Annotated in this window: 38 protein-coding genes and 1 rRNA gene (1 of these 39 running past the window's edge); 29 read left to right on the forward strand and 10 right to left on the reverse strand. The window is 63.9% G+C overall.

The window, feature by feature from the left end:
- The first annotated feature begins 2 nt into the window (after window positions 1-2).
- Window positions 3-119, forward strand: a 5S ribosomal RNA gene (rrf, locus tag JS541_RS08390).
- Window positions 120-219: 100 nt separating this feature from the next.
- Window positions 220-471, forward strand: coding sequence for a hypothetical protein (locus JS541_RS08395; protein WP_214374017.1), 252 nt, complete (start codon window positions 220-222; stop codon window positions 469-471).
- 115 nt (window positions 472-586) lie between these two features.
- Here JS541_RS08395 and JS541_RS08400 read toward each other — a convergent pair whose 3' ends face one another.
- Window positions 587-964, reverse strand: coding sequence for a DUF4235 domain-containing protein (locus JS541_RS08400; RefSeq protein WP_214374018.1), 378 nt, complete (start codon window positions 962-964; stop codon window positions 587-589).
- 158 nt (window positions 965-1,122) lie between these two features.
- On the opposite strand from JS541_RS08400, the gene JS541_RS08405 reads away from it, so the two are divergent.
- Both JS541_RS08405 and JS541_RS08410 read left to right on the forward strand, forming a co-directional pair.
- A complete protein-coding gene (locus tag JS541_RS08405; RefSeq protein ID WP_214374019.1) occupies window positions 1,123-1,812 on the forward strand; it encodes a histidine phosphatase family protein in 690 nt (229 codons plus the stop codon).
- Between the two features lie 397 nt (window positions 1,813-2,209).
- The gene (locus JS541_RS08410) at window positions 2,210-3,541 is read left to right on the forward strand and encodes an extracellular solute-binding protein (RefSeq protein WP_214374020.1); all 1,332 of its coding nucleotides are present in this window, start codon (window positions 2,210-2,212) and stop codon (window positions 3,539-3,541) included.
- Between the two features lie 273 nt (window positions 3,542-3,814).
- On the opposite strand, the gene JS541_RS08415 is transcribed toward JS541_RS08410, so the two are convergent.
- Entirely contained in the window at window positions 3,815-4,825 is a 1,011-nt protein-coding gene (locus tag JS541_RS08415) for a LacI family DNA-binding transcriptional regulator (RefSeq protein ID WP_214374021.1), read from the reverse strand.
- Between the two features lie 329 nt (window positions 4,826-5,154).
- Here JS541_RS08415 and JS541_RS08420 point away from each other — a divergent pair, with 329 nt between their 5' ends.
- The 4 genes from JS541_RS08420 (at window position 5,155) to JS541_RS08435 (ending at window position 10,333) form a co-directional block, all read left to right on the forward strand.
- Window positions 5,155-6,009 carry a sugar ABC transporter permease gene (locus JS541_RS08420; RefSeq protein WP_214374093.1) on the forward strand — a complete coding sequence of 285 codons (855 nt, stop codon included), beginning with the start codon at window positions 5,155-5,157 and terminating at the stop codon, window positions 6,007-6,009.
- Window positions 6,006-6,845, forward strand: a complete 840-nt coding sequence (locus JS541_RS08425) for a carbohydrate ABC transporter permease (RefSeq protein WP_214374022.1) — start codon at window positions 6,006-6,008, stop codon at window positions 6,843-6,845. Before JS541_RS08420 ends, JS541_RS08425 begins: the two co-directional genes overlap by 4 nt.
- A 492-nt stretch (window positions 6,846-7,337) precedes the next feature.
- Entirely contained in the window at window positions 7,338-8,549 is a 1,212-nt protein-coding gene (locus tag JS541_RS08430; RefSeq protein ID WP_214374023.1) for a GNAT family N-acetyltransferase, read from the forward strand.
- A 233-nt stretch (window positions 8,550-8,782) separates the two neighbouring features.
- A complete protein-coding gene (locus tag JS541_RS08435; RefSeq protein WP_214374024.1) occupies window positions 8,783-10,333 on the forward strand; it encodes a glycoside hydrolase family 30 beta sandwich domain-containing protein in 1,551 nt (516 codons plus the stop codon).
- A 103-nt stretch (window positions 10,334-10,436) separates the two neighbouring features.
- Here the strand turns inward: JS541_RS08435 and JS541_RS08440 are convergent, their stop codons facing one another.
- On the reverse strand, window positions 10,437-11,546 hold the full coding sequence (locus JS541_RS08440) for a LacI family DNA-binding transcriptional regulator (RefSeq protein WP_214374025.1): 1,110 nt from the start codon (window positions 11,544-11,546) through the stop codon (window positions 10,437-10,439).
- Between the two features lie 242 nt (window positions 11,547-11,788).
- On the opposite strand from JS541_RS08440, the gene uxaC reads away from it, so the two are divergent.
- The 5 genes from uxaC (at window position 11,789) to JS541_RS08465 (ending at window position 20,332) form a co-directional block, all read left to right on the forward strand.
- Window positions 11,789-13,207 carry a glucuronate isomerase gene (uxaC, locus tag JS541_RS08445; RefSeq protein ID WP_217625365.1) on the forward strand — a complete coding sequence of 473 codons (1,419 nt, stop codon included), beginning with the start codon at window positions 11,789-11,791 and terminating at the stop codon, window positions 13,205-13,207.
- Window positions 13,208-13,375: 168 nt separating this feature from the next.
- Window positions 13,376-14,788 carry a mannitol dehydrogenase family protein gene (locus tag JS541_RS08450; RefSeq protein WP_214374026.1) on the forward strand — a complete coding sequence of 471 codons (1,413 nt, stop codon included), beginning with the start codon at window positions 13,376-13,378 and terminating at the stop codon, window positions 14,786-14,788.
- A 166-nt stretch (window positions 14,789-14,954) separates the two neighbouring features.
- On the forward strand, window positions 14,955-16,202 hold the full coding sequence (manD, locus tag JS541_RS08455; protein ID WP_214374027.1) for a D-mannonate dehydratase ManD: 1,248 nt from the start codon (window positions 14,955-14,957) through the stop codon (window positions 16,200-16,202).
- Window positions 16,203-16,374: 172 nt separating this feature from the next.
- Window positions 16,375-19,353: a hypothetical protein gene (locus tag JS541_RS08460; protein WP_214374028.1), complete on the forward strand. Its 2,979-nt coding sequence runs from the start codon at window positions 16,375-16,377 to the stop codon at window positions 19,351-19,353.
- Between the two features lie 202 nt (window positions 19,354-19,555).
- On the forward strand, window positions 19,556-20,332 hold the full coding sequence (locus tag JS541_RS08465; protein ID WP_214374029.1) for a hypothetical protein: 777 nt from the start codon (window positions 19,556-19,558) through the stop codon (window positions 20,330-20,332).
- A gap of 210 nt (window positions 20,333-20,542) precedes the next feature.
- Here JS541_RS08465 and JS541_RS08470 read toward each other — a convergent pair whose 3' ends face one another.
- Entirely contained in the window at window positions 20,543-21,592 is a 1,050-nt protein-coding gene (locus JS541_RS08470; protein ID WP_214374030.1) for a LacI family DNA-binding transcriptional regulator, read from the reverse strand.
- Window positions 21,593-22,261: 669 nt separating this feature from the next.
- Here JS541_RS08470 and JS541_RS08475 point away from each other — a divergent pair.
- The 10 genes from JS541_RS08475 to JS541_RS08520 all read left to right on the forward strand — a co-directional run bounded on the left by JS541_RS08475 (window position 22,262) and on the right by JS541_RS08520 (window position 38,781).
- On the forward strand, window positions 22,262-23,629 hold the full coding sequence (locus JS541_RS08475; RefSeq protein WP_214374031.1) for an extracellular solute-binding protein: 1,368 nt from the start codon (window positions 22,262-22,264) through the stop codon (window positions 23,627-23,629).
- 140 nt (window positions 23,630-23,769) lie between these two features.
- Complete coding sequence (locus tag JS541_RS08480; RefSeq protein WP_214374032.1) at window positions 23,770-24,774, forward strand: ABC transporter permease subunit; 1,005 nt, start codon at window positions 23,770-23,772, stop codon at window positions 24,772-24,774.
- 16 nt (window positions 24,775-24,790) lie between these two features.
- Complete coding sequence (locus JS541_RS08485; RefSeq protein WP_214374033.1) at window positions 24,791-25,747, forward strand: carbohydrate ABC transporter permease; 957 nt, start codon at window positions 24,791-24,793, stop codon at window positions 25,745-25,747.
- A gap of 135 nt (window positions 25,748-25,882) precedes the next feature.
- Window positions 25,883-27,016 carry a glycoside hydrolase family 43 protein gene (locus JS541_RS08490; RefSeq protein WP_214374034.1) on the forward strand — a complete coding sequence of 378 codons (1,134 nt, stop codon included), beginning with the start codon at window positions 25,883-25,885 and terminating at the stop codon, window positions 27,014-27,016.
- 87 nt (window positions 27,017-27,103) lie between these two features.
- A complete protein-coding gene (locus tag JS541_RS08495; RefSeq protein ID WP_214374035.1) occupies window positions 27,104-27,799 on the forward strand; it encodes a DUF624 domain-containing protein in 696 nt (231 codons plus the stop codon).
- 184 nt (window positions 27,800-27,983) lie between these two features.
- Window positions 27,984-29,156, forward strand: coding sequence for a glycoside hydrolase family 43 protein (locus JS541_RS08500; protein WP_214374036.1), 1,173 nt, complete (start codon window positions 27,984-27,986; stop codon window positions 29,154-29,156).
- A gap of 181 nt (window positions 29,157-29,337) precedes the next feature.
- A complete protein-coding gene (locus JS541_RS08505; protein WP_214374037.1) occupies window positions 29,338-32,589 on the forward strand; it encodes an alpha-L-rhamnosidase C-terminal domain-containing protein in 3,252 nt (1,083 codons plus the stop codon).
- 325 nt (window positions 32,590-32,914) lie between these two features.
- The gene (locus JS541_RS08510) at window positions 32,915-35,125 is read left to right on the forward strand and encodes a glycoside hydrolase family 31 protein (RefSeq protein WP_214374038.1); all 2,211 of its coding nucleotides are present in this window, start codon (window positions 32,915-32,917) and stop codon (window positions 35,123-35,125) included.
- 247 nt (window positions 35,126-35,372) lie between these two features.
- A complete protein-coding gene (locus JS541_RS08515) occupies window positions 35,373-36,455 on the forward strand; it encodes a LacI family DNA-binding transcriptional regulator (RefSeq protein WP_214374039.1) in 1,083 nt (360 codons plus the stop codon).
- Between the two features lie 151 nt (window positions 36,456-36,606).
- Window positions 36,607-38,781 (forward strand): right-handed parallel beta-helix repeat-containing protein, encoded by a 2,175-nt coding sequence (locus JS541_RS08520; protein WP_214374040.1) that lies wholly within the window; start codon window positions 36,607-36,609, stop codon window positions 38,779-38,781.
- Window positions 38,782-38,892: 111 nt separating this feature from the next.
- On the opposite strand, the gene JS541_RS08525 is transcribed toward JS541_RS08520, so the two are convergent.
- Window positions 38,893-40,026: a LacI family DNA-binding transcriptional regulator gene (locus JS541_RS08525; protein ID WP_214374041.1), complete on the reverse strand. Its 1,134-nt coding sequence runs from the start codon at window positions 40,024-40,026 to the stop codon at window positions 38,893-38,895.
- A 113-nt stretch (window positions 40,027-40,139) separates the two neighbouring features.
- Here JS541_RS08525 and JS541_RS14815 point away from each other — a divergent pair, with 113 nt between their 5' ends.
- Window positions 40,140-42,806 (forward strand): glycoside hydrolase family 36 protein, encoded by a 2,667-nt coding sequence (locus tag JS541_RS14815; RefSeq protein WP_240539297.1) that lies wholly within the window; start codon window positions 40,140-40,142, stop codon window positions 42,804-42,806.
- A gap of 645 nt (window positions 42,807-43,451) precedes the next feature.
- On the opposite strand, the gene JS541_RS08535 is transcribed toward JS541_RS14815, so the two are convergent.
- The 3 genes from JS541_RS08535 to JS541_RS08545 form a co-directional block, all read right to left on the reverse strand.
- Window positions 43,452-45,041 carry an alpha-L-arabinofuranosidase C-terminal domain-containing protein gene (locus JS541_RS08535; protein ID WP_214374042.1) on the reverse strand — a complete coding sequence of 530 codons (1,590 nt, stop codon included), beginning with the start codon at window positions 45,039-45,041 and terminating at the stop codon, window positions 43,452-43,454.
- Window positions 45,042-45,386: 345 nt separating this feature from the next.
- Complete coding sequence (locus JS541_RS08540; RefSeq protein WP_214374043.1) at window positions 45,387-46,433, reverse strand: glycoside hydrolase family 43 protein; 1,047 nt, start codon at window positions 46,431-46,433, stop codon at window positions 45,387-45,389.
- A gap of 173 nt (window positions 46,434-46,606) precedes the next feature.
- A complete protein-coding gene (locus tag JS541_RS08545) occupies window positions 46,607-47,812 on the reverse strand; it encodes a LacI family DNA-binding transcriptional regulator (protein ID WP_214374044.1) in 1,206 nt (401 codons plus the stop codon).
- A gap of 254 nt (window positions 47,813-48,066) precedes the next feature.
- Here JS541_RS08545 and JS541_RS08550 point away from each other — a divergent pair, with 254 nt between their 5' ends.
- Complete coding sequence (locus JS541_RS08550) at window positions 48,067-49,437, forward strand: glycoside hydrolase family 27 protein (RefSeq protein WP_214374096.1); 1,371 nt, start codon at window positions 48,067-48,069, stop codon at window positions 49,435-49,437.
- A gap of 397 nt (window positions 49,438-49,834) precedes the next feature.
- Here the strand turns inward: JS541_RS08550 and JS541_RS08555 are convergent, their stop codons facing one another.
- Both JS541_RS08555 and JS541_RS08560 read right to left on the reverse strand, forming a co-directional pair.
- Window positions 49,835-50,875, reverse strand: a complete 1,041-nt coding sequence (locus JS541_RS08555; protein ID WP_214374045.1) for a LacI family DNA-binding transcriptional regulator — start codon at window positions 50,873-50,875, stop codon at window positions 49,835-49,837.
- A 241-nt stretch (window positions 50,876-51,116) separates the two neighbouring features.
- Window positions 51,117-52,205 (reverse strand): LacI family DNA-binding transcriptional regulator, encoded by a 1,089-nt coding sequence (locus tag JS541_RS08560; RefSeq protein WP_214374046.1) that lies wholly within the window; start codon window positions 52,203-52,205, stop codon window positions 51,117-51,119.
- Window positions 52,206-52,678: 473 nt separating this feature from the next.
- Between JS541_RS08560 and JS541_RS08565 the strand changes: the two genes are divergently transcribed.
- From JS541_RS08565 to JS541_RS08580, 4 genes are all read left to right on the forward strand, one after another.
- On the forward strand, window positions 52,679-54,274 hold the full coding sequence (locus tag JS541_RS08565; RefSeq protein WP_214374047.1) for an extracellular solute-binding protein: 1,596 nt from the start codon (window positions 52,679-52,681) through the stop codon (window positions 54,272-54,274).
- Window positions 54,275-54,524: 250 nt separating this feature from the next.
- Entirely contained in the window at window positions 54,525-55,517 is a 993-nt protein-coding gene (locus JS541_RS08570) for an ABC transporter permease subunit (RefSeq protein ID WP_214374048.1), read from the forward strand.
- Window positions 55,518-55,547: 30 nt separating this feature from the next.
- Window positions 55,548-56,510, forward strand: coding sequence for a carbohydrate ABC transporter permease (locus JS541_RS08575; protein ID WP_214374049.1), 963 nt, complete (start codon window positions 55,548-55,550; stop codon window positions 56,508-56,510).
- A 563-nt stretch (window positions 56,511-57,073) separates the two neighbouring features.
- Window positions 57,074-57,671, forward strand: partial view of a family 43 glycosylhydrolase gene (locus JS541_RS08580; protein ID WP_214374050.1) — the 5' portion only. It continues 329 nt past the right edge of the window; 598 of the gene's 927 nt are visible here — the first part of the coding sequence; its start codon is at window positions 57,074-57,076; its stop codon lies off the right edge, out of view.

Raw genomic sequence — 57,671 nt, forward strand, 5'->3', positions numbered from 1 at the left:
TTTGCGGCGGTCATGGCCCAGGTGAGACGCCCGGTCCCATTCCGAACCCGGAAGCTAAGGCCTGGCACGGCGATGGTACTGCACTCGACAGGGTGTGGGAGAGTAGCACGCCGCCGCATTTACACGTCACGAAGGACCCCGGTCGAGCAACACGCTCCCGGGGCCCTCCCATATTCACCCACCCGATTGACAAGGGAATCACCTACACTCGGGCTTATTATGCATTACTTCACACCCAAGCGTTGTACCGAGTCGAACAAGATCATGTATCACGACAAGGCACAGGCGCAGCGTGCCGCCGATCAAAGCCTGATCGAGCGAGGAGCGGAATTATGGGTGTATCGGTGCGAATTCTGCGGCACCTGGCATCTGACCCATCGGGATCCGAAAACCAGCTATCGTGCGGTGCCGCTCAACCAACAGCTCAAGCCGCACTCGCGTAAAAAAGGTTACAAACCTCGCCGTCGATAAACTGCTAGGGCTGGAATGTGAGTGGCGGGAAACACTCGCTGACGGCTCATCAGTGAGCGTTTCCCGCATTCGAGTAATGGGATTGCCACATGCGTATGAGGTGACGATGCTGCTGTCAGCGAGAGGAACGGCGACGGTGACGACGGTCGACGATCGCCTGCGATCCGCGGTCGGACAGTTGCGACACCACCGCACCGAGCGCGGCGGACAGTGCCGCGAACAGTAGACTCATCACGAAGCTTTCCTGCTCGTCGACCACGCCGTCGCCGAGCTTGCCGGCCGCACGCCGCGACTTGCCGCGGTTCCACAGCAGCGTGAACGCCTTGCCGGCCACGAATCCCGCCACGGACGGCAAGGCGGACTTGAGCAGCTTGTCGCCGAGGGAATCCGGATCGTTGAGTCGTTCGGCGCGCATGGCATCCACCTTTTCGTTGATCTTGTCGAACCCCGCGACGATACGGTCCGCGGTCGACTCGGTCTGGTATTCGGTCATGCCACCATTATTTTGCGAGGTAGCGACGCCGTGCAGGTCGGCGAGTGGCGTTGGAAGGGCTTCCAATGAGAGCAAACCGTCAGTGAGAAAACGGGTGCGATGGGTGCGTGATGGGTACTTGGTGTTGCACGGGCCATGCGTTGAGTAGAGTAGTCGCTATGAGCACAACAAACGATGGCAATGGAGCGATCAGAGGACGTCTGGTGCTGATGCGGCACGGCCAGACAGTGTGGAGCGAATCCGGCCAATACACGGGCCGTACCAACATCCCGCTGACCGACGTGGGCGAGCAGCAGGCGCGCGATGCGGGGGAGCGACTGCGCGAACGGTTCCCGCAGGGATTCGGCGAGGGGTGCGTGTTCGCCAGTCCGTTGCGTCGTGCCCAGCAGACCGTGCTGCTGGCGGGATTCGACCCGCAGCCGCTGGACGCGCTGATGGAGTGGGACTACGGCCGTGCGGAGGGCCGCACGCGCGTGACCGTGCAGCAGATGCACGGCGGCGAGTGGGATGTATGGCGTGACGGTCCGCAGGCGCTGGATCAGGCGATGGAGGGCGATTGGACGGAGACGCTGCCGTCCGGCGAACGCGTGCCGGTGCATAACGGTCCGGGGGAGACGGTCGAGGATGTATACGAGCGCGTGCAGCTTGCGATCGATGCGGCGCTGCCGAGACTGGCGGAAGGGCGCAACGTGCTGTTCGTGGCGCATGCGCATGTGCTGCGCATCCTGACGATGCGCTGGCTGGGATTGGATCCGCATCTGGGACGGCTGCTGCGGTTCGATACGGCGCATTATTCGGTGCTGTCAGTGTACAAGGGCGACCGCGTGATCGAACGCTGGAACTGCTGACTGCTTGTTGACTGATTGCTGACGCAGACGTTTGACGGAGCTGGGGAACCACCGGGCCGGCGTGTGATTCGACACGCCGGCCCGTGTTGTTTGCAGGGCGTGCGCGACCGATCGGACAGTCGTCGGACTGTGAGTGAGTACGTTTGCAGAATAACGGTACTGTGAGCGTAAACAACGTTGCAAATGTTTGCATTAAATATCGTAACAGCGTGGCAGAAAATCATAGAAAACACTGCAAAAAAACTTGCAAAGGTAATCCAAAATCAGCCAGTGGCCTCTTGCTATCGTTTGCAAAACGGTGGGATCTGATGCACAATAGGTTTCGTCAAGTGGTAACGGTGCCCACAGCAGGCATCGACTGGCCGCCAATTGCGGCAGGAAACAGAAGAAAGGTTCGATGATGAATCGTACGTTCAAGTCGGCGGTGGGCATGGTCGCGATCGCCGCGATGTCGGTCGGCGCGCTCGCCGCATGCGGCAACAGCTCCAACTCGTCCGACGATGCCAAAGGCAAGGTCTACTACCTGAACTTCAAGCCGGAAGCCGCCGACCAGTGGACCGCGCTGGCCAAGGAATACACCAAGGAAACTGGTACCGAGGTCAAGGTGCAGACCGCCGCGTCCGGCACCTACGAGCAGACCCTGAAGTCCGAGATCGCCAAGACCGACGCGCCCACGCTGTTCCAAGTCAACGGTCCGGTCGGCTACCAGAACTGGAAGTCGTACACGGCCGACCTGAAGGACACCGACATCTACAAGGAACTCAACAACCAGGACGTCGCGCTCAAGGATGGCGACAAGGTCGTCGGCGTGCCGTACGTGATGGAAACCTACGGCATCATCTACAACAAGGACATCCTCAACAAGTACTTCGCGCTTGACGGCGCGAAGGCGAAGTCCGTCGACGAGATCGACAACTTCGACACGCTCAAGGCCGTGGCCGACGACATGCAGGCCCGCAAGGACGAGCTCGGCATCAAGGGCGCGTTCACGTCCGCCGGCTTCGACTCCAGCTCCGACTGGCGCTTCAAGACGCACCTCGCCAACCTGCCGCTGTACTACGAGTTCAAGGACGACAACGTCACCGAACAGCCGGCGACCATCAAGGGCACCTACCTGCCGAACTACAAGAAGATCTTCGACCTGTACATCACCGATTCGACCACCGAGCCGACCCAGCTGAGCTCCAAGACCGGCGACGACGCGAACTCCGAGTTTGCGCTCGGCGAGGCCGCGTTCTACCAGAACGGCACGTGGGCGTGGACCGACCTGCAGAAGGCCGGCATGAGCGCCGACTCGCTCGGCATGATGCCGATCTACATCGGCGCCAAGGGCGAGGAGAAGCAGGGCCTCGCGACCGGTTCCGAGAACTACTGGTGCATCAACGAGAAGGCGTCAGACGCCGACAAGAAGGCCACCGAGGACTTCCTCAAGTGGGTCATCACCTCCGACACCGGCAAGAAGTCGCTGTCCACTGACATGGGCTTCACCACGCCGTTCAAGACCTTCGACGACGTCACCTCCGACAACCCGCTCACCCAGGCCGCCGTCGAGGACCAGAAGTCCGGCAAGACCGCCGTCTCGTGGAACTTCACCATGATGCCGTCCGAAGAGTGGAAGAACGGCGTCGGCCAGGCGCTGCTGCGGTACGCCCAGGGCACCGGCGACTGGAATGCGGTCAAGACCGCGTTCGTCGACGGCTGGGCCTCCGAATACGAGAACTCGCACTGAGTTCACCCGAATCCGAACCGATTGTACGGCTCGCGTCCCGAGTTTTTCCTCCTTCTCCTTTCCTCGGGGCGCGGGTCGGCTGACCGGTCGGAGTATACGCAAGGCCGGAACCCCGCGATCATGCGGGATTCCGGCCTTTTGCTTGCCGTTATATGCTTCATTCCTGTCATGTCGAGCGAGGCGGAGCCGAGTCGAGAAATCTTGCCGAGGTCGCTGCGGGAAGATTTCTCCGCTCGCTGCGCTCGGTCGAAATGACAGGTGGGGCGACTGCCGCTACTTGCGCGGGCGGGCGGTGGATGCGCGGATGATGAGCTGCGCCGGCACCACGCGGAACGGATCGTCGACCGGCTTCTCGTCGATCAGGTCGAGCGCCATCTGCGCGGCCGTCATCGCCATCTTGACCGGCTCCTGCCGGATCGTCGTCAATCCGAGATCCTTCGCGTAGAAACTGTCGTCGTATCCGATGATCGATACGTCGTTCGGCACGCTCACGCCGTTGCGTTCCAGCTGGAACAGCAGCGGGATCGCGATGCCGTCCTCCTGGCATGCGATCGCGGTCGGCAACTGCGGCAGGCTCAGCAGTTCCGTCGCCACGCGGCTGATGCGGTCCTTGCCCTCGCCGGCCGTGATGACGCGCGGCGTGACGCCTTCCGCCTCGCACGCGGCCATGAACGACTCGAAGCGGTCCTGCACGCTGAAATGCAGCGAGACCTCGCGGTTGGTGCGCACGTACACGATGTCGCGATGGCCGAGCGACATGAGATGGCGCGCGGCGAGGACGGATCCCTGATGATCGTCGATGTTGACCGCGGCGTTGAAGACGCGCGTGTTCGGGGAGGTCGAGTTGATGCCGATCGTGGGCACGTCGATGTTGGCGAGCTGGCCGACCTCCTCCTTGTAGATGTCGAACGAGGTGACGATGACCGCGTCCGCGTTGCGGCGCACGGGCAGCATGTCGAAGAACTCGTGGCGTTCCTCGGTGCTGGAGATTTGGAAGATCGAGATGTCGTAGCCTTCGGCGTGCAGCACTTGGTTGAGACCTTCGATCACGGACGCGGAGAACCACAGGTTGAGATGGTCGCTCACCAGCAGCGCGATGCGCAGCGACCTGCCGGACTTGAGCGCGGCGGCCGAACGAGAGAGTGAGAAGTTCAGCTCATCGGCGATGCGCAGCACCTTGTCGCGTGTCTTTTTGGACACGAGTTCGGGACGAGTGAACGAGCGGGACACAGTGGAAATGGACACGTTCGCGGCTTGCGCGACGTCTTGGATGGTTGCTGGCATGGGTTGTTCGTTTCTCCTTGTGGGCGATTCTTGAGTATTCTACAGCAAGCGTTTGCATCGGTAGCTGAGTGCAAACATTTGCATTATCAAAATGACGGCGTTTGCAGTCGGTAAATACTTGGAATTACTTGGATTTTTCAGTTCGATTACAGCGAATCCGCCGTCGTAAAACGCAGAAAATGACAACGTTTGACATATGGCTGTCGCCCTGTTATCCTGTGGTCAGCACTGCAAATCAGCAATCGTTGGCTGAATTTGCAATCATCCATCCCGAGCCGACCGCACGCAGCCGTACGCAGGCTCACCCAGCAGACAGGAAGAAGCACGGTATGATCAGCATGGCCGGCAAGGCGATACGTAAATGGTGGGCGCTGTTCGCGCTGCCAACGTTCGCCGCATTCATCATCGGGTTCGTGGTCCCGTTCATCATGGGCGTGTATCTGAGCTTCTGCAAGTTCACCACCGTCACCGACGCCGAGTTCGTCGGACTGAAGAACTACGCGCGCGCGTTCAAGGACAAGGAGTTCCTGCACGCGCTCGGCTTCTCGACCGCGCTCACCGTCGTCACGACCGTCATCATCAACGTGGCCGCGTTCGCGATCGCATACATGCTCACCAAGGCCATCAAGGGATCGAACATCTTCCGTTCCGTCTTCTTCATGCCGAACCTGATCGGCGGCATCATCCTCGGCTATATCTGGATGCTGCTGCTCAACGGCGTCCTCGCGCACTGGGCGCGCTCGCTCACCTACAAGGCGAGCTACGGCTTCTGGGGACTTGTGATCCTCGTCAGCTGGCAGCAGATCGGCTACATGATGATCATCTACATCGCCGGCATGCAGTCGCTGCCGACCGACGTGCTCGAGGCCGCCGCGGTCGACGGTGCGAGCGGATCGCAGACCATGTTCAAGATCATCATTCCGCTCATGATGCCGTCGATCACCGTGTGCTCGTTCCTGTGCGTCACCAATGGATTCAAGCTGTACGACCAGAACCTCGCGCTCACCAACGGCGCGCCGAGCAACATGTCGGAAGGCCTCGCGATGAACATCACCCGCACGTTCTACGGGCGCGTCGGCTGGGAAGGCGTCGGCCAGGCGAAGGCCGTGCTGTTCTTCGTGCTCGTGGCCGTTGTCGCGCTCATCCAGAACAAACTCACCACCAGCAAGGAGGTGGAGGCATGATCTCCGACAAGCCGAAGCACGCAGCCGCATGGACGGCGCTGTTCTCGCTCATCTCGATCGCGTGGGTGTTCCCGATCGTCCTCGTGTTCATCAACTCGTTCAAGCAGAAGGCGTACATCTCGCGCAACGCGTTCTCGCTGCCGGCCGGCAAGGCGTTCGTCGGGCTGGAGAACTACACGCGCGGCATCGAAACGACCGATTTCTTCGCCAGCTTCGGCTGGACGCTGCTCATCACGGTTGGATCGGTGGTGCTGATCCTGCTGTGCACCTCGATGTGTGCGTGGTGGATCGTGCGCGTGAACAACTGGGCGGCGAAACTGCTGTACACGCTGTTCCTGTTCAACATGATCGTGCCGTTCCAGATGGTGATGTTCACGTTGTCCAAGATCGCGGACACGCTGAAGCTCAACACCCCGTGGGGATTGTGCTTCGTGTACCTCGGCTTCGGCGCGGGCCTGGCCGTGTTCATTTTCACCGGCGTGGTCAAGGGCATTCCGGCCTCGCTGGAGGAATCCGCGATGATCGACGGCGCGTCGGTGCCGCGTATCTTCTTCCAGATCGTCGTGCCGATCATGAAGCCGTCGATCGTGTCCGTCGCGATCCTGCAGGCCATGTGGATCTGGAACGACTACCTGCTGCCGTACCTGACGCTCGACCTGGGCAAGTACAAGACGATCTCCGTGGCCGTGCAGTACTTGAAGGGCGGCTACGGCTCGGTGGACATGGGCGCGATGATGGCGTGCCTCGTGCTCGCGATCGTGCCGATCATCGTCTTCTACCTGATCTGCCAGAAGTACATCGTGAAGGGTGTAATGACGGGAGCGGTAAAGGGCTGACAAAGTCAGCCCTTTAGGGAAGCCCGGTGGGCTTCCCGGCCGCTCCTGTAGCGAGACGGCTTGCCCGTCGAGCGGCTTACGCTCGCCAACGGCGAGTCCGTTTCGTTCCGGCGGCACCTGTAGCGAGGCGGCTTTGCCGCCGAGCCAACACTGAGCCTCGGCGGTAGCCGAGTCCGTAATTGCAGTACCGGGAGCGGTGAAAGCGCTGAAAGATATGGCGCTTTCACCGCTCCCGTTCGTTGTTCTTGCCCCCTGTTTCATCTGTCCGCTGTGCCCTTCGCAGCCGAGCGGTCGGCGTCCGTCGAAGATGAGCTCATATCCCGTGTCGCACCGCGACGGGAGTGCTCAATTCCATGCCTTGCGCCGGGTAGCCGTGAGCTGGTGTCCCTCAAGCGCGTACCTTTCGCGTTGTCGCGAGAGGGTGGTGAACTCATACCCGGAAGGATGATTAAAACTGCTCAATAACGATCATTCATGATAGAAGGTGCGCAGATGACGGTATATCGTGATGCCAAACCTGAGGAAACCGACGAGATCGTGGATCTCATCAACTACGCGTTCGGCATGCAGGCCCAGAAGATCCTGGCCAAAGCCTATGCGGAAAGCGGCGAAACGCTCGCGTCCCGGCACAAGGTCGCCGTGGACGAGACGACCGGCCGCATCGTCGCCTCGGTGGGTGTCTATCCGCAGACCATGCACGTGGGCGGCAGGCAACTCAACGTCATGTTCCTCGGCTGCGTCTGCGTCCATCCCCGCAGCCGCGGCGAAGGCCATATGGGCAGGCTCATCGGAATGTGGCACGACGAACTGCGCGCCGAGGGCAACACTGATCTGATGGTGCTGTGGGGACTGCGCCACCGCTACGCGTACTTCGGCTACACGCCGTGCGGATACGACTACACCTACTCGGTCAACCAATCCTGCGCCAAGCACGCGCTTGCCGGCGTCGATACAGCCGGCATCACGTTCCGCACGTTGTTCTCTCGGGACGGCGACGCGCAGCTCGCCGACCGGCTCAACCGCGCACGTCTGGTGTATGCCGAACGCCCGCTGCCCGTGATTGATCGAATCTGCACCTATCTGAACAGCGAGGCGATCGCCATCGACCGCAACGGCGAGCCGATCGGCTATCTCATCCGTGCGCTCGCCGATCCGAGCGTCGTGCGCGAAATCGCGCTGGCCGATCCGGCCGACGCGCCGGCCGTCGCCAAGGCGTATCTCGCCTCGCTCGCAGTCTGCCGCAAGGAGGCGTTCACGGTGCGCGTCTCGCCCACCGACGCCGCGCTCAACGAGCAGTTTGCCGCGTTCGGCGAAGATACGAAGATCGGATGCCTGTGCCGGTGCACCATCTTCGATTACGCGACGGTGCTTGACGCCTATCTATCTGCCGCCGCGCGGCTGTGGCGGCTGGAGCCGGGGCGGTTCAGCGCCGTGCTCGACGGCCAGCCGGTCACCATCACCGTGAGCGAACGCGAGGCGGACGATGACGGTCATGCGGTGGTCGGAAGCGGTCTCGATCGCACGACCGGCCGCCAATCCGTCACGGTCGAACGCACTGCCGATCCGGATGCGCCGCGTCTGTCGCACATGGACGCGCAGGATCTGCTGCTCGGCCTCGGCGCGCGCTTCCGCCACGATCTGCCGGTCGCGCCGGCTGGCTGGTTCCCGCTGCCGATGTGCTGGTACTGGCCCGACCTCAACTAACCGATCGGCGCGCGTGCTGGTGACGGGTGCGATGTCGATAGGCAGGAGCGTAGCGATCGGCTGACCGCCACGCTCCCCATCGACGGCAGCAAGAGTGATCAAAAGTGATAAAAAGAGATTGTTTTGGACTGTCGTGTGATTAGTTGTGTATAATAGTGATCGTTTAGAGGTTGCGATGCGATCGCAGTGATCGAATCGTGGATATCGCACAACAACACGAGGGAGTGATCCTCATGACTGAGGCCCGTAATCCATTCGCATACGAATACTGGACGCGCACGACCGGCGATCTGACCGACCGCCGCAAGCCGATCGCAACGCCGGTGATCGAAAATGATCATAACGGTGCGCAAACCGTCGTCATCGACCCGACCCGCCGCTACCAGTACTGGGAAGGCTGCGGCGCGGCCATCACCGACTCGTCCGCATCGCTGTTCATGCAGTCGATGACCGCCGAACAGCGCCACGCGATCCTCACCGAAATGTTCGATCCCGAACAGGGCGGCTTCTCGTCCGTGCGCATCTCCATCGGCGCCTGCGACTTCTCCAGCCAGAAGTACTACTCCTACGACGATCTGCCGGAAGGCGTCGTCGCCGACGCCGGCCTCAACTACTTCTCCATCGGCGAAGGCGAGCCGGGCGCGCCCGACGCGACCAAGGACCTCAAGAACGTCATCCCCGTCCTGCAGGAGATCGTCGCGATCAACCCGGCCGTCAAGATCATGGCCTCTCCGTGGTCCGCACCGGCGTGGATGAAGACCTCCAACCGACTCGACGGCTCCGGCCGCCTGCGCCTCGGCGAATTCGTCGGCAACGGCTACCGCTACCAGGACACCATCGACTACGTGTACGCGCAGTACTTCGTCAAGTTCATCGCCGCGTACGCCAAGTACGGCATCCGCATCACGTCCGTCACCATGCAGAACGAGCCGAGCAACGGCTGCCCGTGGCCGATCACCGTGTGGACGCCCGAGGAACTCGCCAAGTGGGGCAGTGAATACCTGCGCCCGGCGCTCGACCGCACGTTCCCGGACGTCGAGATCTACTTCGGCGACGACTCCCTGCGCTTCTACCAGCGCCCGGTGAGCGAATACATGACCCCCGCGCAGGCCAACGCGTTCGCCGGCGCCGCGTTCCACACCTACTCCGGCCTGCCCGAGTGGATCCACAACGGCACCCGCCAGTTCCCGCAGTGGAAGGCCGCGATGACCGAACGCCGCTGCATGCTCGACGAAACCGTCGACGAGGCCAGCCACGTCATGTTCGGCGAGATCGGCACGTGGCTCGTGCGCAACGGCATCGGCCTGATCAACCTGTGGAACATGGCGCTCGACGAGCAGGGCTTCCCGAGCTGGGCCGGCACGTCCGGCCGCCGCGGCGTCATCACCATCGACTCGTCCACCGGCAAGGTCAAGCGCAACCTCGAGTACTTCATGCTGCGCAACTACGGACAGGACGTCACCGTCGGCTCGCAGCGTGTCGCCTCCACCAACCGCACGCCGGACGGACGCCACGGCGGACTCGGCTCGGTCGCGTTCGTCAACGATGCGACCGGCGACCTCGCGGCGATCCTGTACAACCCGACCGGCGAGGACATCGAGGCCGCGGTGACGATCAACGGCGAGGGCGCGCGCTGGCAGAAGGTCACGGTTCCGGCGTACGGCACCGTGAGCCTGCACAAGTCGCAGCATCCGGTCAACGAGTCCGAGGCCCCGGCCGACGACGAGTTCAAGATCACCTACACGCCGCACCCGGTCGACGACCACGACGAGACGCTGTTCTGATCGTTCCTGTGTGTTTGTTGCCCCGTTGACGCATGCGCGCCGGCGGGGCGTTTTCGTATCATGCCGGGGGAATTGCCCCGCTGCTGTGCGGCCGCCGGTCAGCTCACCGCGCGATGCCGATGCTGTCGCGCTCCACGAAATGCGAGTCGAACATGATCGGCCGCATGTTGCGCGGGTCGTTGACGTGCCGCACCGCCGCGAGCACCTCCTCGACCGCCGTCTCGCCGGCCCGGTACCGCGCCAGATGCACGGTCGACAGTGTTGGCGTCACGAGTGCGCCCAGCTGGATGTCGTCGATCCCGACCACCGATACGTCGCCCGGGACGGAGATCCGCCGCGCCTGCATCGACGTGACGAATCCGATCGCCATGATGTCGTTGTAGGCCAGCACCGCGCTCGTCGGATTGCGCACGAACGCCTCGCCGCACAGGAATCCGCCGTGGAACGTCGGTTCGCTCGCGCTGATCCGCCGCACGCGCACGCCGTGCCGTCCGCAGATCGCCGTCAATGTGCGCCAGCGTACGCCGTCCTGCCACGACGACTCCGGACCGGCCAGATACGACAGCGATTCGTGGCCGAGCTGCGCGAGCCGCGAGATCGCCTGTTCCATGCCGGCGGTCGGGTCCGCGATCACCGACTGGATGCCCTGGATCGACCGGTTGATCGCGACGAGCGGCTTGATTTCGGCCAGCTTGCGGATACCTGCGTCCGACAGTCGCGACGAGGCGAGGATGATCCCGTCGATATGCTTGCTGGCCGACTGCAGCGCGGCTTTTTCGAGCTTGTCGGTCTCCTCCGAATCGATGACCATCAGGCCGTAGCCGTTGCGCAGGCACTGGTGCTGGGCGCTGCGCGTGTAGTCGGCGTACACCGGGTTGCGCAGGTCGGCCACGACGATCGCGAGCAGGCCGTTCGGCTCGCCGTCGTTCGCGGCGGTCTGCGCGGTGATCGTGCCGGCCCGGTAGCCGAGTCGTTCCGCCACGTCGCGGATGTGCGCGGTCGTTTCCGCGCTGACCCGGCCGGGTCTGGCGAACGCGCGCGAGACGGTCGACGGCGCGACGCCGGCGGCCTCGGCCACGTCGCGGATCGTCACGCGGGCGCGGCGGTGCGGGGTGGGGGAGGGATGATGATGGGCGGTCTCCTGTGCTGGCTGCTGCTCGAGTCCCTGTGCTGGCTGGTGTGTTGATTCGCGCGCGGTGTCGTCGTTGCTCATGGATGCTCGTGCCTCCGGCGTTGGATGGTGATCTGATCGCTGCTGTTCAAGTACATCGTACTGCTGATCGCCGCTGCTTGTTGCCAAATGTTGCCGTGCGCGGGTTGTGGATGGCGGAAATTATGCGTCGGGAGGCGCGCCGGCACGCGTTTTTCCATTGTGCAGAAGGGGAATGCTGCATCGATGGCGGCAAACTGTGGCAACAAATGGGCGGTTTGTTGCCAAGGTGGGACTATGGAGCCATGACTCAACCAGTGCAGTTTGATTTGAATCCCGATCGTCTGCTTCCCCCCGAACAGCCCACGCGCGACATCGCCCGCACGCTGTACGAATCGGTGAAGGACCTGCCGATCATCTCCCCGCACGGCCACGTGCCGATCAGCTGGTTCGCCGAAGAACAGCACTTCTCCGATCCGACCAGCCTGTTCATCACGCCCGACCACTACGTGACCCGCGTGCTGCACACCTGCGGCGAAAGCCTCGCCGACCTCGGCGTCAACCAGAAGGACTTCACCCCCGAACAGGCGCGCAACGCGTTCCTGCTGCTCGGCAAGCACTGGGCCGCGTTCGCCGGCACGCCGATGCGCTACTGGTTCGAGGATTCGCTGCGCAACGTCTTCGGCATCACCAAGCAGTTCGGTCCCGAAACGGCCGGCGAGATCTACGACGAACTCAACGCGCTGCTCGCCACCGACGACTTCACGACCCGCAAGCTCGTCAAGAAGTTCAACATCAGCTTCATCTCCACCACCGACGATCCGGTCGACGACCTGCATCTGCATGATCAGGTCGCGGCCGACAAGGAGTTCGGCGTGCGCGTCGCCCCGTGCTTCCGCCCCGACAAGTACCTCGAGCCGGCCCGCGTCGACTGGCCGGAACTCGTCGCCGCGCTCGGCAAGGCGGCCGGCGTGGACACCTCCACGTACGACGGCTACTACGAGGCCATGCGCCGCCGTCGCCTGTACTTCAAGGAGCACGGCGCGGTCGCGTCCGACCACTCGCACGCCGACGCCGGCACCGCTCGACTGACCGACGCCGAAGCCCGCGAACTGTACGCGCAGGCGCTCAAGGGCGCGATCAGCGCGGAAGACGCGACCCGTCTGCGCCGTCATTTTGTGAACGACCAGGCTCGCCTCGCCCAGTCCGACGGCCTGACGATGACCATTCACCCGGCCGTCTACCGCAACTACGACTATCGCAACTTCGTCGATTTCGGTCCCGACACCGGCGCCGACATCCCCGACAAGGTCGACTTCGCGGCCGGCCTGCGCCCGCTGCTCAACGAGTACGGCAACAACCCGGACTTCCACTTCGTCGCGTTCACGATGGACGAAACCGAATACTCCCGCTCGCTTGGGCCCCTCGCCGGCTTCTACCCGGCACTGTACGTCGGCGCCCCGTGGTGGTTCATCGACGCGCCGGAGCCGATCCTGCGCTACTTCCAGGCGGTCGTGACCGCGGCCGGATTCACCAAGCTGTCCGGCTTCATCGACGACACGCGCGCGCTGTGCTCGATCCCGGCCCGCCACGACATGAACCGCCGCCTGACCTCGCGGTTCGTGGCAACGCTCGTCGCCGACCACCGCCTCAGCCTCGAGGAAGGCCTGAAGATCGTGCACGACGCGGTCTCCGACCAGCCCGCCAAGGTGTTCAAGCTGTAAATTCCGCCCTCCTTGGCTCCCCTTGTCAGGGGGGGGGCTGGCAGCGAAGCTGACTGAGGGGTAGCCACACCCCTTGAACTGGTTGAGTGTACGCTCCCTCAGTCTCGCTGCGCGAGCCAGCTCCCCCAGCCGAGGGAGCCGAGGATACTGAACCAAAGGACCAACATCATGACCGAAGCAACATACACGTCCAAGCCGCGGCTCAACCGCGCCGAGCACGGCCGCAAGGCCGCGCCCGAGCGCATCCTGCACCTCGGCATCGGCAACTTCACCCGCGCCCACCAGGCGTACTACACCGAGCACGCGCCCGACGCCGCCGACTGGGGCATCGCCGCGTTCACCGGCCGAGCCGGCGACAACGTCATGCTCGACGCGCTCGCCCCGCAGGACAACGTCTACACGCTCATCGTCACCAATCAGGACGGCGACCACTTCGAAGTCATCTCCTCCGTCTCGTCCATCCACTCCGCCGACGACATCGCCGCGATGCGCCGCTACTTCGCCGATCCGAACATCGCGATCGTCACGTCCACCGTCACCGAGGCTGGCTACATGCGCGACCGCAACGGCGACCTCGACGTCGCCAACCCAGCCGTAGCCGCCGATCTCGCCGCGCTCAAGGCCGACCACGACACCAACGAACTGACCACGATCCCCGCCAAGGTGACCGCCGGCCTGCTCGCCCGCCGCGCCGCCAACGCCGGCGCGATCACGATCCTGCCGTGCGACAACCTCGCCGGCAACGGCGCCGCCTTCCGCAAGGTCGTCGAACAGGCCATCACCGCCATCGACCCGACCCTGCTCGACTGGGCCAACGAGAACGTCGCATGGGCCACCTCGATGGTTGACCGCATCACGCCGCGCACCACCGACGCCGACCGCCAGACCGTCGCCGACGAACTCGGCTGGTACGACGAGTTCCCGGTGCGCACCGAGCCGTTCATCGAATGGGTCATCCAAGGCGACTTCCCGAAGGGACGCCCGGCCTGGGACAAGGTCGGCGCGGTCATCACCGACGACGTGACCCCCTACGAGCATCGCAAGCTGTGGCTGCTCAACGGCGCGCACACGTCGATGGCATACATCGGCACGCTGCTCGGACTCGGCACCGTCGGCGAGGCGATCGCCGACCCGACCGTGAACGCGTGGGTCAACGAATGGTGGGATCTGGCCAGCGGCTACCTGACCATCTCCACCGACGATTACCGCGCCAAGCTGCTCGAACGCTTCTCCAACCCGCGCATGCACGACAGCCTGCTGCGCATCGCGGCCGACGGCTCGCAGAAGCTGCCGGTGCGCATCGCGCCGGTCGCCAAGAAGGCGCTCGCCGACGGCAAGCCGATCACGCCGGCCGCGCGTGCGGTCGCCGCGTGGATCCTGTTCCTGCGCTCGCACGGCGAGACCGACGCGCAGGACGCGTACCTCGACGACGTGCTGCCGCTGGCCAAGGCCGACGGCCCGGACGCGACGCGCAACGTCGTGGCCTACCTCGACAAGGAGCTGGCCGCCTCCGACGAGTTCGTCGCCGCGGTCGACGCGCAGAAGGAGGCGCTGGAGGCGGAAGCCGCCAAGCGTCAGTAATCCTACATACTTGGCCCCCTCTGATGAGGGGGCTGTCGGCGAAGCCGACTGGGGGAGAGAACGCGGAACGTACGCTCAAACCCCCGACTGCCCCTCAGTCTCACTGCGTTCGACAGCTCCCCTGACAAGGGGAGCCGAGAAAAGAAAATGAAAGGAACCAACCACCATGGCAATCGAAAAAGCCGAAGTCTTCGTCACCAGCCCTGGCCGTAACTTCGTCGTCTTCCGCATCACCACCACCGACGGCGTCGTCGGCCTCGGCGACGCGACCCTCAACGGCCGCGAGCTCGTCGCCGCGGAATACCTCAAGACCATCGCCCCGTCGCTGATCGGCAAGGACGAGGACAACATCGAGGACATCTGGCAGTACCTGTACAAGGGCGCCTACTGGAAGCGCGGGCCGGTCACCATGGCCGCGATCTCCGCCGTCGACGTCGCCCTGTGGGACATCAAGGCCAAGAAGGCCGGCGTGCCGGTCTACCAGCTGCTCGGCGGCGCCTCGCGCACCGGCATCCTGACCTACGCGCACGCCTCCGGCGTTGACCTGCCGAGCCTGTACGACAGCATCGACATGTACCGCGAGATGGGCTTCAAGGCCACCCGTATCCAGTACGCGCTGCCGGGCATCCCGTCCACCTACGGCGTCGCCGCCTCCGCCAACGCCCAGCAGGGCGAGGGCGAGAAGGGCGTGCGCTACGACTATGAGCCGGCCCGCCGCACCACCGTCCCGGTCGAGGAGGTGTGGGACGCCCGCACCTACCTCAACACCATTCCGGGCGTGTTCGAGGAAGTGCGCAACAAGTACGGCAAGGACCTGATCCTGCTGCACGACTCCCACCACCGTCTGCGCCCGATCGAGGCCGCCCGCTTCGGCAAGCTGCTCGAGCCGTACGACCTGTTCTGGATGGAGGACACCACCCCGGCTGAGGAGAACCAGCAGTACCTGCGTATCGTGCGCGAGCACACCACCACCCCGATCGCGATCGGCGAGATCATCAACTCCTGGTCCGACTACATCACGCTGATCGAGGAGCAGCTCATCGACTACGTGCGCTCCGCCGTCACTCACACCGGTGGTCTGACCCACATGAAGAAGCTCATGGCCTTCGCCGAGCTGTTCGGCGTGCGCTCCGGCTTCCACGGCCCGACCGACGTGTCCCCGGTCGGCATGGCCGCGAACCTGCACCTCGACCTCGCGATCCCGAACTTCGGCATCCAGGAGTACATGAAGCACTCCGACGAGACGCTCGAGGTGTTCCACACCTCCTACACCTTCAAGGACGGCTACCTGCACCCGGGCAACAAGCCGGGTCTGGGCGTCGACTTCGACGAGAAGCTCGCCGCGAAGTACCCGTACCAGCCGGCCCCGCTGCCGGTCGACCGTCTGCTCGACGGCACCATGCACGAGTGGTGATCCTCGTTGCCTGCGACGACCGCCGCGTGATACGCGCAGGGCGGCCTTGCGGGTGATGACGACCACTGCCAGCTCCAGCTGACCTCGGCTGGGCGAAGCCAAACAGGCAGGCTCCGCCCAGCCGTTTTTTATGATCGTATGCGATCGAACACGAGAGGAACGTGACATAACCATGACCAACGCAACCACGACATCGGCGCGGCATTCGCAAGGACGGCCGCAGGAACCGCAGGACGATTTGAACCGTCCGGGCAACCCGCCGGTCGAGATCAACCTGCGCGCGGCCGACGTGGCCGCCGCCGCGAAAAACCGCAACGGCCTGACCTACAAGGGATTCGGCGTGCTTTCGGGCAACGCCACGTCGGCGCTGCTCATGGACTACAAGGCCGAACACCCGGACGCGTACTGGACACTCGTGCGTACGCTGTACGGCGGCCCGCGCCCGATGATGAACACCGTCAAGATCGAGATGGGCAACGACCGCAACAACTCCACCGGCCCGAACGTCGCCACGATGCGCGACCGCAACGAGTACCCGCAGGTGCGCCGCGAACCCGGCTTCCAGCTCGCCGCCGACGCGCGCCGCTACCAGCCCGGCGTGCACGTGAGCATCCTGCGCTGGCATGCGCCGACCTGGGTGCACGACAACGACGACGTGTACCGCTGGTACAAGAACACGATCCTGGCCGCCTACCGCGAGTACGGCGTGATGGTCGACTCCGTGAACCCGGACGTGAACGAGCGCACCGCCGACCTCGACTGGGTGTCCGAATTCGCCGAGCGCGTGCACACGGACACCGACGGCTTCCTCGGCGACGGGCCGGACGATCCGAACGCCGGATTCCGCTCCGATACCGAGCGCGACCTGTTCCGCGCGATCAAGGTCATCACGTCCGACGAGGAGACGACCGGCACGTTCGGCGGCGACGTGATCGCGAACCCGCGCTACCTCAAGGCGATGGACGTGGCCTCATACCACTATTCCGTCGAGGATGATGCGGACGGCAACTTCAAGCGTCTCGCCGACGAATACGACAAGGAGATCTGGAACTCCGAGGCGCAGGCCGTGTTCTCGAACTCCGCCGACCGCCCGAACAACACGATGGACGATGGGCTGGGGGAGCGTACCGGAACCGGCATCGGCGGCATCGGCGGCCCGCTGGAGATGGCGAACACGCTCATCAAGGGATTCGTCGAGTCGCGCCGCACGGCCGCGTTCTACCAGCCGGCGATCGGCTCGTGCTACGAGCATATGGAATACGCGTCGAAGGAGCTGATCTCCGCGCGCGACCCGTGGAGCGGCTGGATGTACTACGACGCCGGCTGCGCCGCGCTCGAGCATTTCGCCCGCTTCGCCGACCTCGGCTGGGAACCGACAGACAGCGTTTCACGTGAAACAGGTGTTGCGGAACATGGCGCGCGTCCCGTCTGGCGTGCCATCCCGCAGGCCAGCGGCAGCAAGGTCGGCGGCAACAACCCGGTGTCCGGTGCGCGCCACGGCGAGCCGAGCTACCTCACCCTTGCCGCGCCCGACGGCAGCGACGCGAGCGTGATCATCGTCAACGACAGCTCCCTGACCAAGACCTACCGCCTTGCCGTCGACCCCGCACTGCCCGCGGCCGGCAAGCCGCTTACGATCTGGCAAACCCGCGCGGCCGATCCCGGTCAGCCGTATGACGCGAACTGGCGCAAGCCCGTCGCCATCCTGCGCCCACAGAGTGTCATTTCGAGCGGAGCCGCAGGCGAAGTCGAGAAATCTTCGGAAGATTTCTCCGCTCCGCTTCGCTTCGGTCGAAATGACAATGGGGGTGCGCGCTCCGGTCGAAATGACAATGGGGACATGCTCTCCGGTCGGGATGGCGGCGGAAAGAACGATGCCGCCGTATACGAGATCGCCGTCGCACCGTGGAGCATGATCACCGCGACCACGCTCGACTCGGCGTCCCCCGACCCCGAAACCGGCACGCTCACGCCCAAACCCGAGTTCGCGTACGACCTGCCGCACACGGCCGAAAACAGCCGCGCCGTGCTCGACGTCGATCCTGCGGCCGGCGTGCTGTACGCCGACGATTTCGCGTACACGGACGCGCAGCCGGTCGAGGTCTATAAGCACGACCGACTCGTGAACGAGGACTACCTGACCTCGCGCGGCGGCGATCGCGGCGCGACCCCGCGCTACACGACCGACACGAACGGCGCGTTCGAGATTGTCCCCGACGACGAACGCGGCCATGTCCTGCGCCAGCAGATCGACTGGACGCACGCCGGCAACGCCTGGATCGAAGGCGACCCGCGCACCGCGATCGGCGACATGCGCTGGACGAACTACCGCGTGACGGTCGACGTGCGGTTCGAGGACTATCCGGGCCGCGCGCCGTACGCGCTGGTCGGCGCCCGCGAGATGGGCGGCAACAAGTTCACCACCGACATCTGCGGCGTGGACTTCAAGATCCGCGCCGACGGCGTGTGGCTGCTGCGCAACTTCGGCAACGAGGTGCGCCGCGGCCATCTCGAGGATCTGAAGAAGCGTGCGGCCGAGGCGGGCACGCGCCCGTTCGCGCCCGGTGCGAACCAGTGGAACACGATCGCGCTCGAGGTCGCCGGCACCACCGCCACCGTGTTCGTCAACGGCGCGAAGGTCGCGACGTGGTCCGACCCCGTGCTGCAGTCGGCCGGCCGCGTGAACCTCGGCACGAGCTTCGACCACGTGCGCTTCTCGAACCTGCGCGTCGAACGCGTGGCGGGCGCCTCGCCGTACTACACGCAGCTCATCGACGACATGCACATGACCTCGTGGGACGACTCCTCGCGCCAGATCCTGCGCTACGAGGGCCCGTGGACGCACGACAACGGCCAGGGCATGTTCACGTACATGCGCACGATCTCGCGCGCCGAGATGCCCGGCGCGTCCGTGTCGCTCGACTTCGACGGCACCGGCGTCGACCTGTTTGGCCCGAGCGACGGCCGCGCGCGCCTCGACGTGTTCGTGGACGGCCACATGCTGCACGACGCCGAACCGACGTTCGCCACGAACGGCTCGCTGCGCTGCCAGTTCCGTGTGGAAGGCCTCAAGCCGGGCCGCCACACGGTCACGTTCCGCACCGCGGACACCGCCGACTTCGCGCTCGACGCCATCGGCGTCCTCGCCTGAACCGCCGGTCGAACTGCCCGGCGGCTCGCGGCCGTGCCCGCTTGGTCACGCGACGGTTTGGTGCCGTAACGATCCGTCGCGTGACCTTGCCGGTCTGATCGCCTGAACCGTAAGTCGTGAGCCGTGAGCCGTCCGGCCCGCGCCCAGCCGATCCCCAGTTTGCCGACTATACTCAGGAACATTGCATAGGGGAGGTCCTGACATGGTTGATGACGACAAACTGGGGAGCGCCGGCGCGAACGGCAGCAATGAAGCGGCCCCCGGCATCCTGACCGCCGAACAGCAGGATGCGGTCGCCGCGCTCGCCGCCACGAACAAGTACGCCAAGCAGTCCAAGTGGCAGACGTTCAAGGAACTGCCGAAGGACGAGAAATGGCCGTTCTTCGTCCAGCACTTCCTGCTCGGCACGTCCGCCGCGGTCGTCGGCACCATCGTCGTCATCGCGCTGATCGTCACGTTCGTCACGAAGCCGCCGGAGCCGGAACTGGCGATCGCCGGCTTCGATCTCGACGACTATTCCACTCAACTGGACGAACTCAAGTCCGGGTTCGTCAAGCAGGAACAGATCAGTGACGATCGATTGGTGACGATCGCCGGCACGTACGACATCAGCGGCGACGGCTACACCGACGACTCGGCCAAGGTGATGACGATGGTCACGGCCGGCGACATCAACATGATGATCGCGAACAAGAATACGTTCGCATCGCTGGTTAGCCGCGGCGTGATCGGCAAGGTGAGCGACAGCGAGACCAAGGCGATCATGAGCGACCTCGCGCAGTCCGGCGCACTGGTCGACAAGAAGGGCGAGCCGACCGACGACGTCGCGAAGGCGTACGGCCTCAACCTGTCGAAGTCGAAGACCTGGATCGCGATCGACGGCCTGCCGGATGACGCGATCGTAGGCATCAGCAATGTCGTGAACGACACCAACAAGACCCGCGCCCGCCAGTTCATCGACTACCTCAAGTTCGAGTAGGGGCTCGTCGGAGCACCGGGCCAATAAGCAGAAGGTCTTGCCGGACAAGCATGTTCGGCAAGACCTTCTGCTATACGAATGGGGTGATGGACTCGTACTGTGACGGGCTTAATGTGACGGGTTCGACGCTCCCTCAGTCGGCTTTGCCGACAGCTTCCTCAGCCGAGGAAGCCAAGAACAAAAACACGTCAGGTGAGGTCCGGCAAAGTACTACCGCACCTCGGTGGATTCACGCGGGGTGAGCGTGTAGCCGACGGTGATGGTGGTCGGGTCGGGGCGTTTGCCGGCCGGGGCCTCGATCTGCTGACGCAGGTTCATCACGGCGAGCGACGCGAGCTGGTTGAGGTCGACGCTGATCGTCGTCAGCGACGGCACGATGAACTCGCCCGAGGTCACGCCGTCGAAACCGATCACCTTCACGTCGTCCGGCACGCGCAGTCCGAGGTCGGCAAGTCCGCGGATCGTGCCGATCGCGGAGGAGTCGTTGAGGCAGAACAGGCCGTCGAACGGCAGTCCGTCGCGGCCTCGCGCGCGGATCGCCTCGCGCGCGTACGTCTCGTTCATGCCCTTGAGCGGGATGACGACCGATTCGTCGTACGGCAGTCCGAGGTTGATGAGCGCCGACTTCGCGCCGAGCAGACGCAGCTTGCGTGACGAGGTGCGCGTAAGCAGCTCGTCCTTGTCGATGAACGGCGGGCCGACGATGCCGATGCGCTTGCAGCCCTGCGCCGCAAGATGCTGCACGGCCGCGCGTGCGCCCTCCTCGTTGGGGAACATGATCGCGGAGACGAGCGTCTTCTCCTCGTAGGTGTCGATGAACAGCGCCGGCCGGCCGTGCTTGATCGAGTCGACCAGTTCGCCGGTCAGGCCGGAGGCGTGGATGATCACGCCGTCGGCGAGCGTGCCGGAGAACAGCGAGTTCGACAGCGCGGTGGTCGCGTTGTCCGGCTGGTACTTGGTCTCCTGCAGGAACGGCACCATGCCCTGATCGACGATCGCGTTCGACAGCGCGTCGATGAGCTTCGAATAGAACGGGATGTCGTATTCGTTGACGATGACTTGGATGATGCCGCTGCGGCCCGATTTGAGCATGCTGGCCGACGCGTTGGCCGTGTAGCCCATCTCCTTGGCGAGGGCTTGGATGCGATCGCGTGTGGCGTCGCTGATGCCGGGCGCGTTGCGCATGGCCTTGGATGCGGTCATGGCCGATACGCCGGCTGCTGCGGCTACATCTTTCAGCGTGACGGCGGCTCGTTTCATGATGCTCCTTTGGCATACCTTGTATGGAACTTCTCTATCGTAACCCAACGTTAGGTTAACGATCTCTGTTGTTTACCGATAATCATATAGATAATTCCAGCATTTCGTCAAATACGCGATTTGATCAGTATGCGACACGCCGAAAGTTAACCGTAAACTATGGTTCTTGCCAAAATTTGCAATCGAGAAAACCATTGGAATATAAGCGATTTATGGGATTTTTCCCAGCTCTCTCACGGTTTTTCCCTGCATGATTTGCCAAACGTTAATCTATGCCTTATATTGGTTAGCGTTAACCCCACGACGAGGTGAACCGATAATTGAGTTGTTGTCCGGTACGGTTTTCTTCCTTTTCCTTCCGCGCCGGGCGGGGACTCAGTCGCATCGGTGCGCGATGAACGCGCACAAGAAAGGAAACAAGATGTCGAACAAAGGTGTGGCGAAGAAGGCCATGGCTGCCATCGCGGCCGTAGGCGCCATGTCCATGATTCTGGCGGGCTGCGGTTCCGATTCCGCCGACAAGAAGCAGGTCGACAAGGACGGCAAGCCGCTGGTCAAGGTCATGTTCCAGAACGCGACCAACCAGGACGTCAAGAACATGTCGTGGACCAAGGACCTCGAGAAGGCGTGCGGCTGCACGATCGAATGGTCCCAGGTCTCCGACGCCCAGTGGACGCAGCAGAAGTCCGCGACCCTGTCCGCCGGCAACCCGGCCGACGTCACCATCCGCGGCACCACCCGGCCGACGCCCAGAAGTACCAGTTCTTCGAGGACCTCTCCGACGATCTCGACAAGATGCCGAACGTCGAGGCGTTCTTCAAGGAGCAGCCGATGGCCAAGGGCATGGTCACCACCCCTGACGGCAAGATCTACACCCTGCCGCGTTACTCCGGCAAGAACTACAAGACCTCCGGCCAGCACCTGTTCATCAACAAGACCTGGCTCGACAAGCTCGGCCTGCAGGTGCCGAAGACCTGGGACGAGCTGTTCAAGGTGATGGACGCGTTCAAGACGCAGGACCCGAACGGCAACGGCCAGGCCGACGAGATCCCGTACGCGATGCGCAACATGGGCTCCGACATCGGCTGGTGGTCCCCGCTGCTGTTCCTGAACTCCACCGGCATCTCCACGCAGTTCAACAACTCCCCGTCCCGCTTCGGCGCGTACGTCGAGAACGGCAAGGTCAAGAACTACCTGGTCTCCGACCAGCTTCGCGAGACCGTCGAGTTCCTGCACACGATGATCGAGAAGGGCTACAGCCCGAAGGATTCGCTGACTCAGGACTCGTCCAAGTACTACGCGTCGCTGACCGGTTCGTCGGATGGCAAGACCGCCACCGTGGGCCTCGCGATCACCAACGAGCCGAACGCCTTCGGCGCCGACCTGCGCGACCAGTACGAGGCGATCGAATGGCCGGCCTCCGCCGATGGCGTGACCGCGGCCGCCGATCACTCGCAGGATGAGGGCGCGTTCGAGGACTACGGCGTGGCCGTGTCCGCCGACGCTCCGAACAAGGACGCGATCTACAAGCTCATCAACGCCATGTACGACGGCAAGGACAACTCCATCCAGCAGCGCTTCGGCGCCTTCGGCGAATGGGTCACCAAGGACGGCGACGACACCTACACCGTGAACTCCAAGTTCTTCAACCTCGGCGCCAACGACAAGAGCCCGGCGTTCGCCGACCGCTTCGCCGGCTGGATTCCGGACTCCGTCACCATCAAGGGTGACGAGGCCGCCGCCCGTCTGAAGAAAGCCGATGACGTGTACGCCAAGGCCCTCGAAGCCGTCGGCAAGGACTACTTCCCGATCACGCTCCTGCCGTCCGACGCCGACTCCACCACGCTGTCGAACAACTCCGCTACCTACCTGACCGCCGCCATGCCGCAGATCGCCAAGTTCATCCAGAACGGCGGCGCCGATGACGACGCGACCTGGGACGCCTACGTCAAGGGCCTCCAGCCGCTGGGTCTCGACGAGAACAACCAGCTGTGGCAGAAGTGGTACGAGGACGCTTGGAAGAAGATCGACGAGTGATCGACTCGTCACGATCGCTCTGATCTGACTCCATCCCAACCCTTGCTCCCCGATAAGGGGAGCCAAGAAAAAACGAGTGCTCCCTCGCAAGAGGGGGCACTCCCCATCCCAACAAACCAACCCATCTCCAAAGAGGAACAATGGTACAGAACACAGGCACGGGCGCGAGCACAGTCTCGCAGACCGTCGACGCGGGCAACGCGGTTTCCGCGCCGGTTGTTGACAATATTGCGGCCCGCAAGCATCAGCCGCTTCCGGTGCGTATCGGACGTCATCTCAAGCTGTATTGGCAGCTGTGGACCTTCGTCCTGCCGGCCATGATCTTCGTGGCCCTCTTCGCCTACGTCCCGATGTACGGCCTGCTGTTGGCCTTCAAGGACTACGATCCTCGCAAGGGCCTCGTCGGCGGCAAGTTCGTCGGCCTCAAATACTTCAACCAGTTCTTCCAGAACCCCCAGTTCGGCACGATCCTGCGCAACACGATCAACATCGCCGTGCAGACCGTCGCCTTCGGCTTCGTCTTCCCGATCATCCTGGCGCTGCTCATCAACCAGATCCACTCGATGAAGATCAAGTCCTTCGTGCAGACCATCACCTACATGCCGCACTTCATCTCCACGGTCGTCATGGTCTCGCTCATCAACATCTTCCTGTCGCCTGACACCGGCATGATCGGCCGCTTCTTCGGCGAGCAGAGCCTCTTGGCATACCCGCAGTTCTTCGCACCGATCTACTGGATCACCGAAGTCTGGCAGCACTGCGGCTGGAACTGCATCATCTACCTCGCGGCGCTCTCCGCAGTCGATACATCGCTGTACGAAGCCGCCAAGATTGACGGCGCCGGCCGACTCCAGCTCATCTGGTCCGTCGACCTGCCGACCATCCTGCCGACCTGCGTGATCATGCTGATCCTGAACATGGGCGGCATCCTGAACGTCGGCTTCGACAAGACCTTCCTGATGCAGAACGCACTGAACCTGCCCGGTTCCGAAGTGCTTTCGACCTTCATCTACAAGATGGGTATCATCAACGGCCAGATCTCGCTGTCCACGGCCGCAACCCTGTTCAATACGCTGATCAACTTCTTCTTCCTGGTGCTGACCAACTTCATCTCGAAGAAGTTCTCGGATACGAGCATCTTCTAAGGAGCGGGTGAATATCATGGCACAAGCAACTGCAACCCCCACCGGCGTCGCGCCGAAGACTTCCGCCGACGAGATTCCGTGGAACCCGAAGGTCACGCAGCAGCGTACCGTCGGCGACTGGATCGTCGACATCGTGATCTGGACGATCCTCACCCTCGTCGTGCTCGCGGTGCTCTACCCGATCTGGTTCGTGATCATCGCGTCGTTCTCCGACCAGACGCTCGTTGCGTCCGGCAAGGTGACGCTGTGGCCGCTCGGTTTCAACGTCAAGGGCTACGAGATGGTGTTCTCCGACGACCGCGTGTGGCAGGGCTACCTGAACACGATCATCTACTCGGTGCTCGGCACCGCGCTCAACGTGGCCGTGACCATCCCCGCCGCGTTCGCGCTGAGCCGCCGCGAGTTCGCCCCGCGCCGCATCATCATGTTCTTCTTCACGTTCACGATGTTCTTCGCGGGCGGCATGATCCCGAACTACCTGCTGTTCCGTTCCCTCGGCCTGCTCGACACCATGTGGGTGTTCATCCTGCCGAGTGCGGTTAACGTGTTCAACCTGATCGTCGCGCGTTCGTTCTTCGAATCCTCGATCCCGGAGGAGCTGCACGAGGCCGCCCAGCTGGACGGCGAGTCGTACTACGGCTTCTTCTTCAAGATCGTCATCCCGCTGTCCGCCGCGATCATGGCCGTGATCATGCTGTACTACTTCGTGCAGCACTGGAACGACTTCGGCACGGGCCTCGTGTACATCCAGGACACGCACAAGCAGCCGTTGCAGAACGTGCTGCGCGACATCCTGCTCGCGAACTCGACCCAGACCGGCAACGCCACGATGAGCGCCGGCCAGCAGCAGCTCTTCGCCGACCAGATCAAGTACGGCATCATCCTGATCTCCACCATCCCGCTCCTCATCCTCTACCCCTTCCTCCAGAAGTACTTCAATAAAGGCGTCATGGTCGGCGCGGTTAAGGGCTGATTTCGATCAGTTTCGCCACAACACTTGCCGGGCGCACTCCAGAACAGAAGATATTTTCTCCTTCCGCTTCCGTTTCGGCCGTGCGCCCGGCTTTTCTTTGCCTGAAATCCTCTGTTTTTCCGAAAGGAACCAACCATGGCAACCACGAGATTGCCGCAACCTCAGGCCCCGGCCGATCCGTACGGCTACCTGATGGTCCACTTCATCGAAGATCCGAACAGCTACGCCGAGCGCATCTATCTCGACATCTCCGAGGGTGACGATCCAGAACGCTGGCACCCCCTCAACGCCGGCAACCCGATCCTCACGTCCCCGCTCGGCACGACCGGCGTGCGTGATCCGTACCTGACCCGTAATCCGGAAACCGGCCGCGTCTACATCATCGCCACCGACCTGCGCGTCTTCGACGGCTCCGGCCGCGGCTCTGCGCCGGGCAGCCCGTGGTACGGCTTCTCGCATCACGGCAGCACGAACCTGATCATCTGGTACTCCGACGATCTGATCCACTGGAGCGAACCGCACACGCTCGACGTCTCCCGCCGCCCCGACGGCACGCATGCCCAGCTCGGCATGGCGTGGGCGCCGGAAGCGCTGTGGGTCGCGGATTACTATCCGGAAGGCAGCGAAGCCGAGCACAACGGCTCGCGCGGCGCGTTCGTCGTGTACTGGTCGAGCAAGCTGTTCGCCGACGACGATCCCGAGCACAAGGACGACTCCGTCTACGACCGCATCCTGTGGGGCGCGACGAGCGACTTCACCGACGCGACGTTCGAATACGGCGGCATCTTCATCGACAAGCATCGCCCGACGATCGACACGACCATGCTGCAGCGCGCGCTGCCGGACGGCACGATCCGCACGTACCGCGCGACCAAGGCGAATGGCGAGTCGACCGTCGAGCCGGCCGAAGTCAAGCGCGGCATCTGGCTCGACGCGACCGACGCGCCGCGCTGGTGGGAGCCGGGAACCGAATGGCACATCGTGCAGGAGGAGATCGGCGTCGAGTGGATTCCGAACCGCGATCCGGCCGGTGTGGAGGGCCCGGCGCTGTTCGCCTCGCATTCCGACGACCGCGCGTACCTGTACGTGGACGTGATCCCGTCGATCGGCTACCGTCCGATGGTCACCACCGATCCCGACCGCGGTTTCGACTACCTGCGTTCCGACGACTTCTCCATGCGCCCGCACACCAAGCACGGCGGCGTGTTCTCGCTGAGCCGAGCCGAATACGACCGCCTGCGCGCGGCCGACGGTACACTTGGTCAGTAGCAGTGCAGTGAGCGCATGGGTCTGGCGGGGCTGAGGCTCCGCCAGATTCGTATTCGGAACAGCGCTCGGAACATAAAGGAGTCTTCCATGCAGCGGTTCGCAGTCGGGTACGAGTTCGTGTGCCGCATCATCATGATGCTGATGGTGTGCCAGGTCGCGTTCATCGTGCATACGATCATGGGTCTGGTCGTCGGCGGGTTCTTCCCGTCGATCGCCGCGCTGTACACCACGTTCCGCACATGGCTGCTCGACGTGAACGACCGGTCGTGGACGATCAAGCAGAGCTGGGTCACGTTCCATCGCGCGTGGAAGGCCGAACTGGCCGGCGCGAACGCGTTCGGCTGGCCGCAGTTCATCGTCTGGGCGTTGCTGATCTGGGATTATTACCTGGTCAACTGGAACGACATGGGCCGCATCGGCTACGCGGTGTCCGGCGTGCTGCTGGTCATCAACGTGCTGTACGGCCTGTTCGTGCTTGTCTCGTGGGCGATCCGCGCGAACTTCGACGAGAAGCCGATGTGGGTGGTGCGCACGTCGATCTCGATGGTGATCGCGCGGCCGTGGTGCTCGCTGATGGTGACGGTGTTGTTCTGCGCGACCGTGTGGGCGTATTACACGTGGCCGGGCCTCGGTGTGGCGCTCGGCATCACGGTGCCGGTGTTCGCCGCGATGATGTGCATCTATTCCTACGGCCGTGTGCCCGGCATGGACGTGCATGTGCTCGAGCCGGTCGAGGAGAAAAAGCGTAAGAAGCAGCAGGAGCGCGACCAGCGGAACAAGTAGTGCCGTGGGGCGGTTTGCCGGTCGTTGTCGAAGATTCCTCCGATTGGCTTTGCCTTGATCGAGATGACGGTCCGATCATGCCCCGCCCGCTGGCGTCTGGCGCGATAATGGCATACAATATCGTTTGTTAACGTTAACAAGACGTGCGATTGCCGCTAACGGAACCGGCATCACGGGAGGGACCATGACTCAACCATACGAAGCCTATGTCTGGGCGTACTTCACCGGCGACACCGGCGGCAACGAGCAGATCAGCCTCGCCGTCTCGCGCGGCAACGACGCGCTGAACTGGCAGACGCTCAACGGCGGGCGCCCGCTGTTCACCTCGGCCTTCGGCACGCGCGGCCTGCGCGACCCGTTCATCACGCGCTCGCACGACGGCAGCCGCTTTTATATCATCGCCACTGACCTGAATGTCGCCGCGCTTCACGGCAACTTCCGCGAGGCCCAATGCAACGGCTCGCGGTACCTCGAAATCTGGGAATCCGACGACCTCGTGCACTGGGGCGAGCAGCGCCACACGCTCGTCTCCGCGCCGAACGCCGGCAACACGTGGGCGCCGGAGACGTACTGGGTGCCCGAACTCGGCGAGTACGCAGTGTACTGGTCGTCGAACCTGTATCCGACCGCGACTGATCGGTCTGCGGCATCCTCGTCCGAGTCCGCGAAACTCGATTCCGCGCACATGACCGCCGACGAGATCGCCGCCGCGCAATCCGCGCGCGAACTGCCCACCTACGGTCGCATGATGATCGCGACGACCAAGGATTTCCGCACGTTCTCTCAACCGCGCGTGTGGATGGACGTGTGCCGCGGCAACGGCCACGACGGGTTGGGCCTGATCGACGCGACCGTCACGCACGACGGCGACTGGTGGTACCGGTTCGTCAAGGACGAGAAGCTCATGACCGTGCGCGAGGAACGCTCGCATGACCTGATGGCGACGGTGTCCGGCTCGCTGCCGGGGGAGGCCGGCGCTGCGGCATCCGGCGACGGCTGGCAGCTGATCCGCGAGAACGTCGGCGTCGGGCTGCCGAACGGCGAGACGGACGCCGACGGCACCGCGAAACCGTTCACGCACGGCGAGGGCCCGTGCATCTTCCGCGCGAACGACGGCGACGTGAACGGCTACCGCTGGTTCCTGTTCATCGACCAGCCGCGCTACCACGGCGGGCCGAACCATTACATCGGCTTCGCCACGCAGGACCTGGCCGACCCGGACGGCTGGGTGCCGGTCAGCGGCAAGCTGCGCGAGGGCATCCCGACCAACGCGGACGGCGGCAAGCCGCGCCACGGCACCGTTATGCCCATCACCGCCGCCGAGCGCGACCGTCTGCTCGCCGCCTTCGGCGACTGATCTCTTTTTTCCCGGGCATACGGCCGGTTCGCCCACCTCAATCGGCCGTATGCCCGGGAGGGGGATGGTGGGTGGCAACAGGTGGCAAATGATGGCAACAACGGGGTTTGCCGCATACTGTTGAAAGCCGCATCGCGTACCGTGCCCGTCATTCGGCTCATCGCTCAAGGAGGAGTCCATCATGTTGCTTATCAACGACCGTCATGCCCCGGTGGATCTCGAACCCGGCGTCGCGCCCGTGCTGCGATGGCGTGATGATGCCGACGCGATGGCCGCCGATCCCGCGCACGGCGGCGATCCGGTCGCGGTGCAGGTGGCTGTTGCCGAGACTCGCGAGGATGCGCTCGCCGGACGCGGTACGGTGTGGGACTGCGGCTGGATCGACGGCGACGCGTGGGGCGGCGTGACGCTGGACGGCGTCGATATGGGCCCGTCGCGCCGGTATTGGGTATCGCTGCGCTGGAAGTACGCGGACGACGAGGTTGGCGGCTGGGTTGAGCCGACCACGTTCGGCACCGGCGCGGGGCGCGAGTGGGCGGCCGAGCCGATTTGGGGACCGGAAGCCGGAGACAAGAAGATTTCTCCACTCGCTGCGCTCGGTCGAAATGACAACGGGGATGGTGCGTTCGATCGGAATGACCGTGCGGATGATTCGCTTGGCCGCGATGGAGAGGCCGATGATGCAGCCGGTTGCGATGGCGTGGATGATCCGGTCGACCATGATGATGACGCGGCCGGTCTCCATGACCGCGATCTTGGCAATGCGGCCGGATGGGCGCTGCTGCGCGGCGTCGTGACATTGCCCGACAAGCCGATCCGCTGGGCGACGCTTAACGCGACCGCCGCATCCACCCGTCCCGCACGCCAGTTCGTCTATCGGATGTGGCTCAACGGCCGCTTCGTCGGCGTCGGCCCGACCTTCCCGATTCACGACGAAGCCCGCTACGACGGCTACGACGTCACCAATCTGCTGCGTCCGGGCTGCACGAACGCGATCGGTGTCGTCGCCTACACGATGGACGACCGCCGGTTCATCGCCCAACTCGACGTCTGCTATGCGGACGGCTCCATCGAACATTACGGCACCGGCGTATCCGGCGCGCACGGTATGACCTGGCGCGCGCTCGCCGACCCGTCGGCCGTCTACCCGCCCAGCGCGTCGATTGGCACGCAGTATTTTGAGGCCCCGGCCGAAAATCTGCGCGGTGATGCGTATCCGCAATATCTGTCCGACCCCGATGTCGATACCGGGCGCAGGCAGTCCTGCACATGCCATTGCGAAGACGCGACGGCACATGGCGACGCCGGCGAACCCGAATGCGGCGGTTGGCTTCCCGTGGCCGTCAAGCCGCAGTTCACCGAACTGCTGGCCACGCCGACCGACAAACTCGCCGTGCGTTACGTGCGGCCGGCATCGCTGCTGCGCGTGGAACGTCCCGTGAAACCCGGCGATCCCGACGATGCGGCGATCTGCGACCCGGCCGATGCGGCGGATACGTCCGATGCCGACGCCCAGGTTCTTAGTGTCATCGTCGACTTCGGCAGCGCGCGCATGGGCGGCATCCGACTCAACCTGCACCCGCGCCGTCCGGTCGACGTCACCGTCCGCTACGGCGAGGTGCTCAACCCCGACGGATCGGTGAAATTCCGCCTCTCCGCAGGCAACGTATACGAGGATCATTGGCACGTCACGCCCGGCTGCGGCCCGCTTGAAACGTGGGGTCTGCGCGTCTTCCGCTACGTCGAGATCAGTGTCGCCCAACCGCCGGCCGCGCCGTCGTCGTGGGATACGCCGTCGCCCACCGGACTGGACGAGCGCGCAGCCGCGATCGAGGAGATCCTGCTCGGCGGCGATGCCATCGGTGATAGCGATAGTGACACCAGTAATACGGAACGCAGCAAGTCCGCGAACGTTGGCACCAGCATGGACCGCGCATCGGCCGTCGGAGATATCGCCGCCGACCGCCAGTCCGAAATCATCCCCTCACTGTCCGCCGCGACGCTCGTCTATCCGTCGCTGGACGGCTCGACCGACGGCTATCCGGGCATGTTCCGCTCATCCGACCCTGCGCTGAACCGGGTCTGGCAGCTGTGCGCACACACGATCGAAGCGCTGAACGGCAACATCTACGCCGATTCATGGACCCGCGAACGAGCCGCCTACGAAGCCGACGCATGGCTCCAACAGCGCGCGCACCTCACGCTCGACGCGGCCCCCGCGCTCGGCGCGTATACGATCGACTACCTCATCGCGAACCGCACCTGGCCCACCGAATGGCCGCTGTACCTCGTGCTCGCCGTGCATGATTCGTGGATGCGCAGCGGTTCGACCGCGCAGATCGCCGACCAGTACGGCGGCCTGCTCGCGCTGCTGCCCGACCGGTATCTCGACGCGGCGACCGGGCTGATCGTCAAGGAGCCGGGCGAGTCGAGCAAGACCGACGGCGATCTCGTGGACTGGCCGCCGTCCGAGCGCGACGGATTCCGGTTCGGTGAGGGCAACACGGTCGTCAACGCGCTGGCCTCGCGTGCATACGCCGATATGGCCGATCTCGCGCGGGCCGTCGGGCGTGATGATGACGCGGAACGGTTCGCGGCCGTGGCGTCGCGTATGCGCGCGTCGATTCATGAGCGGCTGTACGACGCGGATCGCGGCGCGTATGTGGACGGGCTGACGGTGGTCGCGGATGACGGGGCATCGGCGGATGCCGATGTGTCGGTGGTTGGCGATGCCGGTGTGACGGGCGTCGGCCACGATCATACGGTGGCCGGGTCTGACTGCGTCGCCGGCAAGCCGGCTGCATTCGTGGCCGGTAGTCGTCGGTTCACGCCGATCGATCATGCGTCGCTGCATGCGTCCGCGTTTGCTTTGGCGTTCGCCGACGTACCGGTCGAGCGGGCGGCTCGGGTCGTTGCGTTCCTGCGCTCGCGCGGCATGGCGTGCAGCGTGTATACGGCCGCGCCGTATCTGCTTGGACTGTATGGTTCGGGTGCGCCCGATGCCGCCGCGGCCGCGACCGCGATGATCGCCGACCGTCGCAACGCGCATTCGTGGGCGTACATGATCGCGCAGAACGCGGGCGGCACGATGGAGGCGTGGGATGTGGCGCGCAAGCCGAACACCACGTATTCGCATCCGTGGGCCGCGTCGCCGGCGTTCCTGCTGCCGGAGGGTCTGATGGGCGTGCGTCCGCTTGAGCCGGGATACCGACGGTTTGAGGTCGCGCCGCAGCCGGGAGCCGTTCTCGCGGCGAGTGCGACCATGCCGACTCCGGCCGGCGACATTCGCGTTTCGTATCGAGTGAGGGAAGGGGCTGCGGATGGCGCGATCGAGCTCGACCTGACCGTCCCGTCGCGCACCCGCGCCAACGTGATCCTGCCGACCGCCGCGTACCGCGACCTCGCGCCCGGCCGGCACCGCCTCGTCGGCTGAGCTGATCGCGAACTGACTATGTATCCGGTCGTGCGATGAATTGTGATGGCTCAGCGCCATCGCATGACCGGACGATTCCATTGGTCTGTATGCCTATTGCTCTGTCGGACTTGACTTGATGCGTTCTCTGTTCTTGGCTTTCTCGGCTGAGGGAGCTGTCGGCAAAGCCGGCTGAGGGAGCGTCAAGCCCATCACATTAAGTCCGACAGAGCACTATGTCGTCATTCGTATGATGTCTTGTTACGTGGCGTGTCGCGTAATTGTAGCGCTACAATAATGATCGTCAGTGATGTTGTATCCGTCAATCATCAGCAAGGAAGCAGTCATGGGTAACACTTCGCACGATCAGTTCGCCATCGCCGGCAAACCGGCACACGAAATCGCGGATCGGCTCGCAGGCGCAACGAACGGCAATGCAACCGACGTCAGCGTCGAAAACTCGGCCGCGTCGTCCAACCAGCATAACGACATCGCCGCGCAGGTCTTCACGGTCGACCCGACCGGCACCGCGATCGAATGGACCAGCGACGGCGAATACGTGCGCGTCGACGCGTGGGGCACGAACAGCGTGCGCGTGCGCTCCCGCCTCATGCAGCACCCGCTCGACACCGACTGGGCGCTCCTCGCGCCGCCGGCTGACGCACCCAAGCCGAGTATCGCGGTCGGCGAGACCGCCGCCGCGCTCGTCAACGGCGAGATCGCAGTCAGACTCGAGATCATCGGCTGGGCCAAAGACCAGATGCGCATTACCTTCATCGACACGCAAACCGGCGCAACCCTTCTCAGGGAATCCTCCGACGGCGGCGCCCTGCGCCTGCGCGCCCGCAAGCACAATCCGCTCGAATCCGGCGCGGAGGCCCCGGTCGCCAGCTTCGAACCGCCGGCCGGCGAACACCTGTACGGCATGGGCGAATACCAGCAGAACGTCCTCGATCTCAAGGGCTCCACGCTCGAACTCGCGCACCGCAACTCGCAGTGCTCCGTCCCGTTCGTCATCTCCTCCGCCGGCTACGGATTCCTGTGGCACAACCCGGCCATCGGCCGCGTCACCTTCGCGGCCAACCGCACCGAATGGCAGGCCGACTACTGCGATCAGATCGACTACTGGATCACCGCCGGCCGCACGCCCGCGCAGATCGAATCGCAGTACGCCGACGCGACCGGCCACGCGCCCGTCATGCCCGAATGGGGCCTCGGATTCTGGCAGTGCAAGTTGCGCTACTGGAACCAGGAGCAGCTGCTCGACGTGGCGCGCGGCTTCAAGAAGCGCGGCATCCCGATCGACCTGATCGTCATCGACTTCTTCCACTGGCCGCTCATGGGCGACTTCCGTTTCGACGAGGAATTCTGGCCCGACGTCAAGGCCATGACCGACGAACTGCACCGGATGGGCATCAAGCTCATGGTCTCGATCTGGCCGCAGATCGACCTCAAATCCGAAAACTACGAGGAGATGCGCCATCGCAACTTCCTTGCCAAGACCCGTACCGGCAAGGACGTGGGCATGTGGTGGCCGCGCGACAGCCAGTTCTTCGACGCCACCAACCCGGACGCGCGCGCCTTCGTGTGGGGCAAGGTCAAGGAACACTACACCGACCTCGGCGTGGACGCGTTCTGGCTCGACGAGGCCGAACCCGAGTGGGGCGGCGACTACGACTACGCGCACTACATCTTCAACGCCGGCCCGGTCGGCAAGATCGGCAACCTGTACCCGCAGAAGTACAACCAGACCTTCTACGAGGGCCAGCTGTCGATCGGCCGCGAAAACGACACGGTGAACCTGTCGCGCGCCGCATGGGCTGGCGCCCAGCGCTACGGCGCGCTCGTGTGGTCGGGCGACGTGCACTCCACGTTCGACGACCTCAAGGCGCAGATCACCTGCGCGATCCACATGGGCGCGGCCGGCATCCCGTGGTTCACCACCGACATGGGCGGCTTCGCCGGCTCCGACATCACCACCGACGCGTTCAAGGAGCTGTTCGTGCGCTGGTGCCAGTTCTCCACGTTCCTGCCGGTCATGCGCAACCACGGCGACCGCGGTCCGCGCAACCACCAGGTGCTCGACCAGCGCGGCAACCAGATCACCCACGTGCATACCGGCGACGACAACGAGCCGTGGAGCTTCGGCCCGGAGGTCGAGAAGACGATGGTCAAGTACATCCGGCTGCGTGAGGCGATGCGCCCGTATACGCGAGAGCTGTTCGCGGCGGCGCACGAATCAGGACAGCCGCTGGTGCGCGGCCTGTTCTACGAGTTCCCGGGCGAGGAGGCGGCTGCGAACGTTGCCGACGAGTACCTGTTCGGGCCGGATATCCTGGTCGCGCCGGTGACCGAGCCGGGCGCGCGCTCGAGGGAGGTGTATCTGCCGGGGGCCGGTGCGGCTGGTGATGCGCCCGCCGAACTGACGACGTGGACGAATCTGCACACCGGCGAGACGTTTGCCGGCGGCCAGACGATCACCGTCGACGCGCCGCTCGACGTCGTGCCGGCATTCGCCCGTAACGGTCGCGATCACGGGCTTGCCGGACTGATCTGATCGGTCGGCTTGATCAGTCCGATCTGGCTGGTCGACTATCGGTCAGATCAATCTGACCGGAACTCGCTGAGTCGGTCTGACTGATTCTGCCGATTCGTTCGGCTGGCCGATCTCGTCGATCGGTTTGGCTGGCTACCGTTCCAAACTGTCGTTCGGTGAAACGCGACGATATTTCGCCGGAACCGGACGGCGGTCGCGGACGGTCATTCGCGCTGCCGGTCGGCTACGATAAGACGCGGAGGTACGGATGGTCACACTCGATGATGTAGCGGCCCGCGCCGGCGTATCGCGCATGACCGCGTCGAACACGCTGCGCGGCAAAACGGTCGGAGGCAAACCGATCGTCAAGCCGGAAACCGCCGAACGCGTGCGCAAGGCGGCCGCCGAACTCGGCTATCGGCCGAACCTTGCTGCGCGCCAGCTCAGCTCGGGCCGCACCGGAATCATCGGCCTGTCCGTCGCCGATCTCGACATGATCTTCCCGGCCGCGCTCGCCGCCACCCTCTCCGACGAGGCATACCGGCGCGGCTACCAGCTCATCACCCAGCAGACGCGCATGTCCGCCGACTACGAGCGCGAGATGCTCGGCAGCGCCAGCGCGCAGATCTGCGACGGCACGATCGTGTGCTGGCCGAGCCATGACACGGTGTCCGCGCTCGCGTCCGCGCATGGCCATCCCACGGTCGTGCTCGACGGATTCGGACTCGAAGGGCGGGCCGATTGCGTGTTCACCCCGTGTGTTGATGGCGCGAAGGCGGCGGTGCGGCATCTCGTTGCGGCCGGTGCGCGGCGCGTGCTCATTCTCGGTACGGTGTACCGCACTGCGGGTGCGCTGGCGAAAGCCGCGAACAGTGCCGAACTGCGTCTGCGGGGTGCGTGCGAGGCGCTGGCCGAAGCCGGACTGCCGTACGGGCCGGGTGATGTGGTGCCGTGTGGTTGGACCCGGCAGTCCGGATATGACACGATGGCGCGGATTCTGGCCGATGGCGGTGCAGGCGTCGATTCACTTGGGTTCGACGCGGTGTTCTGTATGGCGGACACGGTGGCGATCGGCGTGCTGAGGGCGTTGACCGATGCCGGCGTGCGCGTGCCCGACGATGTGATGGTGATGGGCTTCGACGGCGTGGAGGACGGACGATACACCAATCCCGGGCTGTCGAGCGTGCTGATCGATACCGCCGAGGTCGCGTCTGTCTGTCTGGACATGCTGGCGGAGCGGATCGCGGCTGGGGGCGGCCGGACGATGGGCGATGTGCCGGTGGCTTCCGCGGCTCCGCGCACGCGTATGCTCGCCTATCGTATCGTTGCGCGTGGCAGCGCCGAACGATGATATCGCCGGCCGCATCTGTCGATCGGACGAATTGACCTGCCCTAGGTTGCGCATTACTGGTTTGGAATGAAAGCAGGACTGTGCGGCGTGTTATTCAAACGTTTGAATATACAATGATGACGAACAAGGCCCCACAACGAGGAGGAGTGTCATGACCGCATACCACGTTTCTGCATCCGCGCCCGCCGCCGGCGCAGACGGCACCGAAGCCCATCCGTTCCATACCATCAACGAAGCCGCCGCCATCGCCCGCGCCGGCGACGAGATCGTCGTGCACGACGGCGTCTACCGCGAATCCGTCGACCCACAATATGGCGGTGAAAGCGCGGAGCATCGCATCGTCTACCGCGCGGCCGACGGCGAGCATCCCGTCATCAAGGGTTCCGAACGCGTCGACACATGGGAACGCGTCGAAGAATCCGCGGACGGCGCCGTGTGGAAGGCTGTGCTGCCGAACGCCATGTTCGGCGCGTTCAATCCGTACGTGCGCACGGTGTTCGGCGACTGGGTGATCGACGCCAGCTCGCACGCCCGCGCCGTTCGCGAAGGGCACGACAAGCTCGCGCTGGAAGCGTCCGCCGCCGCACAGGCCTCCGCCGTGTCCGAGTCCGGCACCCCCAAGTCGCCCGCCTGCCACCTCGGCTGCGTCTATCTCGACGGTCGTGCGCTCTACGAGGCGTTCAGCCGCGAGGAAGTCGCCCATCCGCGTCCGCGCACGGTCGGTTTCGACTGCGGCGCGTGGCGCAACGGCCCGGTCGCCGACACTGCCGCCGGCAACCCGAGTCTCACTACGCTCGTCTGGTACGCCGAAGTCACCGGCGACTCGCACACCGGCACCACTACCATCTGGGCCAACTTCCACGATGCGGATCCGAACGAGTCCCTCACCGAAATCAACGTGCGCGAAACCTGCTTCGCCCCGTCGCGCCCGCAGACCAACTACATCACCGTGCGCGGCTTCGAAATCGCCCAGGCCGCCACCCCGTGGGCCCCGCCCACCGCCGATCAGGTCGGCATGATCAACACGCACTGGTCGCGCGGCTGGATCATCGAGAACAACCACATCCACGACGCGAAGTGCTCCGCCGTCGCGCTCGGCAAGGAAGTCTCCACCGGAGACAACGACTGCACGCGCACCCGCCGCAAGTCCGGTTACCAGTACCAGATGGAGGCCGTGTTCAAGGCTCTGCGCTTCGGCTGGGCCAAGGGCGTCGTCGGCGGTCATCTCGTGCGGGGCAACCGCATCCACGATTGCGGCCAGACCGGCGTCGTCGGCCATATGGGCTGCGCGTTCAGCCGCATCGAGCACAACGAGATCTACAACGTTGCCACGCGCCGCGAGTTCTGGGGCCATGAGATCGGCGGCATCAAGTTCCACGCCGCGGTCGACACGGTCATCGCGAACAACAACATCCACGACTGCACGCTCGGCATGTGGCTCGACTGGCAGACGCAGGGCACGCACATCGACCGCAACGTGTTCTGGGCGAACACGCGCGACATCATGGTCGAAGTCAGCCACGGCCCGTACACGGTCAGCAACAACGTACTCGCCTCGCCAATCAGCCTCGACATCATCTCCGACGGCGGTGCATACGTGAACAACCTCATCGCCGGCACGATCCGGCTCGGCCGCGTCATGGACCGCTCCACGCCGTACCACTTCCCGCACACCACCGCGCCGGCCGGTTCCGCGTTCGTCTACGGCGGCGACGACCGGTTCGTCAACAACCTGTTCGTGAAGGCCGCCGGCACGCCCGCCGACGCCGACGAACAGACCGGTTGGCTGGCGGAGGGCCACGGCACGCGCGCGTACAATCTGCAGGCCGCGAAGGATCTGCCGCGCGTGCCGGGGGAGCGCGGCGAACGTCCGGCGACGCTTGCCGAGTACGAGTACTGGGCGGACGCGACGGTCGGCAACGGCGACGAGGAGGCGTTCCGCGAGGTGCCGCAGCCGGTGTTCGCGCGCGACAACACGTACGTCGGCGGCGCGCGGGAGCTGCTCGGCGAGACCGGTGCGATCGTGCGTGACGGTTCGTTTGCGGTTGACGTCGCGCAGGATGACGCCGATCGGTCGGTGCGAATGACCGTGCGGGCCGATGATGATGCGGCTGCCGCGGATGATACCGCCGTGTTCGGCACGGGCGCGATCGTGCGCACCGCCGACCTCGGCGAGCCGCGCATCGTGGAGGAACGCTTCGAGCATGCGGACGGCAACCCGTTCGTCTTCGACGCGGATCTTGTGGGGGATGCGCGTGCGGCGCAGTCCTCGCGCGGGCCGCTCGCCATGCTGCGCCTGAACGAGTCCGTCACTGTCTGGCGCTGATCGGCGCGATCGTCCGTATGTGTCTGTATGCGGTCGAGTTGCGGGATGGCATTTCACTGCGGGATGCCATCCCGCGATCGGGACAAACGGCTGGCAAGTGCCGGCGCATGATCAGCGCGTGGTGGATTCGCGTTGGATGAGACGGTAATCCGCGACCAGACGGCGGGGCGCGTGCGGCGCGGCATCGTCGGACGGATGATCGATTCGTGAGATGAGCAGATCAAGCGCCTTGCGGGCATAGTCGTCGTAGTCGATCGCGATCGTGCTGATCGACGGCGACGTGTACGCCGTCTCGCGAATCCCGTCGAACCCGATGATCGCCACGTCCGCCGGCACGCGCACGCCGCAATCCGCGAGCCCGCGCGCGGCACCCATCGCCATCACGTCGTTCAGGCAGAACAAGCCGTCGACCGGCAAGTTGCCATCCGCGCCCGTCCGTTGCGCAACCAGCCGGTGCGCGGCCTTGCGCGCCTCCTCGAAATCCCACGAACAGTCGATCGCCAAGCCCGGCTCGAACGTGATGCCGGCTTCGTCCAACGCCGCCAAAGCCCCGTGCAGCCGCTGCGTGCGGAACGCGGAATTGCCATCCTTCGCAAACACGACCGAACGCGCCTCGCCCGGCGCATCCGCGCGCACGCCGATGCCGAGAATCCCGATCCGCCGGCAGCCGGCCGCAATCAGGTGCCGCACCGCGTCACGCGCCCCCGTAAAACTCGGCGTCACCACCGCGTCGAACAGCGGCTCGTCCGAAAAATCCTCGCACCACACCATCGGTTTCGTACCGATATGCGACTTGATCTCCTCCGCCGATACCTTCGCCGGACTGAAGATCAGGCCGTCGCAGAACTGGCTTGTCGTGCGCTCCAACGTTTGCAGTTCGCCCTCGCGCGAATTGGCCGTCTCCTGAACGATCACGCGCAATCCACGCTCGCCGGCCTGCCGCGTGATCGCCGCCGCCAGACGCATCGGCTGCGCGGCCTCCAGCGCATACACCGCCACGCCGATCACCCCGTTGCGTCCGGCTTTCAGAATCCGCGCCGACAGGTTCGCCGTATATCCGAGCTCGCGCGCCGCCGCCCGCACCCGCTCGACCGTTTCGGCCTGGAAGCGCGTGTCCCCGCGCAGAATGTACGACACCGCCGACGCCGACACCCCGGCCCGTGCCGCCACATCACGCAACGTCGTCATGCTGCCTCCCCGCCGGATCGTTCCCGGCCGCGCTTCGTCCTGATTCAGTGCGGTCATGCCGCCGGATTCATCTTATGCCATCGCGCCGGCTGCGGTTTGAGGCTGTGTATGTGAGTGACCGGATGGTAGCGTGGGAAGGGACGTTGCGTGGATATGACGAAGGAGTACATATGACTGACAATGGGCGGTTGACCGCGGTTGTGCCGGACAAGGATGGACGGTTCGCGTGGGGCAACGGCGTGGTGTCGATGACGTTCGAGACGGCTGGCGACAAGCCGGTGCGGCTGAGCGGGTTGTCTGGCCGCGGCATGGGCGGGGGAGTCGGTGCTGCGGGTGCGGCTGTTCCGGCCGGCGACGATGCGGTTGTGGACGGCAACGCGGCTGCCGCGGGAGGCAACGCGGCCTCGCATGATGGCGGCACGGTCGTATTCCAGCGCGACCCGCGGCCGATCGTGGAGGTGCGTGCGGCGGCGACCGGTTCGCATGACAATCGTCAGCCATTGATCCTGACTGTGGCCGGCTCGAAGCTGCGGTTCGTGGGCGCTCGCGCGAGCGAGCCGGAATCCGGTTCGCGTGAGCCGTACCGGCTGGAGATCACGCAGTTTGCGTCGTACGAGAGCTTGAAGCCTGGCGGGCGTCCGATGGACAGCATCGATCCCGGTTCGGCGGCTTCTGCCGATGCGACGCTCGCCGGCGCGGACGGACAGGGGAGCACTGCCGAAACCTCCGGATCGCATGCCGACGGTCTTACCGTCACCTCCGTGTTCGAGGCCTATCCGGGCATTTCCGCGGTACGCGCATATACCGTCCTGCATTCGCCGCAAACGTTCCCAATCGAGTCGGCCTCGTCGTTGAACCTCACGTTGCCGATGGATGCGAACGGCGCGACCGTCGAATCGTCGCGCATCTTCTGGGGCGATGCCGCGTGGGCGGTCGAGAACGACTGGCACAGCGCGCCGTTGCGCAAGACCGCCGTGCGCGACCGCAACCAGATCATCAACCCCGGCGAATCCAGCTCGCGGTTCGTGCGCAGTTCGGCGTCCACATGGTCGACCGGACTGCACGAGCCTGCCGGCATCATCGAGGCCGACCGTGACGCGGCCGTCGCGCAGTCAACTGCTGCACACGTCGCAAACGTGAGCAATACGACCGATCCTGCGCACGTTACTGCTGACGGTCAGAACGCACACGTTGCCGCCGGCAACGCGACTTCCGCAGCCGGCGGCGCCGTCCCCGCGTTCTCCGTCATGTGGCAGATCGAGCACAACGGCCCGTGGGAGTGGGAGGTCGGCGAAAACGATCCCGGCCTGCACGTCGCCGCGTTCGGTCCGGAATACCAGGATCACCAGTGGTCCACGGACCTCGGCGATGGCAACGATTGCACCACCGTGCCAGTCTCGTTCTCGATCGCGTCCGGCGGCTGGCAGCAGGCGGTCGCCGAAATGACCCTGCAACGCCGCGCCCTGCGCGCCGCAAAGGCTGCGGAACTCGGCCGTTCCGCGCAATTCGAGCGCACGCAGGGGCTCGTCGTGTACAACGACTACATGAACACGCTGTTCGGCGACCCGCGCATCGAGAAGGAACTGCCGCTCATCGACGGCGCCGCGAAGGCCGGCGCGGACATTTTCTGCATCGACGCGGGCTGGTACGACAGCACCGACGGCGGCTGGTGGGACATGGTCGGCGAATGGCTGCCATCCACGAACCGTTTCGGCGAGGAGGGGCTGGCCGGACTGGCCGCGCGCATCCGCGAAGCGGGCATGGGACTCGGCCTGTGGCTCGAACCCGAAGTGATCGGCGTCAAGTCGCCGCTCGCCGCGACGCTGCCCGACGAGGCGTTCTTCACCCGCCACGGCGTGCGCGTGTGCGATTCCGGCCGTTACCTGCTCGACTTCCGCTCGCCGGCCGCGCGCGAGCACGTTACGCGCACCGTCGACCGGCTCATCGCCGACTTCGATGTGAAGTTCTTCAAGTTCGACTACAACACCATCCCCGGCGCGGGCACCGACCGCGACGCCGAATCGGTCGGATCCGGCCTGCTCGACCACTGCCGTACGTATCTTGACTGGCTCGACGACCTGCGCCGCCGTCACCCGGACGTGATGATCGAGAACTGTGGTTCCGGCGCGATGCGCGCGGATTACGCGCAGCTGAGCCGGCTCGACCTGCAGTCGACGTCCGACCAGTGCGATCCGCTGATCTACGCGGCGATCGCTGCCGGTGCGGGGCTCACGATCCTGCCCGAACAACAGGGCAACTGGGGATACGCGCAGCAGGAGATGGACGACGAGACGGCCGTGCTCACGTTGGCGGCCGGCGTGATGGGGCGCCTGTACCTGTCCGGGTTCATCAACCGGATGGACGACACGCGACTCGCGCTGGTACGCGACGCGGTGGCGTTGCAGCGGCGGATTCTTGCTCGTCAGGAGACGCTGGTGCCGTGGTGGCCGGCCGGGCTGCCCGATTTCGACGGCGATTGGCTGGTGGCCGGATTGCGACCGTATGCGCCGGTTGCTGCAAACGATGCCGACAACGAGGCGACTGCATACGTTACTGCATGGCGGCGTGCGGGGTCGTCGTCGATCGATCTGCCGCTCGAGGAAGGCCGCGAGATCACGCAGATCTTCCCGGCTCCGGTGACGGATACGGCTCGGGATGCCGGCGCTGCGATCGGTGACGCTGCGGAAGGAGCGACTGACGGTATAAACGGCGGCGCGGTCGCGAACCATGCGCCGAATGCCCGCCCGTGGACGATTGAACGGCTCGACCCGTCCACCGTGCGTCTGGCCGTATCCGATGCGACCAGGCCCTCCGCCCGCATCTTTGCCGTGCGGTGAATCCCTCGCCCGTGGGCTCATGCGACATCGTGCTGTCGCGTGATTCGTGAGCTATGATCCCAGAAACGTTGAGGCCCGGTTCGTGTGAACCGGGCCTCAACGCGAGAAAGGAGAAGAGAAGAAGAAGGTTTCAGTTGTCGCGGCTTGTTCGGCCGTGATTCCCATATAACCGCACGTTGCATAACGCAACGTGCGGTTTGTCTGAAAGTTATCTGGGAAATGAAGGTTGTACGGTTGCGTCCGTTTCCCATAGATGACTGGTCTCCTAGAGGAAAACGGACGCAGAAGACCGATTGGAGTCCGCTTCCCTCTAGAATGGTATTCCTTTTAGGAGGAAGCGGACGCTGGAGAGGCGGTTCGCGTCCGTTTCCCGTGAGGATCGGGTTCCTTCTGGAGAGAAGCGGACTCTGAGAGGGGCGTCCATTTCCTTCTGGGATGGTGCCCCTTCTAGGGGGAAACGGACTCCAAAAAGACGGTTGGCGTCCGTTCTCTCCCAGGAGAGCGTTCCCTCTGAGGAGAAGCGGACGCTGGAGAGGCAGTTTGCGTCCGCTTCCCGCTAGGATCGTGTTCCTATTAGAGGGAAACGGACGCTGAGGAGGATGAGCGCATCCCTAGGGGAGAGGAGCCGCGCCCAGATCGCGGGAATCACGCGGTGAACTCGACCGCGGCCCACGAGACGGCCGGCAGCGCGAAGCTCAGCGTGCCCGCATCCACCGTGGAAACGGGCAGCTCGCCCGGCGTCACGGCGGTCGGGTCCTCGGCCGTGTTCTGCATGTACGGGTTGTCGTCGTGCAGGATCTGCGCGCGCGTCACGGTCACGTCGCCCGCGCCGGCCAGCCCGTCGAGCGAGACGGTCACGTCATGCGCCGCGCCGAGATCACGGTTCACCGCGAGCAGCAGTCCGCGACGCGCCTCCGCATCCCACGTCACCACCGCGTCGATCGCCGCCACGTCACCGTACGACTTCGTCGCCACGGTCGGCGAGTCGATCGCCGGCACGTACACGTCTCCGCGAGCGTACGCGGCCGCCTCCGCGAACGGGTAGAAGATCGTCTGCTTCCACGCCGGACCGCCGTTCGGTTCGGCCATGATCGGCGCGATCACGTTGACCAGCTGCGCGCGCGACGCCGACCGCACACGATCGCAGTGTTTGAGCAGCGTGATCATCAGCGAACCCTCGACCACCGCGTCGGCCACGGTGTAGATGTCCTCGAGCAGGTGCGGCGCGACCGGCCATGTGCCGTGATGCAGTCCGTTCGCGGACTCCTTCTGCCACGCATCCTCCTGCTCGTTCCACGCATCGGAGTACCACACGCCCCACTCGTCGAACGACAGCGCGATGTCCTTGTCTCCGTTGTTCGCAGCCTTCGCGGCATCCGCCTGCTTGGCCACGGTGTTGATGAAATACGTCATGTCTTCGGCCGAAGCGAGGAAGTCCTGCAGCTCAACCGCGTCATGCGTGCGATGGCCGCGGTCCATGTAGTACGCGTGCGCGGACACGAAATCGAGGTTCCGGTACGCCTTGGTGAGCACCTTGCGCTCCCATTCGCCGAACGTGGGCATGTGCGCGTTCGACGATCCGCACGCCACGAGCTCGAGGCCGGATTCTGCCAGCTTCATCGCATGCGCCACGCGGTCGACCGCCGCCGCATACTCGTCCGGGCTCATGTGTCCGACCTGCCACGGGCCGTCCATCTCGTTGCCGATGCACCACATCTTCACGTCCATCGGCTCTTCGATGCCGTTCTTCACGCGCCGGTCGGCCAGTTCGGTGCCGGCCGTGCCGTTGACGTACTCGAGCTCCTCGAGCGCCGACTTGAGGCCGCGCGTGCCCATGTTCACGGCGAGCATGATCTCGGTGCCGGACTTCTGGCTCCAGCGGTAGAAGTCGTCGATGCCCATCTGGTTGGTTTCGGTGCAGTGCCAAGCGAGGTCGCGGCGCACCGGACGCTGGTCGCGCGGGCCAGTGCCGTCCTCCCAGTTGTAGTTGGAGACGAAATTGCCGCCGGGGTAGCGCACGCAGGTCACACCGAGTTCTTTGACGAGATCGAGCACATCCTGACGGAAACCGTTTTCGTCGGCGGTGGGGTGGTCGGGTTCGTAGATGCCGCCGTAGACGCAGCGGCCGAGGTGTTCGACGAACGAGCCGAACAGGCGGCGGGGAACGTCGGCGATCGGCTTGGTGCCGGCGAGACTGACGGTTGCGGCGTTGCGAGTGTTGGTTTCGTTACCCATGAATGTTGCTCCTTTGCGTGGGTTTGATCGATGATGGTAATCGTTATGCTTGCTTACTGCTGCTTGTTTCGCGATCGCCGTGTCATTTCGAGCGAGGCGCAGACGAGTCGAGAAATCTTTCGAGTGCATCAGCCATAAGAGATTTCTCCGCTCGCTGCGCTCGGTCGAAATGACACGTGTGTCATGCGGTGATTGGTGAAGCAGACGGCGGAGCATGGCGCCTAACGTGCCGGACCGGGAGCGACGTGAGGGGTTTGCCTCCTCGATCCGGTGTGACACGAGACGACCGTAACTCAACAGGATGATGACGTTGTTGTTGAGTTACGGCCGTCTCGCGGGGACGGGTCAGAGCTTGAACGCGGCCTCGACGGCGTCGTATTCGGCTGCGGTGATCGGCAGGATCGCGCCGTGACGCTTCTTCAGCCCGCCGAAGTCGATGTCGTCGGCCACGGCCCAGTCGTCCGGATCGTTGCTGGCGAGATTCGCCGAGCGGAACGGCAGGTAGCCCTTGGCCTCCGCGAACTGGTCGCACATCAGGCCGTACTTCATCTCGCGGCCGTTGATGGTCTTGACATCCGCGTCGTTGTAGCGGAACAGTTCCGGTCCCTCAAGGTAGTGCCACGAGTAGCGGCCGTTGCCGAGGATGCTGGTCAGCGAGCCGACGTACGACCATGCGTTCGGATCGTCGGTGCGCAGCACCTCGTAGGCGCTCGCGTACGGGTTGCGCGTGCGCTCGATCGTGATCTCGGAATCCTTGGACGCGCGGTACCACCAGCCGTCGTCGTCGCGCAGCATGGTCGAGTCGATCACGCTGTTCTTGCGGTCGATCCACTTGACCGGGTCGGAGAACGTGATGAGGTCCTTGCTGGTCGCGTAGTACATGTTCGTGCGGTCGCCGAGCTCGTTGTTAAGCGGGTTGCCCGGTTCGTCGGTGTTGGTCTTGGTGGCCCAGAACACGATCCACTGCTGCTTGTCCGGATCCCAGTTGGCCTCCGGCGCCCACGCCATGCCCGCGCCCGGGATCTTCGAGGCGACGTCGACGAGGCGCGGCTCGCTCCAGTGCACGAGGTCGGGGGAGTCCCAGATCACGAGGCCGGTGGAGCCGTTCGTGGTCGCGCCGTCGTGAGGGCCCCAGCCGCCGCGGTAGTGGATGGACAGGTCGGTGGCGACGATATGGAAACCGCCGTTCGGGTCGCGCGTGATGTGCGGGTCGCGCGTGCCCTTCTCGCCGCCGAGCCAGGTGAGTGCAGGCTTGCCGGCCGGGCGCAGATCGTGCCACTTGACGCCGTCGCGGCTCAGCGCGAAGTACAGCTGTTCGTCGGTCGGGGTCTTCTCGTCGCCGATGAAGTGAACGAAGAGATACGCCTCGGTCTTCGGAGTGGATTCGGTCATTGGTTACTCCTTTGTTGGGTTGGATGGTGGTTGCGTATGTTGGATGTGGGATTTGTTTGTCATGTCGACCGAGCGGAGCGGGCGGAGGCATCTTGCGTGACGGTTGGCGTCTGAAGATAGCTTCATTCGCTGCGTGTAATCGACATGACAACGTGTGCTACGTGGGGTGCCGACTAAACGGATCGGCCGCCTGTCGACTCGCGCGCGACGAGCTGGTAGCCGATCGTCGCGCGGGTCGGTGCGGTCGCGTCTTCGCTGCGGGCGCGTTCCTCGATTCGTCGTGTGATCATGTCGAGCGCGAACTGCGCGAGCTGGTCAAGATCGACCTGGATCGTGCTCAGCGTCGGCGTTGCGTACGAACCGAAGCTGGTGCCGTCGATGCCGATGACTTTCACGTCGTCCGGCACGCGGATGCCGCGATCGGCAAGGCCGCGGATCACGCCGAACGCGGCGTAATCGTTCGAGCAGAACACGCCATCGAACGCGGTGGCGGATCCGTCGCGTTTCAGGTCGGCTGCCGTGCCGCGGGATGTTTCATGTGAAACATTGGCGATGTTTTCACGTGAAACATTGGCGGTGTTTGCGACCCCATCACCGGCGGCGACGTGATCCGACTCGTTCGCCCGCGCGGCTAGGATCTCATCCGCAATACGGTGCCCGGCGTCGATGCCGTCTTCGCTGTTGTACCCGCAAAACGTCATCGACTCGTCATACGGCAGTCCCGCGTCAAGCAGTGCGCCGCTCGCCCCACGCAGTCGCAGGTCATAGGAATGCTCGGCGTGCGCGAGTTCGGCTCGCGGGATGTATCCTCCGCCAACGATCGCAATGTGCTTGCAGCCGCGTTCGATCAGATGCTGCACGGCGGCGCGTGCACCCTCCTCGTTCGGGAAGTTCACGGTGTCGACGCTCGGCGTTTCTTCGCAACCGTCGATGAGCACGAGCGGCCGGCCGGCGTTCATCTTGGCGAGCGGCAGGTTGGTGCCGAGGCCCGAAGCGTGGATGATCTCGCCGTCGAACAGCTGACCGGAGAACGGGTTGGCGGACATAGCCTGCTTGGCGGCGGCCGGCGAGTACTGGGTCTGCTCGACGAACGGAGTCAGGCCGCGTGCGGTGGTCTCGTTTGCCAACGATTGCACGAGTTTGGAGTAGAACGGCGAGTCGAATTCGTTGATGATGATGTGGATGATGTTGCTGCGGCCGGACTTGAGCATGCTGGCGGTCAGGTTAATGCGGTAGTCGAGCCGTTCGGCGGCCTCGATGACCTTCTGCCGGGTCGATTCCTTGACGCCGGGCTTGCCGTGCAGTGCGTTCGACGCGGTCATGGGGGAGACGCCGGCCGCTGCGGCCACATCACGCAGTGTCGTCTTGCCGTTGCCCATATCGCGTCTCCTTTGTGTACGTTTCCATGCGATCGCCAATAATCATATGTAACGGTATGCAAAAAATTGTAGTTTGTAAAATCATGAGTTTTGCGTTAAAAATCGTTGCAATATCAGGCGACTCGCCGGATGGGTCCGACTATTGTCGCGCTACAATCTTCGGATAAAATATGTACCGATACACAGAAATCATGCAGTGATCATCGCGAAAGCAGGTCAATATGGCATCACTTCCACAGGCATGGCGCCCGCCGATGGGCTGGAACAGCTGGGATTCGTACGGCACCACCGTCACCGAGGACGAGCTGCTCGCCAACGCCAAGTTCATGGCCGAACACCTCAAGTCCGCCGGCTGGGACACGCTCGTCATCGACATCGACTGGTACGACCCGACCGCGCGCGCCCACGGCTACAACGAGAACGCGCCGCTCATCCTCGACGAATACGGCCGTCAGCTGCCCGACCCGGTGCGCTTCCCGTCCGCTGCGAACGGTCGCGGATTCGCGCCGCTCGCCGCCGCCGTCCACGATCTCGGGCTCAAGCTCGGCGTGCACATGATGCGTGGCATTCCGCGGATCGCCGTCGACAAGAACCTGCCCGTATACGGCACCGAATACACCGCGCGCGACGTCGCCGACCTTGACCACGTATGCAAGTGGAACCCCGACAACTACGGTCTCAACCAGCAGCATCCCGGCGCGCAGGCTTGGTACGACGCGCAGCTTGACCTGTTCGCCTCGTGGGGACTCGACTTCCTCAAAGTCGACGACATGCAGACCCCGTTCCATTCCGACGAAATCGCCGCATACCATCGCGCGATCGCCAAGGCCGAAGCCAAGTACGGCCGTTCGATCGACCTGTCCCTGTCGCCCGGCGGCTGGGTGGCGACCTCGTACGTCGACTTCCTGCGCGAGAACGCGCAGATGTGGCGTATCTCCGACGATCTGTGGGACCGCTGGGAAGACATCTACCAGCAGTTCGCGCGGCTCGCGCGCTGGGCACCGTTCCAGACGACCGGTCATTGGGCCGACGCCGACATGGTGCCGTTCGGCCACATCGGGCTCAGGGCCGAGCGCGGCGACGACCGCCAGTCGCGACTGACGCTGGACGAGCAGAAGACGCTGCTCGCGCTGTGGTGCATGGGACGCTCGCCGCTCATGGTCGGAGGTGACCTGCCGACCAGCACCGACGACACGATCGCGTTGCTCGCCAACCCGGCGCTGCGCGAAGTGCTCGCCGGCTCGACCAACAACCGCGAAACCGTGCGCGAACGCATCTTCAAGCACTGGTGGGAGGACAATTCCTACCGCGGCGAATTCATCGTCTGGGCCGCCGACGCGGCCGACTGGGCCGACGGCACGCCGTCCGCGCACCGCGGCGGCCACTACGCGGCGCTGTTCTGGACCGGTTCCGACGACTTCGAAATCGGCGGCAACATCCAGCTGCAGTCCATCGTCGGTTTGGACGCTCGCGAAGACGGCTGGAAGCTCACCGACCTGTTCGCCGGCGCCCCGGGAGCCGCTGCGAACGTGCGCATCGAAGGCGAAGGCGCCGACCGCGTCATCACCGGCACTATCCCGGCGCATGGCGCTCTCTGGATCGCCCTCGACCCGATCGCCGCATAACGGAGCGTCCTGTGCACCGCTGCAGACTTGACGTATTGGTATACGCCTTCGTCTGCTGCGGCGCGCAGGTCGCACGCGTTATGCGACGATCGGCCTGCGCGTGGTCGTATCGAATGAATAACGGAGCGTTCTGTGCACCGCTGCGAACTCGACGTATTGATATACGCCTTCGTCTGCTGCGGCGCGCAGGCCGCACGCGTTATGCGACGATCGGTCTGCGCGTGGTCGTCGTATCGAATGAATAACGGAGCGTCCTGCACACCGCTGCGAACTTGACGTATTGACATACGTCTTCGTCTGCTGCGGCGTGCAGGCCGCACGCGTTATTTGAGAATCGGTTCTAGCGCGATTCGACAATGTGCGACAGGAGCCAGTGAGTGCGCTTTCCACATCCCCGTCACGCGGATTCGCCGACGATGAGGCGTCCGCGGGCGGTTTCGATGCGCGGGGCGCGCTGCTTGCCCGGATGCTTGATCTGGTCGATCAGCAAATCGACCGCCTTCGTGGCCATATCCGCGTAATCGACGCCCACGGTCGTCAGCGTCGGCACCGTGAACGGCTCGAGCACGCCGCTGTTGAAAATCCCGTCATGACCGAACACGGCCTTGTCATCGGGCACGCGCACGCCCTCCTCGTGCAGCCCACGAATCAGCCCGTACGCGATCAGATCGTTCATGCAATAGAACACGTCGTACCGGTCGACCGGCCGCGCACCGTCGTCGCCCGCCGCGCACAGCGCATGCGCCGCCTCGATGCCGCCCGCGACGCTCCAGTTGCATTCCACGAAGTCGCCGGTCTCGCCCAATCCGTTGCCGATCAGCGCGTCCATCACCGCGCGAATGCCGTCGTCACGTCCGCTGGTATCGGAATTCTCCGCACGCGCCGGCCGTCCGCCGACCACGCACGCATGCCGGTATCCGCGCCCGCACAGGTAGCCGAACGCGGTGCTCGCGCTGGAGCCGGCCGGTCCGCGCACGGTGTCGAACAGCGGTACGTCGGCCGGATAGTTGAGCAGTACGGTCGGATGATTGCCGAGCATGCCGCGCAGATGCTGGTCATCGACGTTGTTGACGTTCAAGATCAGCCCATCGCACAGCGTCGCGTTGATCTGCTTGAGCACGCTGGTTTCGGTGGTGGAGTTGTAGCCGGTCTGCTGGATGACGGTGCGCAGTCCGTGCTTGCTCGCCGCGCTGCACACCGCGCTCACCAGGTTCGTGTAGTACGGATGCAGGATGTCGGGCACCATGACCGCGATCGCGCCCGTGCTGCCCTTCTTCAAAAACCTCGCCGACAGATTGGCGGAATACCCGAGTTCGCGCGCCGCGGCGAGCACCTTCTCCTTGGTGGCCGGCTTGACGATGTCCTCGCCGCGCATCGCCGCGCCCGCCGTGCTCATTGACACGCCCGCCAGGGCCGCCACATCCTTGAGTGTCGCCATACCTCACCACTCGATCATCGTTGGAAATACGTCATTCCCGACTACTGTACCGCACGACGCGCACGCTGGTCGAATCGTTGCGATTTTCGGTTGATATTGTTGTGGAACGTCATGTTGCGCGGGATGATGACAGGACTGCTCGTCACGTTTTCTTGATTCCGGAAGCCTGCCGTGTCACGGTTGTCTGATTGATGCCGTGCTGTGCGACGGCGCAGGCCGCGGCATCGCATATCGTGACGGGTCACGCAGCGATCGCCGTGGATTCGCGTTCGATCAGACGGAAGCCGGCGGTGACGCGCTGGGGGAGCGTGACGGGGGAGTCGCCGAACTTGCGCAGCATCATCGCGACGGCGGTGGCCGCCATGCCCTCGTAGTCCAGTGCGATCGTGGTGAGCGTCGGCACGCTCCAGCCGCCTTGCGGCACGCCGTCGAATCCGGTGACGGCCACGTCCTGCGGCACGCGCAGTCCGTCGTCGGCCAGCCCGCGGAGCACGCCGAGCGCGATGTCGTCGTTCATGCAGCACACGCCGTCGTACCGTGTGCCCGATCTGGCCAGCGCGGCGAGCTGGTGCCCGAGTTCGATGCCGCCGTCCGGTCCCCAGTTGCAGTCGATCATCGTGCTGGTGCCGCGCAGACCCAGCTCGTCAAGCGCACGGATGGCCGCATCGATGCGTTCGTATCGTGCGCGGCTGCTGTTCTGCTCATTCTTGACGGCACGGTTGGCGACGTATGCGTCGCCGGTTGAGGTCGTGCGGTGTCGTCGACCGCCGCCGACCGGCGCGGCTCCGGCCACGCAGATATGCGTGCGGCCGCGCCCGGCCAGATGCCGGATGGCCTTGTCGATGCCGTTGCCGCTCGGCGCGTTCACCGTGTCGAACGTGATGTCGGCGCTGTAGTCCTCGAACAGTACGGTCGGGTGCCCCTGCGTGAGTTCGGCGATCTCGCGGTTGCTCACGCGCGCCGGCAGCATGAACAGTCCTTCGGAGAGCGTGTCCTCGGCCTGGGCGAGCACGCGGCGTTCCATCTGCTCGTCGAAATTGGTCTGCTGGATGACGAGCTGATAGCCGTTGCGTTCAACGCAGGTTTCCATCGCGCTGACGAGCCGGCTGTAAAACGGGATGGACACGGTGGGGATGGCGAGCGAGAGGATGCCGGTGCGGCCGGAACGCAGGGCGCGGGCCGAGACGTTCGCGGTGTAGTTGAGCTCCTGCGCGGCTTTGAGGACACGTTCGGCGGTGTTCGGACGGACGAAGTCGAGTCCGCGCAGCGCTCCGGACGCGGTGGACGGCGAGACGCCGGCTCTGGCTGCCACTTCCTTGAGGGTGACCATAGTTCTCTTCCCAGCCTTCGTGTGGTGCGGCGCACGGGACGGCGTGTGCCGCAGTGATCGTGCGATATTCGTACGCAACGATGCGGTTTGCGGCGATCATTGCCTGAAATATCCCACGATGACGGTGTTCGTGATCGAGCATACGATCGAATCGCTTCGATTATGTGCGGTGTCACTCGCGAGTATATCGCAGAATCGTAGCGATGCGGAAATGAGGCGTGTTGATAGGAGACGGCAGGTGCGGTCGTTGAAAAACGTTGGAATTTAGCGGTTGCCAGTTTTTTTCATTACAACACGCCGAACGATGTGTCTGGTTGACGGATCGCATCGAATCGATTTAGAATCGCAGCGTTGCGAGTTTGAAGATGGCCCGCAAGACAGTGTCCAACGGAAGACCGGATGTGCTGTACGGCTTCCTGCAAGGCACCGAATCTTCCGAACGCAGAGGTCGGAAGCAAGGAAAGGAAAAGGAAATGGCACGCAGAAGTGTTGTAACCAAGGCGCTCGCCGCCATCGCCGCCGTCGCGACGTTGGGATCGCTGGCCGCCTGCGGCAGCAGCGACAAGGCCGCCACCACCGAGGACGGCAAGCCAATCGTCACAATCCTGATCGTCAAGAACACCAACACCGACAAGGTCACCAACATGCAGTGGGCCAAGGACCTTGAAAAGGAAGCCGGCGTCAAGATCGAGTGGAAGGAAGTCTCCGACGATCAGTGGGGCCAGCAGAAGAACCCGTCCATGAGCGCCGGCGAAGTCGAGGACATCTCCCTGCGCGCGTTCAACCCCGACGACGCCGCCCAGTTCCCCGACCTGTTCGAGGACCTGAGCAAGGACATGGACAAGCTGCCTAACGTCAAGAAGTTCTTCGACGAGAAGCCCGATGCCAAGAAGCTCGTTGCCGACCCGGAGGGTCACATCTACAATCTGCCGTCCTCCCGCGGCAAGTCGTACTCCGGTTCCGGCCAGAACATGATGATCAACAAAACCTGGCTCGACAAGCTCGGCCTTGAGGTCCCGAAGACCTGGGACGAGTTCGAGAAGGTGCTCGAGGCGTTCAAGAACGACGATCCGAACGGCAACGGCCAGGCCGACGAGATCCCGATGAACATCCGCAAGCTCGACACCGGCGGCTTCGGCTGGTACAGCCCGATGCTGCTGCTCAACTCCACCGGCATCGTCACCGGCTTCAACAAGGGCCCGAGCGCGCAGGGCATCTACGTGCAAGGCGGCAAGGTCAAGAGCTTCCTCGTCTCCGACCAGTACAAGGAAGTCATCAAGTACTACCACGAGCTGATCTCCAAGGGCCTCATCCCGTCCGACTGGTCCACCAAGGCCGATGACGCCTACTACGCCGACCAGACCAACGACGGCAAGACCGCCAAGACCGGCGTGATCTTCGGCTGGTCGCTCGCCGACTTCGGCGACCTGCGCGACCAGTATGAGGCGATGCCGGTGCCGTCCGCACCGGGCGTTTCCGCCGACAAGACCGTCTGGGACGGCTCCTCCAACGAACTCGAAAACTACAAGTGCTCCGTCTCCGCGAACGCGAAGAACAAGGACGCCGCGCTCAAGGTCGTCAACCTGCTGTACTCCGAGAAGTACTCCGTGCAGCAGTTCGCCGGCTCCTTCGACGACACCCTCACCGACAACGGCGACCATACCTACACCGAGGACTCCGACAAAATGTCCGATCTGATCGCCGACAACAAGATGCCGGTGCTCGCCGACCGTCTCGCCGGCTGGATTCCGGACAATGTGACTATCAATGGCGATGACAACGCCGACGATATTCAGGAAGTCAACAAGGTGTTCGAGGAGCAGCGCTCGCACTTCGACCCGGTCAAGGACTACATGCCCGACTACGTGCGCGCCGACGCGACCGACTCCACCACGATCTCGAACAACAACACGCAGATCATGAACACCGCAATCCAGAAGGCCGCGCAGTGGATGGCCGACGGCGGCATCGACGGCGAGTGGGGCGACTACGTCAAGCAGCTCGAGAGCCTCGGCCTGAACGACAACGTCAAGCTCTGGCAGAAGTGGTACGACACCTACACCAAGTGACCTGACCGACCAGACCTCATTCATGTCGACAGGGTGAAGCCTTCCACTGATTGTCATTTCGAGCGGAGCGAAGCGTAGTCGAGAAATCTATCGAGGCGATACGGCTCGTAAGATTTCTCCGCTCGCTTCGCTCGGTCGAAATGACACTGTGAACGTTAGGTTTCGCTCGGTCGGAATGACACTGTGAATCTGGTATTTCGCTCGGTCGAAATGACATCTTGAACCCATCCAAAAAAAGAAAGCAACAACAATGTCTGCATCTCGTAAGACTGCGGCGACTACGGCTGCAGTAAACAGCGGCGGCACGGCAGCCGTCGTCGACAACATCGAAGCCGCAAAGCACGCACCTCTGGGAGTCAAGCTCACCCGTCACTTCAAGCGTTACGGCGCGCTGTGGCTCATGAGCCTTCCCGCAATGGCGTTCGTGGCCCTCTTCGCCTACGTGCCGATGTACGGCCTGCGCCTCGCCTTCTACAACTTCAACCCCAGCAAGGGCCTCATGGGCGGCACGTTCGCCGGCATGAAATACTTCAACCAGTTCTTCAAGTCCGGCATGTTCGTGCAGATCCTCACCAACACGCTGCGCATCTCCCTGTGGACGCTGGTCATGGGCTTCATCGCGCCGATCATCCTCGCGCTGCTCATCAACCAGATCGGTTCGGTCAAGATCAAGTCGTTCGTGCAGACCGTCACCTATCTGCCGCACTTCATCTCCACCGTCGTCATCGTCACGATGATCAACATCTTCCTCGCACCGAACACCGGTCTGCTCGGCCGGTTCTTCCCGAACTCGAACCTGCTCGCCAAACCGAACCTGTTCACGCCGATCTACTGGATCACCGAGGTCTGGCAGCACATGGGATGGAACTGCATCATCTACCTCGCCGCGCTCTCCAGTGTCGACCTCGCGCTGTACGAGGCCGCCAAAATCGACGGCGCCGGCCGACTGCAGCTCATCCGCTACGTCGACATCCCGACCATCATGCCGACCGTCGGCATCATGCTCATCATGAACATGGGCAACGTGCTCAACGTCGGATTCGAGAAGGTCTTCCTCATGCAGAACTCGATGAACCTGTCCGCGTCCGAAGTCATCTCGACATACACGTACCGCATCGGTATTCTCGGCAACCAGTTCAGTTACGCAACGGCCATCGGCCTGTTCAATACGTTGGTCAACTTCTTCTTCCTCGTGCTCGCCAACTTCATCTCGAAGAAGGCGTCCGACACGAGCATCTTCTAGCCCGGGCGTGACGGAAAGGTAAGGCAAATCATGACTAGTGCAACCGTGCAGCCGTCGCTCGCGCCGAAGACGAGCGCCGAGGACATCCCATGGAATCCGAAGGTCCGGCAGGCTCGGACCGTGTCCGACTGGATCACCGACATCGTGATCTGGGTGGTCCTGGCGTTGGTCGTCGTCGCGGTCATCTATCCGATCTGGTTCGTGATCATCGCGTCCGTGTCGAACCAGACGGCCGTGAACCAGGGGCGGGTGACGATGTGGCCTGTCGGATTCAGTTTCGGCGGGTACGCGAAGGTGTTCGCCGACTCGCGTATCTGGATGGGCTACTGGAACACGATCGTGTACTCGGTAGTCGGCACCGCGCTCAACATGCTCGTGACGATCCCGGTGTCGTTCGCGCTCTCGCGGCGCGAGTTCAAGCCGCGGCGCATCATCCTGTTCCTGTTCACGTTCACGATGTTCTTCTCCGGCGGTCTGATCCCGAACTACCTGCTGTTCAAGCAGCTGGGGCTGCTTGACAACTGGCTGGTGTTCATCCTGCCGGGCGCGGTGTCGGTGTGGAACGTGATCATCGCGCGCTCGTTCTTCGAGTCCTCGATTCCGGAGGAGCTGCACGACGCGTCGCAGATCGACGGCCTCGGGTACTGGGGTTACTTCCTCAAGATCGTGATCCCGCTGTCGTCCGCGATCATCGCGGTGCTGGCGCTGTACTACTTCGTGGGCCACTGGAACGACTTCTTCACGGGCCTCGTGTACATCCGCGACACCGAAAAGCTGCCGTTGCAGAACGTGCTGCGTTCGATCCTGCTCGCCAATCAGACCGGCATCACCGGCGCGCAGTCAGATGGCATGAGTCTGATCCAGCAGCGCGAATTCGCCAACCAGATCAAGTACGGCGTGATCATCGTCTCCACCCTCCCGCTGCTCGTGCTCTACCCGTTCCTCCAGAAGTACTTCAACAAGGGCGTCATGATCGGAGCGGTCAAGGGCTGATCCGTTAAGCGGACAGTCCTGTGGACTGTCCGTAGGATCAGCCTGAGCGAGCCGATAGGCGAGCGAAGGTCGGATTGAGTCCTCGCGCAGCGAGGTCCGTTGTTGCAGGGGCCGAAGGCGATCCGTTAAGCGGGAAGCCCGGTGGACTTCCCGTAACGTCAGCCTGAGCCGAGTCAGCCAAGATTGTCATTTCGAGCGAGGCGTAGCCGAGTCGAGAAATCTTTGAAGGCGGTGTGCTTTGAAAGATTTCTCCGCTCGCGGCGCTCGGTCGAAATGACAAAGGACGGATCTGCTTGGTCGGATTGAGTCCGAGCGCAGCGAGGTTCGCTGTGCGGGGCTGGTCGTAGATCAGCCCTTGAGGAAAGCCCGGTGTGCTTTCCGAAGGTTCCGCCGTCGCCCACCCAGTCGTCAATTGGCATACGATACGGTATATATCTCGCGATAAAGTCTGTCATGAGGTATACGACGAACCGTAAGCCTGCCGATCATCGCAGTCGTGCCGATCGGTTCCGACTCCCAAGTCATCAACCACTTACCATCAACCAATCCAAAGGAACCCAATCATGGCAACACTTCACGGCGTGCAGCTGTTCCGCGACACGGACGGCAACGTCGCCCAGCTCCACGGCATCGGCGTGCAGCGATTCGGCGACCGCTGGTACGCGTACGGCGAGATCAAGAATCACGGCAACCTCTTCCAGGGCGTCGCCTGCTACTCCACCACGGATTTCGCAACGTGGCGAAACGAGGGCACGGTACTGCCGGTCGGCGACGAGGATTCGATCATCGGCCCGAAGCGCATCGTCGAACGCCCGAAGGTCATGCGTCGCCCGTCCGACGGCAAGTACGTCATGTACCTGCACGTCGACGGCGAAAACAACTACTCGTACGCGCACATCGGCACCGCGATCTCCGACTCGCCGACCGGTCCGTTCGAGTTCCTCGCAACGTTCCAGTTCCGCGGCTACGAGTCGCGCGACATCGGCGTGTTCCAGGACGAGGACGGCACCGGCTACATCCTGAGCGAGGACCGCCCGCACGGCACGCACATCTACCGCCTGTCCGAGGACTACCTGAGCGTGGTCGAGGACGTGGTCTGCCTCAAGGGCACCAACTACTGGGCAGGCTACGAGTCGCCGATCATGGTCAAGCGCGACGGCG

The organism is Bifidobacterium sp. SO1 (assembly GCF_018555335.1).
Taxonomy (GTDB): Bacteria; Actinomycetota; Actinomycetes; order Actinomycetales; family Bifidobacteriaceae; genus Bifidobacterium; species Bifidobacterium simiiventris.

Bases quoted from the DNA above. Each gene is read 5' to 3' on its own strand.
- JS541_RS08395 (WP_214374017.1), top strand. From the start codon at position 220: ATGCATTACTTCACACCCAAGCGTTGTACCGAGTCGAACAAGATCATG.
- JS541_RS08400 (WP_214374018.1), bottom strand. From the start codon at position 964: ATGACCGAATACCAGACCGAGTCGACCGCGGACCGTATCGTCGCGGGG.
- JS541_RS08405 (WP_214374019.1), top strand. From the start codon at position 1,123: ATGAGCACAACAAACGATGGCAATGGAGCGATCAGAGGACGTCTGGTG.
- JS541_RS08410 (WP_214374020.1), top strand. From the start codon at position 2,210: ATGATGAATCGTACGTTCAAGTCGGCGGTGGGCATGGTCGCGATCGCC.
- JS541_RS08415 (WP_214374021.1), bottom strand. From the start codon at position 4,825: ATGCCAGCAACCATCCAAGACGTCGCGCAAGCCGCGAACGTGTCCATT.
- JS541_RS08420 (WP_214374093.1), top strand. From the start codon at position 5,155: ATGATCAGCATGGCCGGCAAGGCGATACGTAAATGGTGGGCGCTGTTC.
- JS541_RS08425 (WP_214374022.1), top strand. From the start codon at position 6,006: ATGATCTCCGACAAGCCGAAGCACGCAGCCGCATGGACGGCGCTGTTC.
- JS541_RS08430 (WP_214374023.1), top strand. From the start codon at position 7,338: ATGACGGTATATCGTGATGCCAAACCTGAGGAAACCGACGAGATCGTG.
- JS541_RS08435 (WP_214374024.1), top strand. From the start codon at position 8,783: ATGACTGAGGCCCGTAATCCATTCGCATACGAATACTGGACGCGCACG.
- JS541_RS08440 (WP_214374025.1), bottom strand. From the start codon at position 11,546: ATGAGCAACGACGACACCGCGCGCGAATCAACACACCAGCCAGCACAG.
- uxaC (WP_217625365.1), top strand. From the start codon at position 11,789: ATGACTCAACCAGTGCAGTTTGATTTGAATCCCGATCGTCTGCTTCCC.
- JS541_RS08450 (WP_214374026.1), top strand. From the start codon at position 13,376: ATGACCGAAGCAACATACACGTCCAAGCCGCGGCTCAACCGCGCCGAG.
- manD (WP_214374027.1), top strand. From the start codon at position 14,955: ATGGCAATCGAAAAAGCCGAAGTCTTCGTCACCAGCCCTGGCCGTAAC.
- JS541_RS08460 (WP_214374028.1), top strand. From the start codon at position 16,375: ATGACCAACGCAACCACGACATCGGCGCGGCATTCGCAAGGACGGCCG.
- JS541_RS08465 (WP_214374029.1), top strand. From the start codon at position 19,556: ATGGTTGATGACGACAAACTGGGGAGCGCCGGCGCGAACGGCAGCAAT.
- JS541_RS08470 (WP_214374030.1), bottom strand. From the start codon at position 21,592: ATGAAACGAGCCGCCGTCACGCTGAAAGATGTAGCCGCAGCAGCCGGC.
- JS541_RS08480 (WP_214374032.1), top strand. From the start codon at position 23,770: ATGGTACAGAACACAGGCACGGGCGCGAGCACAGTCTCGCAGACCGTC.
- JS541_RS08485 (WP_214374033.1), top strand. From the start codon at position 24,791: ATGGCACAAGCAACTGCAACCCCCACCGGCGTCGCGCCGAAGACTTCC.
- JS541_RS08490 (WP_214374034.1), top strand. From the start codon at position 25,883: ATGGCAACCACGAGATTGCCGCAACCTCAGGCCCCGGCCGATCCGTAC.
- JS541_RS08495 (WP_214374035.1), top strand. From the start codon at position 27,104: ATGCAGCGGTTCGCAGTCGGGTACGAGTTCGTGTGCCGCATCATCATG.
- JS541_RS08500 (WP_214374036.1), top strand. From the start codon at position 27,984: ATGACTCAACCATACGAAGCCTATGTCTGGGCGTACTTCACCGGCGAC.
- JS541_RS08505 (WP_214374037.1), top strand. From the start codon at position 29,338: ATGTTGCTTATCAACGACCGTCATGCCCCGGTGGATCTCGAACCCGGC.
- JS541_RS08510 (WP_214374038.1), top strand. From the start codon at position 32,915: ATGGGTAACACTTCGCACGATCAGTTCGCCATCGCCGGCAAACCGGCA.
- JS541_RS08515 (WP_214374039.1), top strand. From the start codon at position 35,373: ATGGTCACACTCGATGATGTAGCGGCCCGCGCCGGCGTATCGCGCATG.
- JS541_RS08520 (WP_214374040.1), top strand. From the start codon at position 36,607: ATGACCGCATACCACGTTTCTGCATCCGCGCCCGCCGCCGGCGCAGAC.
- JS541_RS08525 (WP_214374041.1), bottom strand. From the start codon at position 40,026: ATGACCGCACTGAATCAGGACGAAGCGCGGCCGGGAACGATCCGGCGG.
- JS541_RS14815 (WP_240539297.1), top strand. From the start codon at position 40,140: ATGACTGACAATGGGCGGTTGACCGCGGTTGTGCCGGACAAGGATGGA.
- JS541_RS08535 (WP_214374042.1), bottom strand. From the start codon at position 45,041: ATGGGTAACGAAACCAACACTCGCAACGCCGCAACCGTCAGTCTCGCC.
- JS541_RS08540 (WP_214374043.1), bottom strand. From the start codon at position 46,433: ATGACCGAATCCACTCCGAAGACCGAGGCGTATCTCTTCGTTCACTTC.
- JS541_RS08545 (WP_214374044.1), bottom strand. From the start codon at position 47,812: ATGGGCAACGGCAAGACGACACTGCGTGATGTGGCCGCAGCGGCCGGC.
- JS541_RS08550 (WP_214374096.1), top strand. From the start codon at position 48,067: ATGGGCTGGAACAGCTGGGATTCGTACGGCACCACCGTCACCGAGGAC.
- JS541_RS08555 (WP_214374045.1), bottom strand. From the start codon at position 50,875: ATGGCGACACTCAAGGATGTGGCGGCCCTGGCGGGCGTGTCAATGAGC.
- JS541_RS08560 (WP_214374046.1), bottom strand. From the start codon at position 52,205: ATGGTCACCCTCAAGGAAGTGGCAGCCAGAGCCGGCGTCTCGCCGTCC.
- JS541_RS08565 (WP_214374047.1), top strand. From the start codon at position 52,679: ATGGCACGCAGAAGTGTTGTAACCAAGGCGCTCGCCGCCATCGCCGCC.
- JS541_RS08570 (WP_214374048.1), top strand. From the start codon at position 54,525: ATGTCTGCATCTCGTAAGACTGCGGCGACTACGGCTGCAGTAAACAGC.
- JS541_RS08575 (WP_214374049.1), top strand. From the start codon at position 55,548: ATGACTAGTGCAACCGTGCAGCCGTCGCTCGCGCCGAAGACGAGCGCC.